Here is a 57,671-nt window from a genome sequence, read left to right on the forward strand (position 1 = left end):
GCTGGTATCGTAAACGGTCGGATTGTCTTGTCCTCTTTGCGCACATCGACTTGATTTTCTTCCATTTCAGCTGCATCTTCGCGCATGCGTTTAGCCAAAAGTCGTAAGCGTCCTCCTTTCATTGCAAAGAAATTTGCTTTCTCCTTTTTCTCAATTGCCTCTTTGGTAAGTCTGGCGTTTTTACTATTCTCTTTTTCCACGCGCACTTTGATTTGTTCGGCAACGTTGAAATAGTTTCCTGCATACTGCTCAACTTTACGAGTATAAATATCTAGGTACAGCACTCCATCAGTAAATGAGTTCAAGAAATCCGCATCATGGGAAATTACCATGACAGTTTTGGTGTAAGATTTTAAAAATTCAGTCAGATGGAGAATACCAGCCTTATCGAGATTATTGGTTGGTTCATCTAATAGCAAGAGATCTGGGTCTTGAATAAGTGCGGAAGCGAGCAACAGTCTTGCTTGTTGACCACCAGAGAATGATCCAACTATCCGCTCGTGCAACTGTTCATGATGCTTCAGATTAACCACCTCCAAGACGTCATCAATCATAGGATCAATAGCATGGATCTTCTTCGAAAAGCATTTCTGGAAAAATTCTCGAACCGTGAGCTCCAAATCTTCTCTCGGTATAACTTGGCGGGAGAGCGCAATCGTGAGTCCTTGCATACGATTGATGACACCTGATTCTACTGTATGGCCTCTGGTAATAAGATCAAAAATCGTACTCTTGCCAGCGCCATTTTGGCCCATGATAGTAATCTTGGTGCCACGACGTACAGTAAAATTAACCTCATCTAAGATAGGCTTGTTCTCGCTATATTCAAACGAAACATTTTCAAATGATAATATGCTTTCCGCTTTTGCCATAAATATATAAATACAATGCAGGGAAAAGAAAAACACCTTTTGCAATTGCACAAGGTGTTTTTCTTTGGTTCACTTATGCACGTGATACATTTGTCGCTGCTGGGCCTTTTTCGCCGTCAGTGATATCGAAAGTGACTTCATCGCCTTCTTTCAATTCTTCAAATGTAATACCATTTAACTCTTTTGAGTGAAAAAAGAGATCCTTTGTCTCGCCTTCGCGAGTAATGAATCCAAATCCTCGATCTCGTACAAGAGTTTTGATTGTTCCCTTCATATGATTTTTGTGATTATTGCTACTTGAGATACTCGACTTTGTTTCTGTATCTAACCTAAGACTTTAATTCTAAACTAAACAAGCTTTATTGTCAAAGGATAACGTCAGGCGTAGTAAGTGCCTGCAATGCTTTTAGGACATCTTCCAAATCTTCTACTAAAGGATTTGATTTGCTATATTTCAAAATTTCCCCAATAACATTAATATAAACGCCTATAAATACTTCTTTTGGGAAACCAAATCGCTCAAATGTTGCAAGACCTTCCTTAGAATGATCATGGACCAAATCCGATGTATTGGCGATCACATCAGCCGATTTTAAGATTAGCGCTTCTTCTGAAAAATGTGCAATATGCTCTCTAGCGTGCTTTTTTCTCTCGTGCCACGACTCTATAGTATTTTCCTCGGTAACCGCACTTACAAGGTCTGCAACCTGCACGCCAAATCTTTCTGTAAGCATTTCTTTGGTTACCTTCTTGTCGATGACACTATCTTCAATCGTGTCATGCAAAATGCCTGCGATAATAACATGCTCACTAGTACCTGCTGCTGCCAATATTATGCCAACCGTCAGTGGATGCACGATATACGGAATATCTTTACCTTTGCGCTTCTGCTTCTGATAGACTTCGTGAGTTTTAATCGAAAAACGAATTGCCTCTTTAATTTTTGATGTGTAAATCATTAGAGACTAGTTGCTGTAAAATTTGTTACTAAAGGCACAGGCTTGTCATCTGAATAACCCATAAATTGGTATGCGAATGTGCCTTTTGCAGCTATATGCCCATCTTCATAGTAGACAGCACCCGTTGCAGTAGTAGCATCTAATTCTATATTTGTTACTTGCCATGTACCACCGAGCACTGGTTTGATTTGAGAGAGTGTCTCTAGGTTTGTTTTGAAATATGTCATCAATAAATCACTTGCCTTTTCTGGATCGACAATAATAGAATGAGGGGAATTATTTTCTTTGGTAAGTTCAAAGTATAAAATACTAAATGAATACTTAAATATCCTGATATGCATTTTGCCCAGATAGTTCCCTGGAGTTACTTCAACAATTTCATCAAGCACTGGTCGCAACCAAAATGGATTCTCAGGAATATTGTAATCGATAGCCAAAACTTGAGTTTCTTTGTCTCGGAGACCTGCTTGTACTCTAGTCACAAACGGATACTGTTCAACTGTACTATTTCCATCCTTGAATACATTAGTGCCCGTAGATTGAGCCGTACTAAATTTTTTACCGAGCCATGAAGCAGTTGGTAAATTACTAACTGTACCTTGATAAAAACCGTCAGGTTTTTGACCAGGTACTCCACCTTCTATAAATAAAGCCTGATTTGGCGAATGTTCAACTCGCGAAGTAAACCAGACTCCTGCAAATACAATAACGAGCATGACACCGATTGCACATTTTATAATGAAGGAAATCATGTACAAAGTATACCGTATTTTGTTGAATAAATATACGTATGCATAGCAAAACAAAACCGCCTGAGGCGGTTTTGTTTTGCTATGCGCTTTATTTATGAGAGATGTTTTGAAACGAGCTTCGTCATTTCAAACATATTAACGACGGCTTTGCCGCCAAACACTTTCTTGAGGTTTTCGTCTGCATTAATATTGCGCTTGTTTTTTGGATCTTGAAGATCATTCTTCTTTATGTAGACCCAGAGGGCCTTTACAACTTCAGAACGAGGCATTGGGCCTTTACCTACGACAGCTGCGAGTTCATCGCTTATGTTCATAGGCTTCATAAATGCAGAGTTTACTTTTGGTGTTGGCATATGTTTATTGTTTATTGTTAATACTTAGCAATACTTCTGTAGTATAGCATCTTTTACTAGACAATACCTTATAGAGAGCACTACCCTCATAAATTATTTACTAAGTAGTGGTCGTATGGCATCTTCTATTTTTTCCGCAACTCGCATATACCCTGCGTCATTAGGGTGAACTGCATCATACATATAGGTACTGTTCCCAATCAAACCTCCCAAAATATTAGGGACGTAGATAAGATCGTTATCGTGAGCTATCGATTCATACATCGGTCCATAAGAATCATTAAGTAAAGCACCTCGCACTCCCACCAGAACAACTATAGTTTTTTGTTTTGTAAAAGTTTCAACAATAGTACGGATATTTTTTTCTGTTTCTACTATAGGTACGTTTCTCAAAATATCATTGCCTCCGATGAGTAGTATCACAATCCCTGGATCTTTGACTGTAACAGTATTTATGCGGACAAGAGCATCTGCCGTTGTATCGCCACTAACGCCAAAGTTCTGTATAGGCTGCCCTATACTTTTTGATAAAACTGAAATAAAGTCATTGCCTCCTGTTGCCCCGTACCCTGCAACTAAACTATCACCAAAACCAATGATCGTAGGGTTTTTAGGAATTGGCACTTCTTTCTTACTGATTTGCATCAATGCATAAACTAAAGTACCAACACCTACGAGAATCAAAATAATAATCAGCCACTTTTTCATAACTATGTTTTACTCCATTGCACTATTACTACAATCGGTTTTCTGTAAACTTGGCGCATATGATATTTCATCTGGGTTAGCATAGACATACGCACCACTACCGTTGTCTTTCATTTCGCCGAAACCAACTTTCGCAATATCGCCTTCGATTATTATCTTGAGCTCTTCTTGAGCGGTCATGCCTTCTGCACTAGTACTCCAAATTGCATTCACAATTTTATTAGTACCATCATCAGAAATTATGCCATTAAATATACCGGTCTTTTTATCTTTCTCGGCTGGTAACCAATTGAACTCTCCAACAACATCAGTACCACTAATATCCATAGTAAGGAGTGCAGTATCACCTGCTTCAGTATTCCAAATATAACAAACCTGCTCTGTAAGTATTTCTGTATTTATGTCATCTGGAGTATTAGTAGCTACTGGAGTGCTTGGCATTTTTTTAACAATTAGCACTACAACAACGATTGCAACTATAAGGATAACTATATATTTTATAATTTTCATACTTTAAATTCTTAATTTAATAAAGCTGCATGCTTCTTTAGTATACGTAATAAGTGCTGGTTCGCCTATCATATCTGGCACTAATATATTCTCTCCACTTTTAATAACATTAACAAGTGGCCACTGACTTTTAACTAAAGTATCCTGACCGAGCGTATATATTTCTAATTCTTTGTTTTTTGATCCTTCTTATAGTATATGCATAGGTAAGCTCAAGCAGTATGTTATCAATTATTTATTTGCTTTATTTGTAAATATATTTTATGACACCAAGCTGCTCCTGCATCGCCACCCCATAATTGCCATGCAATATAACCTTTTGATGGTTTTTCTTTATTAAAAAAATTTTTGCCTTGTTTATCCACGAAGTGGCGAGAAAAATATGAATACATCCGTGTGATTGTGCGTGGAGACAACACTCGACGATTCTTGAGATCTCTTGCTCGAGCAATGCCAACACTGGTTCCTCCATGACCAAACTTTGCACGTAATACAAGACCACGCTTTGCTTGCAGTGCCACAAGTGTTGGAGGTTTAAAATTTATATGATCATATTTTTTATTTTGAGCCATATAATTATTCTACCATCAAAATAAAAACCACCCTGTGGGTGGTTTTTTTGGTTTATAAATTATAAAAGATCATTGGCAAGGTTCGCTAATTCACTTCGTTCTCCTTTTTCAAGTTTTACATGTGCAAAAAGTGGAGATCCTTTCAACCGATCAATGATGTAACTTAATCCATTGCTATGTGTATCGAGGTATGGCGTATCGATTTGATGGATATCTCCGGTAAAAATAATTTTTGTATTTTCGCCCGCACGAGTAATAATGGTTTTCACTTCATGTTTGGTTAGATTTTGAGCTTCATCTACAATGAAAAACACATTTGAAAAACTTCTTCCACGGATGTATGCAAGGGGGCAAACCATGAGTTTTTCATTCTCTACCATTTCATTAATCTGGCGATATTCTTTATCTTTTTCAGTGAAGCAATTCTTGATGTATTTAAGGTTATCCCACAAGGGCTCCATATATGGGTTCAATTTGCTCTTTATATCACCAGGCAAATAGCCGATATCTTTATTACTAAGCGGCACGATTGGACGCGCAAGATATATCTGGTGAAAATCCCTCCGCTGTTCCAATGCACATGCAAGTGCAAGTAATGTTTTACCAGTTCCAGCAACTCCCTCAAGACAAACAAGCGGGATGTTTGGATTTAATAATGCATCAATCACACATAATTGTTCTATATTCCGATGTTTGATCTTATATGCTGTTCGAGTTTTCTTTACCAAGAAAAGCTTATTGGACTGCTTATTAAAACTAGTAATAATAGGCTCTGTTCCTTGTTTGCTGTCAAAAAGATAATAGTGATTTGGTATTGGCTTCTTACCTTTCTTCTTGAAATAAAGTGAGGCGTCACACTCACCATCTTTAAACAGCCCATCAAGTATTTCTGTTGGGAATTTATCAATCAGCGTTCTGCCTGTATATAACTCATCCAGGTTTTTAATTTTTCCTGTCTCGTAATCTTCAGCGGTAATCTTCAAAAACCGAGCCTTAGCTCGAAGATTGATATCTTTGGTGACTAAAATTACTTGACGATCAGGGTTTTCTTTTTGTACACGAAGTACAACATTCAAGATTTTATGATCCGACTTCACACTGTCAAATATCGCATCAGTATCAACACCATTCGCATGACCCATAACAACTCTGAATTGACCATGGGTTTTACCGTTAATATTTGCCCAATGTTGCAATGATAAGTTACCCGCAGAAGCTCGATCAAGATAACGTATAAATTCACGCGCTGCAAAATTCTTCTCTTCACTACCCTTCTTAAAATTGTCGAGCTCTTCGAGAACGGTAATTGGGAGAACAATATGATGCTCATGGAAATTCTTAATTGCTTTGGAATCATCAAGAATCACTGATGTGTCCAGCACAAAAATCTTTTGATCGGCTCCACCTGGGGCTGGCAGAGAAACATACACTCCATTATTATTTTCTTCCATAGTGAATATTTGTTTTTTAGTGAACTGTGAACTGAATGTATTAGTCGCATTATATAGGTCTCGAGGCATATGTCAAATATACATAATTACAAAAAAAGCCTGGAAAACCAGGCTTTTTTGCAATGTTAGATTTTTTAGTGCATATATTCTCTCACCTCAGTCGCACCAGTTTTCATAAAAATATCCTTCGTTCTTAGATTTGATCGAGTGATGACGAGAATATCTCCTGCTCTGACTAAATCCTCATACAGTTTGGCATCATCATCTGATACACCGAGGCCACCCAATGCTCCGATAAATCCGCCTGCTGCGGCACCGGTAGCAGCCCCTGCGACGGTCGTAGCAGCTGCACCAGTAAATCCCAGTGCTGCAGCGAGTGGTCCCGCAACAAACAAAGTTCCGAGTCCTGGTAATATACCATTTGCGACTACAAGTCCTGCAATCGCTCCGACAACAGCACCTGTCGTTGCGCCAACAGCTGCACCAGCACCAACTTTGTTACCTGTTGTCGCATTCGTTATTTCTCCATCTTTGTTGATATAGACATATGATAGGTCTGCATCACTAATGCCAAAACCTTTAAATTCTTGAATTGCGTCTTCTGCTTGTTTATGTGTTGTAAAAACTCCAAGTGTTGTGTTCATAAAATATATTTTAATTAGGAATAATCTACTCGACTCTTACGATAGTCTAACGAAGTGGATTACAAAGTGTGATGCAATACATCTATCTCAATATAAAATAAAAACTTCTCTAAAAATTAGAGAAGTTTTTATTTTATATTATCCGATGAATGTCAGTGCTTTGCCTCGCTTGCCTGCGCGTCCAGTACGACCGATACGATGAATATAGTCATCATAGGTAGCTGGGATTTCATAATTAATCACATGTGACACATCAGCAATATCGAGTCCTCGTGCTGCTACGTCTGTAGCGACTAATATTTGAATGGTATTGTTTTTAAATTGTCCCAATGCTCGCTGGCGGTTACTTTGCGTTTTGTTGCCATGGATTGATTCTGCCTTGAAACCTTTTAGAGCCAAGTCTTTCGTCAATCGCTCAACGCCGTGTTTCGTGCGGCCGAAAATGAGAACCTTTTTGAATTCAGGATTAGCGAGCAAGTCTTGCAACACATCCATTTTGGAATTGCTGCCTCCAACTCGAACAACATCTTGATCAACTTGCTTTGATGTATCACGAGTTTTCACTGATATGCGGATCGGTGATTTCAGGAATTCAGTAATCAAGACTTCGATTGCATGTGACAGTGTCGCTGAGAAGAAAAGTGAATGATGCTCTTTGGGCATACCAGCTACGACAAATCGCATATCAGCCACAAATCCCATATCAAGCATACGGTCTGCTTCATCGAGCACTATAGTGTTAAAGTCACGCAAGAAAAGCGCTTTACGCATAAGGAGATCTTTGATTCGTCCCGGTGTACCGATGATGAAATTATTCTCATACCGTAGATCACGAATCTGCTTGCCAATACCTGCACCCCCAACACAGCAAACAGAAAAAATTTTCATTCGCTTGGTAAACGTTCGGAGCTCATCATCGATCTGCACTGCAAGTTCGCGTGTCGGCACCAAGATTAAGATTTTCTCTTTGCGATTCAAGAGCACTTTGTTGATAAGCGGGATTAAGAATGCCGCAGTCTTACCTGTACCAGTATTCGCAATACCCACGAGATCGTGTCCTTTCAATATATAGGGGATCGTTCGATCTTGGATTGGCGAAGGGTGTACGTAACCTTTGACTTTGATAGCCTCTTTGAGTGTGTCGGTAATGAGGAAATCAGAAAATGCGTGCTCAGGCACGAAATGATCTGTTTCTTCTGTTATGACTGCTTTGTTGATAAATCTAGATATATCAATGCGTTCACCACCGCGGCCACCGCCTCTGTTGCCACCTCTCCCGCTTGGGCGATGACTTCCACCAGAACGAAATGCTGGACGTGAACTAGAAGAACTGCGGGGTCCTTCCCTTCTAAAACTTTTGTTTTGCATAATAATTTTTGAGCGTAGTGCTCTATAACTGTGTAGTCTTTACAATAAAATTTGGCGACTAAGTGTCTCGCCAGTTCGTTTGCCTTAAGAGGCAATGTTCATCAAACCAATGAGAGTAGTTATAAATCTAGTATATATAAAAAAATAATTTTGTCAATAGAGTATGTTCCGATTTATCCCCTAAGTTTTAAAGTAAAATTTACTACTGCGGAGGCGGTGAGATTAGCCTCCGACTAAGATTTTGTAGTCACAAAAAAACTTGTCTAGGCGCCAGCTCGAAAAATGTTCTATTGAACATTTTAACTCCGCTGTTCAAATCCCAACAGAAACTATCCCATAGTTTCTTCCTCAAATTTCATACCTGGAATTTGCTCCTGCGGAGGCGGTGAGATTTGAACTCACGATACCCTTTCGGATATGCCGCTTTTCGAGAGCGGTGCCTTCAACCACTCAGCCACGCCTCCGTATATTTCGCTTTGCTCAAACGGAGGTCATTTTCGTGCCTGAATGGTTGTCCTCCTTCGGAGTAAAAGTAAAGCAGTTTACTTTTACTCCACTCAGCCACGCCTCCGTATATATTTTCAAATTATAAAAAAAATGGTATAGTGTTTGCGTTTTTAGATTTACTTAAAAACGTCTAAGAACTATAAACCATTTTGGCCCTATCGTCTAACGCAAGTTAGAATATAGCGACGCCGGCTTTTGAAAAGCCTAGCAAAAAATATTTGTTAATTTAATACATATAGTTTATTCATTTGGCCCTATCGTCTAACGGTTAGGACGCCGGCTTTTCAAGCCGTTAATCCGGGTTCGATTCCCGGTAGGGTCACAACTTGTGATAAATAACAAATCCGTATCAGAGATTTACTCTATTTCGTACTTAGAATCACTAACATTTTAGTAACTCGAATGTTACACTTTTAAATATGGACTATAAAGTAGTTATCAGCATTATCGCTGTAGCGCTATCGTTTGTCGGATATGGTATTTACATACGAGACATTCTTCGGAGAAAGACAGTTCCTCATGCATTCACTTTTCTTATTTGGAGTATTGCAAGTTCAGTAACATGGGCTTTGCAAGTATCAGGTGGGGCAGGAGTGGGTGCATGGATTACATTTGCTGTCTCGGCAATCTGTATCTTTATATTCTTCCTTTCGCTCAAATATGGAGAAAAAAAGATAACTAAACTAGATATTATTTTTCTACTGGTTTCTCTCATTGCCCTTGGACTATGGCTTTTAGCAAAGCAGCCTGTATGGTCAATGATTCTTCTTGTTGCGACAGACGTATCAGGGTTTGGTCCAACGATTAGAAAATCCTGGAACAAGCCATTTCAAGAAAACTTATTTACGTGGGAACTTACGGCTTTTCGCCATGCATTGGGAATTATTGCCCTAGAGAAATTTAATATTCTGACACTACTCTATCCTATTACCTGGGTAATTGTAAATACACTCTTTAGTATCTTTTTGATTGTTCGCCGAAGACAGGTGAATAAATCTATGATTCAAAAGTAACTAAAAAACACCACGGAATAGTTAGGTGTGAGAGGGGGATTACCGAAAGTCGAAAGTCTCTAAAAAGGAGGTGACAAAGTTTTTAAATCCTCTATACTACTGAGTATCGAATTGTGATTATTAACGGCTTCTGAAATCCATGCAACGAGTTCACAATTTGAAACTTACAATTCGATAGAAAAAGAAAAGTACCCTTTTAGTAAGGATACTTTTTGTTTGTGATCTGTTAAAATTATTTTAAATACATATTTGGCTTAGGCCCATATTCTACAACGAGCATGTCCTGATCTTTTTTCTCGTCAGTAAAATATCTGAATCCATTGTTCCAGGCTTCTTTTTCAATACGTTTGTCAAAATTAAAAACAATGTCATGTATATTGTCTGAGTGCGAAAAAACTACTAATCGTTCTGCTCCAGCGGTAACTCGCATTCTCATTGCCTGAATTAAATCCTCAATAAATGCTGAAGAAGTAGCAGACATACCTAATTTACTTTTATTCGGCGGCACATGTCCGTTCTTTGCACCTAATTCGATGAGGCAATTCCTATGCATTTCTCTGGCATAGGTATTGTTGGTATCTACGAACATTGTGTTCGTCATACTAATGCCTTTGTCTTTTAATTTCTCCACAATAATCTGTCCCCTGGTCCGCCGTTCACATGAACTGTGGACAATACAAAGCAATGAAAGATTGGCAAGTAACGAATCTTTCTTTGGCACTAATGCCTTGTTATTTCCTCTGAAATTTGAGATTACATCGAAGCCACCGCTTTTATGCGAAGCAGTCGTACCTCTTATTGATTTGGACATACGTATTTGATTTGTTTTTTTGTGAAATGAACAAGTACTCGAAAATACTACCACACTTAATCAAATAAGCAATAATTTGAATTTTAGTGTCATGACGTGTAAGATACTGATATATTTGCGTGATTAGCTGATTTGGTAGGCATCGAAGTGAAGCGGCCTTAAAATTTTGAATGCATTAGTATTGTATTGAGCAGTTAGCTGTCTTGGTAGGTATCGAAGTTATGTAGCCTTTAAAATTTTTAATATAGTAGAGATTGTATTGCGCGGTTAGCTCAGTTGGTAGAGCGACCCCTTGACGTGGGGTAGGCCAGGGGTTCGAATCCCTTATCGCGCACCGTGAGCTTTGCGAACGAGCGATAGCATATGAACTGCTTCATATGCGTAAGGGATTCGAAAGACTTTTCGTTATGCAAAGCATCGAAAAGTACCTGGCGATGTAATCGCCGAATCCCTTATCGCGCACAAAAAAGACCCCTAACGAGGTCCTATAGTTTTCAAATTTAATTTTCTAAAAAGGTTTCAGCGAGCCTTGTTGCCTCCTGAATTGCATCGTTTAAATTCTTATTGACAATAATATAGTCAAAATCATCTTGTGCTTCAAGTTCGATCTCAGCCTTTGCAATTCTGGTTGCAATTGAATCTTCCTTATCGCCACGATGACGAAGCCTTTCTTCTAATATTGGTATTTCAGGCTTAGGTGGTTTGATAAAAAGTGACAGTGCGTTGTCGCCAAATCGTTTTTTAATATTCTTGGCACCGCGCGTATCAACATCAAAAAGAGTCACTTTATTTTCCCTTGCGATGCGCTCAATTTCAGAATTCAATGTGCCATAGAATAGCCCATCATATACTTCTTCCCATTCAAGGAAAGCATTGTCAATAATGTTTTGCTTAAACTTTTCTTTTGTGAAAAAGTGGTAATCTTTGCCATCTATTTCCATCGGACGCTTTGGACGGGTACAGGCAGAAATCGAAAATGAAAGTATTGGAAAAGTTTCCAATAGAGCATTTGCAATAGTTGTTTTGCCCGCACCTGATGGTGCTGTAACTATAATTACCTTACTCATTGTGACAGAGTTTGTTTCCGTCACTCTAGCACATTTTATAAAATAGTCAAAAATAGCAATTTCTGGTAGAATCGCCATATGCGAATACTATCTATCGAAACTAGTTGCGATCCCAAACTACGGAAGCATATCGAATACACATACTTCCAAGTACGGGACTAGAAGAGGTAGATTAGCTTTTAATTCTTGTTATATCTTTTATTATGAAAATCCTATCTATTGAGACCAGTTGCGATGAGACGGCACTGTCCATCGTCGAGGCATCTGGTGGATCAACAAAACCCAAATTCAAAATCTTAGCGAACAATGTCGCTTCACAGGTTAAGCTTCATGCGAAATATGGCGGTGTCTTCCCTATGATGGCCAAACGTGAGCACAGCAAGAATCTTGTGCCTCTGTTTATAAAAACATTAGAGGAGGCAAGGTTAGCAAAAAAAAGTACGACTGCCTTTAGTCAAAAACAAGTTACGGATTTAGAACTTATGCTTGACCGTGAACCAGAACTCAAAAAAATATTTCTAAAAACAATATACAAAATCAAAAAGCCAAACATTGACCTTATAGCCGTGACCACGGGTCCAGGGCTCGAACCAACACTCTGGGTCGGCATCAACTTCGCGCGAGCACTTGCAACGTTATGGGGTATTCCAGTTATTGGCGTCAATCATATGGAAGGCCATATTTTTTCCGTGTTTCCAAAAAGCAATAAAGAAACTTTTACGATTGATACCAAACTTTTCCCTAGTATTTCCCTCTTGGTCTCAGGTGGTCATACAGAGCTCGTCTATATTAAAAATTGGCTACACTACGACATCATCGGACAGACGAGAGATGATGCTGTGGGTGAAGCCTTTGATAAAGTCGCGCGTTTGCTCGGTCTACCATATCCAGGTGGCCCAATGATATCCAGACTTGCCAAAGAAGCTCGTGATAAAAAAATAGTGAGTACGTTTACTTTCCCTCGTCCTATGATCCATAGCAAGGATTATGATTTCTCTTTTTCTGGACTCAAGACGGCAGTCCTCTACTTTATCCAAGGCCACAGTAGTAATCCAAATGGTAGAAAAAAAATTATAATACCCCTAAAACTAAAGCGAGAAATTGCCCGCGCATTTGAAGATGCGGCAGTTCATGTCCTCGTTAGTAAAACATTGCGAGCGATACAAACATACAAAGCGAAATCACTTATCGTTGGTGGAGGCGTCGCAGCTAACCAAGAAATCAGGAAAGTGCTAAGCGAGCTATCTCCTGTGCCTATTTATTTCCCTACCCGAGAACTTTCCACCGATAACTCTCTCATGATCGCCATCGCAGGCTACATGCAGTGGCAGAAAAAGAAAAAGGGTGTTCAATTGAACACCCTCATTGCCAACGGCAATCTTACATTATAAATTTTCATTTTTTAAAACCAATCGTTTCTAGCCATAAGTCAATTTCTGCGTGAAGTTTTTCCAAATTTCCATCATTCATAAAAATCTTCTCAGCTTTTGCTAAACAAAGTGGGATATTCATATCCCAAAGCTCAGTACCGATAGATTCCCGTTCTTCGTCAGAGAGAAATCTTTCGAACGTAACACTATCAGTTGCACTTTTGCGATCCATTGCTCTTTTGTAGCGAATATGAGGATCCGCGTCTATGCCAATAAAGTGTGTATCTGGTTTATTTATAATAAAACTTGTTTCTGCAGGACAACGAAGTGATTCAATCACAGCATTATTGCCGTATGCCAAAGCTCGCTCGTATAACGTGCGAATATTATAGTCTGGTCCATATGTTTGGCGGAGTTCATTCGCAACAAGCCTCATAGAGTCTCGGTTCACGATAAGTCCTCGCTTATTAATTTCTTCAACAAAAAATTCACGAGCGGAGAAATGTTTAAAGCCAAGTGAAACTAAGTAATCAGCTACGGTGCCTTTGCCAGCACCATTTGTTTCTGCAATCGCGACAATCATACTGTCATCATTCCACAACAGAGAGCATATGGCAACTAATTCTTGGCGAACGTGATAAAAATGTTATATTGTAAGAATGCAACCCGAAAATACAATCCCTGAAAAGCTACTGAAGCCCTACGATCCGACCGATACAGAAAAGCGCATCTACGCCCTCTGGCAAGAGAGCGGCTTTTTTAATCCAGAGACGTGTATATCACAAGGTGTTACAAAGTCTGATGCTAAACCATTTACCATAATGATGCCACCCCCAAATGCCACAGGTGTGCTCCATATGGGTCACGCGCTATTTCTTACCGTAGAAGACATTATGATTCGCTACAAGCGTATGCAAGGATTTAGGACGCTTTGGCTACCTGGCACTGACCATGCAGCTATTGCTACGCAGTCAAAAGTTGAAGGCATTATCAAAAAAGAAGAAGGTAAATCGAGACATGACCTAGGTCGTGATGAACTATTGAAACGCATTGATGCTTTTGTCGAAGACAATAGAAAAACAATGACGTCTCAGATGCGGATTATGGGCGCATCATGTGATTGGTCACGGGAAGCATTTACTCTGGATGAAAAGAGGAACTTGGCGGTCAATACATTATTCAAACAAATGTATGATGATGAACTCATTTATCGTGGCAACCGCATCGTCAATTGGGATCCCAAAGGTCAGACAACGATCGCTGATGATGAAATCGTCTATGAGGAGCGCAAAGCTAAATTGTATACATTCAAATATAGCAAAGACTTCCCTATTTCTATCTCAACAACTCGTCCTGAAACCAAAGTCGGTGATGTTGCTGTCGCTGTTCATCCCGACGACGCTCGATATAAAGAATTTGTCGGCAAAGAGTATGACTTAGAATTTTGTGGCGTACCGCTTCATATCAAAATCATTGCTGATGCATCAGTAGATAAAGAATTCGGCACTGGAGCACTTGGTGTGACACCGGCACATTCAATGATCGACTGGGAAATTGCAGAACGTCATGATTTGCCCCATCCACAAGTCATCAATGAGTATGCCAAGATGATGATCGGTGACGAGCGAATACTCAACAAGAAAGCAACAGAGGCTCGAGAAGTTATCGTCGAATGGCTCCACACAGAAGGATTGCTAGAAAAAGAAGAGGAGGTAACCCAAAATATTAGCACTGCAGAACGCACCGGTGGCATTATTGAGCCATTACCAAAACTCCAATGGTTCGTCGCTGTTAATAAAGAATTCATATTGTCAGAATCTACAATTGCCGGCATTCCATCTGGATCAAAAACGACACTCAAAGACATCATGCGAAAGACTGTTGAGAACAATCAGATCAGAATTATTCCAGATTATTTTAGTAAGACGTATTTCCACTGGATCGATAACCTTCGTGATTGGTGTATATCACGACAAATTTGGTACGGTCATCGAATCCCTGTTTGGTATAAAGATAATCAAATATATTGCGGCACTGAAACACCAGAAGGTGAAGGATGGGTACAGGATGAAGATACACTCGACACATGGTTCTCATCTGGCAGCTGGACATTTTCAACGCTTGGTTGGCCAGAAAAAACCAAAGATCTAGAACTGTACCATCCGACCGATGTCCTTGAAACTGCGTACGAGATCCTCTTCTTCTGGGTTGCTCGAATGATTCTCATGACTGGATATGCACTCGGCACTGTACCGTTTCATAATATTTATTTGCATGGGCTCGTCCGAGATAATCAAGGCCGGAAGTTTTCTAAGTCCCTCGGGAACGGGATTGACCCAATCGATGTGGCAAATAAGTTTGGCGCTGATGCAGGCCGCATGGCTCTCATTGTCGGCACTGCACCGGGAACAGATAGTAAAATCGATGAAAACAAGATAAAGGGCTACAAAAATTTTGCTAACAAACTTTGGAATATTACACGGTTTGTACTTTCCAATAATTCAAATGTAAACGCTCATACTATCTATACAGAAGCTGATCAAAAAGTAGCTCAAGAGTTTCAAGCTACCATTGCCGACATCACCAGAGACCTGGATGAGTACCGCTTCCACTTAGGATCAGAAAAAATCTATCACTACATCTGGCATGCATTTGCTGATAAAATTATTGAGGAAAGCAAACTCATACTCAGTGGATCAGATGAACAGGCAAAAACATCACGCCAAAAATTGCTCTTAGAAATTCTTTCGACGAGTCTTACTATTCTTCATCCATTTATGCCCTTCGTCACAGAAGAAATCTGGAGTATGATACCTAGGAGCGATAAAACACTTCTCATGGTAACCCCATGGCCAACATATACATCGAATGGATAACTTCACTTCAATAGCAAGCAAAGTTAATTCTGATCCAGTAACCCTGGCTCTTTCACTTTTGTTCGGCTTAGTTCCTGCATTTCTATGGCTTAGGTTTTGGTTGCGCGAAGATCGTGAGAAGCCAGAACCAAACGGACTCCTTTTCCTTACTTTTTTAGCTGGCATGATTGCTGTTATCTTGGTATTGCCTATCCAACGCTATATCAGCACGCTATCAAATAATCCAGACGTACTGACTGTCCTTTGGGTTGCCTCAGAAGAACTCATCAAATTCTCTGCAGTAGCAGTTATGGCACTCCATTCTTCATATGCAGATGAACCAATCGATTTCCCGATATATGCTATGACAGCCGCATTAGGCTTTGCAGCGCTTGAAAATGCATTATTCCTTGCTTATCCTATCGGTATCAGCGATACAACAGTCAGTCTTCTCACGGGTAACCTGCGCTTCTTGGGAGCAACTCTCTTGCATAGTGTATCGAGCGGTCTCATCGGTATTATGATAGGGCTCGCCTTTTTCCAATCAAAAACAGTGAAGTTTTTTAGTATTCTTTTTGGCATAGGGCTCGCCATTACCTTGCATAGCATCTTTAATTTCTTTATAATGGACGCAGGTGCAAGCGAAGTTTTCAAAGTTTTCGGCTTCCTCTGGGTTGTTGCTATTATTAGTATGCTCTTGTTTGAAAAATTGAGGCGCATGAGCGAACCTCTCTATCTCAAGGACGTTGTTATTCACGGAGCAGTGAACGATCTACTTACTCGACGTTAAATTTATGGCATATAAAAAATCTTTTTTTGAACGATTGACTGGTGGCATACGGCTTCGAGATGAAGACGAAGAAGAAACTGTGCCTATAGCAACTCCTACAACCCCTCAACCATATAAAATTACGACATCTGAGACTGCAAAAAGTAAAGATACAGGCTGGACAGAAGATGAAGTTGAAGAAGCACAGTTAACTGTGGATGTCTACCAAACCCAAACTGAAATTATTGTGCAAACAATGGTCGCTGGCGTCAGACCCGAAGATCTTCAGATCAATATCACTCGCGACATGATTACGATCAAGGGCAAACGTGAGGAGAATAAAATGATTGCTCCAGAGAATTACTTTACCAAAGAACTCTACTGGGGAACGTTTGCTAGAACAATTCTTTTGCCCCAAGAAGTAGAACCGGAAGAAGCGGAGGCTATCGAACGACACGGATTACTGATGATCAGACTACCAAAGATCGACAAAGGACGCCAGACAACACTCAAAGTGAAATCAATATAAACAAAAACTCCTCTATAGGAGTTTTTGTTTCGTTCGTGTGCTTGGGACCAGGTTCGGTCACGAGTTACTAAACATAATTATCATATATTCTAATTCTGCTAAGTACTCGCGACCCCGCCTCGCTTGGTTCACACATTCACCATAACTGCGGCTTTCGAACTGGCACGTAATGTGTGCAGACACATTACTCCAGCCACTCACTACGTTCGTGTGCTTGGGACCAGGTTCGAACTGGTGACCCTTCCCTCTTCAGGGGAATGCTCTACCAACTGAGCTACCCAAGCAATATATTTTTATTATCTTTTTGAGTATCTATCTTAATACATTTGAGGTTATTTACCAAAACAAGATTCCTTCAAAAAACTTTTATAGTATTACTTAAAAAGTGATTCTAGTTCTTCTGTATTGAACTGACTACCTAAATTCTTTAAATCTTCTATGCTACTTGCACCACTAGTATAGGCACCTTTGAGTGTCGTAATGTATGGCAACAGAAAATAATACGCGCTTAATGTTGAAATGATTATAATTGCCCAGTACACAATCCGCATCAACTGTGCAGTACGCTGAGCACGTAAAATCTTTCTGAGCATACTGTGATTCTCTCGAACCATGGTATACATTTCATCAAAACGCTTTTGTTGTTCTTGATCCATACTGTTCGACAATACCATAGATTTATATTGATTTCAATTCATCTATAAAAAGAAAAGGACCCAAGATATTGGATCCTTCTTCTGCGTATATTCCCTTACCAACCATACTCCATGTAATCTGCACGCTCATTGAGAGCTGCAGCCATGAAGTCACCCCATGCCCGATAGGTAAACGAAATTGTCACAACTCTCGTCTGTCCGAAGTATCGCCAAAGTCCAAATGGACCCTTGCCGACAATGACATCAAAACGAATTGAGCCGTACAATCTAGTTATATCACTAGCGGATTGCTTCCATACCGTTGCATCATTTGCGACTTTTGCTTTTAATGAATCGAAATATTCCCGATACTTAAAGCATAGCGCAAAACGATACTCCTTCCAGGACGGAGGCTTACCTTGCCAGCCACCACTCATGTAAATGCGATGGGTAGAGAAGATACTCGCAGAACAATGGGAAAAACGATTAGCCATAGTGTGCATCCAGATCAGCGGAATGCTGATTTTCCAAGCCTCGGCTTGGGGTCTTAAAACTGGTCTGAATTCGCTAGATGCAGGCTTATATCTGAATTATTTTAAAATTATTCTAAATTACTCTAACAATAGAGTATCACATTTATTACATTTTGTCAATTTATGTTATACAGGCAATTTCTAAATCTTCGAAGCTGCCAGAAATTACAAGGCAATACTAGAGAATATAAAGGGGTTAAAAAGTCTGCCACTTAGTTCTTTTTCCGGTTTATCTTCCTTTATTGACAAAATGGTTATAAATATGGTATAATACAATAAAGGTTAGAAACCGTCCCTACTTTCAAAAAAAGTAAATCGGCTCAATCATTTTGTTCATTTAAAAGGAAAAAACTGTTATGAAATCACAGAACACCTTTCCACCCCCAGACTGCAAAATTCATTAGCTGTATTGCGCAAAACATGCCCGAGGTTTGTAATGATCGTATGGAAACATTGATCAAATATCCCAACACTCTGGAAAAAGCGTTGAGAAAAGCTTTGGTTGTGGATATTGTTGTTGTTCACACCGTCGACGTAGCTGCCAGACGCTAAGACTAATATAACAGCACTATTCATCCCCCATTATTTTTGGGGGATTTATTATTTATTACAAATTGTGTCCTCGGCAGGAATCGAACCTACAATTACTCCTTAGGACGGAGTAGTTATATCTTCACCCGCCATATTGCTAAATACTTGTGCCCCCACTCCGAATCGAACGGGGATCTATTCCTTAGGACGGAACTGTTCTATCCATTGAACTATGGGGGCAATATTGGGCGGGCAAGTTTAACTACGAGGGCAAATGAAAAAGTACCCCACACATGCAGGGTGCTTTTTCATCATACCTGTTTTATCACCATATGTTAAATACCGAGAAGTTCCATGATGCGAGGTTTATTAAACCCTACAACAATATCATTATCTATCGTTATTACTGGTACTCCCATCTGTCCAGATCGCTTCACCATTTCCATGCGCTTTTCCATATTTGATGCAACATCAAATTCATCGTATGCAATTCCCTGTTCAGAAAAGTATTCTTTTGCCATATGGCAGAAATGACAACTTGGTGTACTGTAGACGGTGACTTTTTTCATAGTGGTAGCGGACGAACCGCAATTACTTTTATACTTTTAGTATAGCATATGAGTCAACCCGGCAGTAGAGCTTTGGTTAGGACAAAATATTTTTGAAATAATCTCTTAGCCTTCGTTTAAACATCCTACCGAAATATAACTCTTCTTTGTCTTTTCACTTTGTAAACAATATATGTAGAACATAACAAACCAAAGTCTCACTACCGGGTCAACCCTATCTTTATTTATTCTTCAAATATCAAAATCTTCTTCTCTGCTTCAACAAATTCAGTAAATTTCCCTACAAATCTAGTCGCTCGAACAGTCCGATCATCGATCCAGTGATAGTTACCGCCACGAGGTTTGCCAAATATTATGCCGTGATACTTAAATCCATGTTCTTTGAGCCACGTCTCAGTATTTTCCCGATGTTCTGGCAGTCTCGAGGTAAAGAAGGTTATGATATGACCATCGTCGTGCCATTTATTGATAATATCTCGCGCATTGGGGATCTCGATAGCGGTAAGCATTCGCTCTGGCTCTTCGTTTGGAATATCTTCACAAATAGTGCCATCAATATCGATAAGATAGTTCTTCATCCCTTCTGGCAGCGACGGACTTATTCGTTTACCGTCTACCCCAAATTCTTCATGTAATTGCATGGGGAGAGTATAGCATATGAATTAAACCTAAAACTAGACATAGTAGTGACTACTTTATTTTCCCAAAAAATAAAAGCTGACAGGTGTCAGCTTTAAATTCTCATTTCTCTAGAAGATCAACAATCCTTGTAATTTCAGTCTCGGGTATTGCCAACCGCAGAGTTTGCCATTGGAATTTCATCCAGGATAGATTCATAACATCATCAGTTTCAATAAATTTTACGCCACGTTTGTGTAGCTCATCAGCAAACTTTATTTCAATATCTTTCATTTGTTTACGAGCTAATTCAAGATTATTGTTGTTGTTTGCTAATTGCTCCCCAACTATATATACATTCGTGAAGGTACTTGTGTAAGTAAATGCCATAATTTTTCAGTTTTTTAAATTTTAACATATTTATTTATTAAGTCAACTATAGTATATACGAAATACGAGAATCGTCCGCGACTCAAACATTCGCCGTCGCTCATGTTTGGTCTGCCTGCCCGACTGAATAGTCGTTCGGGCGGGGACACCAGCTCGTCATTTTTTTCTACTGAAAAAAATATGATTCCGCTGTTCGATTCCGTACGTGAGTAAAATAATTTACTCACTATTCCGCACAAAAACACTTCGCTTTTTTGTGCGGAATACGAGAATCGAACTCGTGTCTCATCCTTGGGAAGGACGCATGCTGCCACTGTACCAATTCCGCAATATTAAAATATCTTTCCGAAAAATCCTTTTACTTTCATCCACCATGACTCTTTTGTCATTTCAGCCAATTGCTCTTCCGCAATCTTTTTATTACCAGCATCAGTTGTGATGACAACCAGGTGCTCACCCTCTTTACCGACACGGTATTTTTCTCTCAAATTCTCTTCAATGCCTTCAGTTGTCTCTAGTTTTGAAATACCATTCTCTAGATTTGCTTCTTGTGCGATGAGGGCATTGTATTCTGTTTGTGCTTGTAGTTTATTTGCTCTGGCTTCTCTACTTTTTTGGTACATACCGATCGCAGCAATAGTAACGAGAATGCATATAACCAAAAGCCCGCTTATAACAACAGGTGAATAGAGTAGTTTCTTATATGCTTGTTTTTGTTGAAATCGCTTCATAGTCTATACACAGTTTGAGAGAATAATGTTAGTATACCAATATGTTATTCAATAGAAAACACAAGAAAAAGGTAACACTTATCTGGACTATACTTGGCGCATTTATCATTGTCTCAATGATTTTACTCTACATGCCGAGCCTTTTTAGTCTCTAGTTATCGCCAGTTTTCATCATTTTCAAAAAGACACTGTGAGGTATATGTACCTTGCTGTTTTCTCGCATTTTGGCTTTGCCTCGCTTCTGCTTTTCTAATAGTTTCTTCTTTCTACTAACATCTCCACCACCGACAACCTTACTGCCATGCATGAGCACATCTTTACGAAACGCTTTAATAGTTTCTGAAGAAAGTATCCGGCCGAGCGCAATGCCTTGGACTTTCATTTCAAATTGCTGCCGAGGCAGAATATCTTTGAGTTTAGTCGTCGCAGCTTCTGCTTCTACCAGCGCACGACGCTTGGAAATTATCCGGGTAAATGCCGGCACAGGTTCCCCTCCAATATGAATATCGAGTCTCGTGACATCAGCATGTCGTAGCTCTGCTATATCATAGGAAATCGAAGCATAGCCTGAAGTAATACTTTTCAAATCATCAAAAAATCCTCGCATCAATTCTCGCAGTGGCATTTTGACTTGAACTGACGACCTGCTGTCACCGAAGTTTTCAGTCTCACCAACCTCAGCTTCATGGTCATAGAGAAACGGCATGAGCACACCTAGATACCGAACTGGCGTAATAATGGTCACCGTTACCCATGGCTCTTCTACTGACACAATTTCTCCATCGTTCGGGAAAAGGTGCGGTGAGTAGACCGTCAGATTTTTATTATTTTTGAGTTTTACCATATAGGTAATCGACGGTGTTGTAATAACTAAATTCAAATCAAATTCACGCTTTAGCCGCTCGGTGATAATCTCCAAATGAAGCATACCAAGAAATCCCGATCGAAATCCTCGGCCTAATGCACCAGAACTTTCTTCCTCGAACGAGAACGCTGAGTCCGAAAGCCGAAGTTTGCCAAGTGCAGTTTTCAAAAGAGGAAAATCATCTTGGCTTTCAGGATAGATTGATGCCCAAACAACAGGTCGCGGCTGCATGTAACCGGGCAATGCTTCACGAGCATGCTTAAACTCAGTAATCGTATCACCAACCGATGCAATACCCGGCTTTTTTATTCCAGTGACGATATAGCCGATTTCTCCAGAAGTCAGTTGGGGGCGCGGTGTTTCAGCTGGAGAAAAGGTACCAACTTCAAGTGCAATAAATTTCTGATCAGCAACTCTGAAAATCAAATCACTATTTTTTGCTACTGCACCATCAAATATACGCACATAGACAATTACACCTTCATGGTTTGAATATTTAAAATCAAATACGAGTGCGCGCAGACCTTGCTCGGTAGAAGCTGCTGGCGGAGGCACACGCTCGATGATTGCCTCAAGTAATGTTTCCACCCCTTCACCGGTTTTACCAGAAACACCGAGTACTGTATCAGGGCTAATGTGTAATAGTTCTGCAATCTCAAGTTTGACCTCATCAACTCGGGCAAGTGGCGAATCAATTTTCGAAACAACAGGAATTATGACAATACCAGCATGTTGCGCCATCGTAAGTGTGGTGAGTGTTTGTGCCTGCACTCCTTGTGTCGCATCGACGAGCAATATTGATCCTTCGACAGCTTTCAATGCTCTTGAGACCTCATATGAGAAATCAATGTGTCCCGGGGTATCAATAAGATTAAGCGTATAGTTAGTTCCACCACTTAGATACTCCATTCGAACTGGCTGCATTTTGATCGTAATTCCCCGCTCACGTTCAAGTTCCATAGAATCTAACACTTGGTCTCGCATTTTGCGTTTTTCGATCGTTCCAGTGCGTTCAAGCATCCGATCAGCCAATGTCGACTTGCCGTGATCAATATGGGCTATGATGCTAAAGTTTCTAATAGACTTAAAATCCATGAGCCAATACTAGCAAAAAACACTTATTTTACAAAGTGTTTATAGTAAAGCAAATTTTTATATGTAGTAATAAACTATAGTTCCCTTTGCTCTTCGGCAATAAGCGGCACTTTGATTAATTTCTTGCCAAGCATTGATTGTATCTCTTTAAATTCAGTATTCTTCAATGCAATAAGTAAAATAATTCCAGCGAGAATACCAGCAATACCTGAGAGGAAACCTTGTAAAAATATTCCTACAAATGTATCAAGATCAAATACAGGGGCCAAAATATTTAGCATTTCATATGCTACAAAACCGATAAAAAAGGACGCTGCTGCAGATTGCAAGAAGGTACGTGAAATTTCTGTCGTTACACTGCCACAAAAATCTCGTTTGAAAATGAACCACAACAAAAAGAAATTGACGATCGTACCTATTGAATACGCGAGTGGCAACATAAGTATTTCTGTTCCAGGCAGCCCATCAACGCGCAAGAGGGACTCAATAAAGTACCTGAAGGTTGCAATATGGTCAAAAAGATAAAGTAGCCCATACGCTGAAGCAATAGTGAGTGCAGCACAGAATAAATTAATGAGGAGGGGCTTTTTCGTATTGCCTGCTGCATAGTAACCACGTACAAAAAGATGCACCAAACTCTGTGCTACTAGTGATACGGCAAAAATTGCAAGTGTTGCTGCAGTAATACGCGTATGCGTCCACGAAAATGATCCTGACCCCAATATAACGCGAACAATCTGAGCACGGAGAATGATAAAGAGGAAAATAATCGGTAGTGACCAAAAAATAATTTTCTTTGATGCTTCGATAATATGCCGCACAAAAAGCTCACGTTCGTTTGAGGTGATAAATCTAACTAGTGTCGGGAAGGATGCTACAGAATAACTAATACCGATAATGCTTATCGGTACGGACTGCAAATTGTATGAGAAATTAAATATTGATATTGACCCTTGGCCTATTTTCGAAATGATTGCAATCAACACAAGCGTTGAAATATTAGATAGAGATAATCCAAGCGTCCTCGGGAGCGACAGAAACACCACTTTGCGAATACTTATCCAATCAATATGCCATGAAAAATTAGGCAAAAATGAGCGATTGATGAGGACTGGCAGCTGGATAGCCAAATGTAGCAGTCCGCCGATCACCACACCCCAAGCAAGACCATAAATCCCAAACAGTGGCTGTAATACAAAAATACCAATCAGTATGCCTATGTTATAAAAGACAGGTGACAGTGCATAGACGAAGAATCGTCTAAACATTTGAGTCGCACTACCAAATATATTTGATGCTCCGAGTAGTATGGGCGACAGGAGCATAATCCGACTTTCTTTGACGAGCATTGCAATACCTTCATCACTAAACCCAGGCGCAATGATATGTGCAATCCACGGCATGCAGATAGCAATAATAAGACTAACGATACCTATGATACTCAAGAAAACTGTAAAGACATCAGAGAACAATTTCTTTGCCTGCTGCAGATTCTCATTATTATCAGCCGGTATTCGTTCGATCAAAAATGGTAGAAGAATCGTGACAGAAGCAAGCGATGCAATCGATGTATAGAGAAAATCTGGGATACGAAATGCGGCATAGTACACATCAAGACTAAGCGACGGCCCCAAATAATGTGCAAGTGCTCGATCACGCAATAGTCCCAAAATTTGAGACAGGAATGCAAATACACCTAATATAAGTGCTGCTTGGTTAACCGAAAGCTCTTTGTTTAGTATTGCGAGTATGCGTTTTACCATAGTCTTCTCACTAGACAACAATACTAAGTAGGCGATCTTTTACATAAATTATTTTCTGTATAGTTTTGCCTTCGAGAGCACGGATTATTTTCTCATCAGCAAGTGCAAGATTTTTTATCGTCTCCTCTTCGATTCCCTTCTGGACCATTAGCTCCGATCGCACTTTGCCATTTATCTGTACTACGATAGTAACTTGCTCATCAATAATCACCGTTGGATCAAACGTCGGCCATAGAGCAAGATGGATAGATGTTTTTTCTCCAAGCTCATGCCAGAGTTCTTCGGTTATATGGGACGCAAATGGAGCAAGTATGCGAAGTAAAATTTTATATGAATTCTCTACAATTGCTTCTTCTTTTTCAAGTGCATTAACGAGTATCATCATCTTTGCAATCGCTGTATTGAATTTATATTCTTCAATATCTTCTGTCACGCCTTTGATTGTTTTTTGCACAAGGTTATCCGTCTTGCAAACTTTTTTTTGTTTATCTATTTTAAACTGTAAACGCCATACTCGCTCTAAAAATCTCCGCACACCAACAACTCCATTTGGATCCCATGGATAGTTTGTTGTCACCCCATATGGGCCCATAAACGCTAGGTACATTCGTACGGTGTCAGCACCAAGTCGCTCAACTATTTCATCAGGGTTGATGATGTTACCCTTCGATTTACTCATTTTATTACCATCAGGGCCTAAAATAATGCCCCGATTGCGACGTATTGTATACGGCTCATTTTCTGTGACCAGACCACAATCCTTCATTGCCTTGACCCAAAAGCGTGAATACAGTAGGTGCATCGTTGTATGTTCTGCTCCTCCCATATATAAATTAATCGGCATCCATGCATCAATCTTTTCTTTTGCTGCAAATGCTTCATTATTATGATTATCGAGGTAACGATAAAAGTACCATGATGAATCAATAAATGTATCCATGGTTTCGACTTCTGGTTTCCAACCTTTGCCAAATAGTTTCTCTGTACGTTCAAATAATTCTTTACTCCTAGCAAGTGGTGCTGTACCGTCCGGTGTATGATCCACATCAGTCGGCAGAATCCATGGCAAATGTTCATCTGGTACAGGATGTGCCTTACCCTTCGGATCATACACAATCGGAATCGGTGTACCCCAGTAACGCTGGCGCGATATTCCCCAATCACGCAGACGATAGGTTTTCACCATTTTTCCTCCAACAAACTCAGTGATTTTTATACGTGCTTCGTTAGAATTTAAACCATCAAATTTCCCAGAATGCATCAATATTCCTTCGCTGGTAAAACAAAAATCTTTTGCAGTTGCAATATTCGCAACATAATCACTTGGATTACCTCGATATTGAGAAGGAACATTGCCGTGATCTGTATTTCCATCAATCACCCTCATGATTGAGAGATGATATTTTCTAGCAAATTCAAAATCTCGCTCGTCATGTGCCGGAACTGCCATAACAGCACCAGTGCCGTAACCTGCTAGTACATAGTCTGCAACCCACACTGGAACTTCCTCGCCATTGGCTGGATTGATTGCTTTAATTCCTTTGAGCTGTACGCCAGTTTTTTCTTTTGACTGCTGTCGATCTAATTCTGATTTCTTTTTTGTTTGATGTATATATTCTTCTACCTCATCCCAATTCGCAATTCGCAATTTTAAATTTTTAATAAGTTCATGCTCCGGCGCAAGTACAATGTACGTTACCCCAAAAAGCGTATCTGCGCGCGTAGTAAAAACTTTAATTCGCAATTCGTCATTCGTAATTTGAAATTCGATCTCACTTCCCTCACTCCGCCCGATCCAATTTCGCTGTGCTGCCTTGATTTCTTCCGGCCATGCAAGAGTGTCTAGATCATCAATCAATCGATCAGCATATTTGGTAATCCTGAGCATCCACTGCTCTTGATTCTTTTGAATTACTTCACTACCACATCGTTCACAACACCCATCGACAACTTGCTCGTTGGCAAGCACGGTCTGATCTTTGGGACACCAGTTTACTTTTGTCACATCACGGTATACCAGATCTTTTTTTAAGAATTGATTGAACATCCATTGTGTCCATTTGTAATATTCAGGGGCACAAGAAACAACTTCACGATCCCAGTCAAACATCGCACCCATTGATCGAAACTGTATTCGCATTCTATCCATTTGTTCATAGGTTAAGACTTTTGGATCAGCGCCGAGTTTGATAGCAGCATTCTCTGCTGGTAGTCCAAAGGCATCAAAACCCATCGGGTAGAGTACGTTGTATCCTTGCATGCGTTTAAACCGAGCATGGATATCGGGTACAGAGAAAGCGTACCAATGACCGACGTGGAGATTGCCGGATGGATACGTAAACTCAACTAATTCGTAGAAATTTTTCTTACCTACTAGAGTATCGGGGACGCTATAAATACTCTGCTTCTCCCATTCGTCCTGCCATTTTTTCTCTATATCTTTGTGATTATAGCTTTCCATGAATGTACAAAATATAACAAAAAAACCTCGCCAAAGCGAGGTTTAGTTTTATTCTTTGATCTTCTTAATCCCGAGCCATATGAGTGCTATGAGCGCGGCTGCGAGCACTGCAACACGTAGCCAATCATGCATATTGCTCCAATACCTCATCGCACCGACAAGAAGCGATATCACACCCCCAAATGAAAACCCGAACGAGACTACAGAGAACGTCGTAAGGTATGCACCGGCGACAAGCGACAGAACACCCAAGATTACTAGGACGATAAATACATTACGATCGTAGAGAGCATGAGTAGTATCATATGATTTCTGACAACTATACGTCGCATTGCAGTAGCCACTAATTTCTGTGCCGACTGGTATCGGTTTGGTCAAACCATTTGCATCCGTCGAAATCGGCACGGTCGTTTCATTCCATTGACCGCCATCAGCGACACACATAACTTTGTCTGTGTAGGCTTTGGTTGTAATATCTGACGTACAAAAATTCTCCCATTCTGGTGCTTTATAGATAAGCGAAATAGCATAGTTGAAGAAAAGATTGAGCACGACAACTATTCCGAGTACTAATGCCCATTTTAAAATCTGTTTGGTCTTTTGACTTTTTTGCACAACATCAGGTGATAATGTATCCATAAAAATAGTTTATTCTTGTATCTTTATAGTATACTACAGAAAGTTTCTCTATCACTACTATGCATTTCCCAAATCGTAATGAACGTAACAAAAAAATAAGCCATGCTTCAGACCGAGCTACCAAATGGATCGGGTCAACTAACTCGCTTGTAGTCCATACTATTTTCTTTGCAGGCATGCTCGTGCTCGCCTTTACTACAGATATAGGCTTCGATAAGATCCTGCTCGTTCTAACAACTTTAGTATCACTCGAAGCAATCTATCTATCGATCTTTATCCAAATGACCGTCAACAAACACAGCGAAGAACTCGAGGAGGTTTCTGAAGACATTGAGGAGATCCAAGAAGATGTCGATGAAATTCAAGAAAATATCGAGGACATACAGGAAGATGTCGAAAAAACTACTGAGGAAAAACGGCAAAAAATTATAGTTTCATAGATTTAAAAACAAAAACCAGATGATATTTAAGCATTTAAAAAAGAGGCCATGAAAGCCTCTTTTTATTTCCCTAAATCTTAAACTCAATCACGTCGCCGTCTTTCACAATATAATCCTTGCCTTCTGTGCGAACCAAGCCTTTGGCCCTAGCTTCACCATATGAGCCCGCATCGATAAGTGTTCGCCAATTTATGACTTCGGCTCGGATAAATTTATCTTTGAAATCTGTATGGATCGCGGTGCCAGCAATAGGTGCAGAACTACCCTTTGCTATGGTCCATGCACGTGTCTCATCTTCACCGGTTGTTAGAAATGTCTCAAGTTCCAATAGATTGTAACCAGACGTGATCAGACTATTGATACCATCATCATTGCCACCGAGTGCCTCACGCATTTCCCTTTTCTCGCCACCTTCGAAATCTTTGAGCTCATCTTCGATTTTTGCATCCAAGAGCACCCAGTTAGCTTTCGTGCTTTCAATATACTCAGTCAATTCTTTAAATTCTTGTGGATTTGTTTCGTCGAAATTTTTTGCCCCTGCACGTTTATTGAACCCATAGAGAATGGGCTTCATGGTAAGGAGCGAGAGTTGCTTGGCTTTGAGTATTTCTTTTTCATCGAAGGCGATGGTATTTGCCATTTGCTCAGCCTCAAGAGCAACAATAATTTTATTGAGTACTACTTCCTCAAGTATCGCTTCCTTATCACCCTTTTTAATATCTTTGGCAATATTCCCGAGCCGCTTGGTTGCTGTTTCAAGATCGGCAATGATGAGTTCAAGATTGATCACTTTGATATCACGGAGTGGATCGAGATCACCATAGACATGTTGAATATCATTACCGGCATCTGCCTTGATTGGGAAAATCCGCACCATTTCGAATATGGCATCAGTCTCACGAATGTTCGCTAGGAATTTATTACCAAGTCCCTCACCTTTGGATGCACCTGCAACAAGTCCCGCAATGTCGACGAATTCGATTACACCAGGGATTGTTTTCTTTGATTTGGAGAACTCTGAAAGTTTCCAAATACGCTCATCAGGCACGGGCACAATACCTACTGATGGATCAATCGTACAGAATGGATAGTTCTCAGCTGGAACGCTTTTCTTCGTAAGCGCATTAAACAGCGTCGACTTGCCGACATTAGGAAGGCCTACAATACCGATAGATAGACTCATGACTATTTTTTGAGCAAGTTCTGCAGCTGTGACTGATACTTCTTCATGATGAGGAGCGACGCCATTTGCTCATTCATGCCTTTTTTGGTTTCAGCTTTAATTTCTTCTTGAATTTTTTTGAAAAGATCCGGATCCTTATCCATGATCTCCATCACCATATCGATTTGCTCATCGGGCACACCTCGGGACTTCAACATTTTTTTAACTAAGAAAGTTTTGATTGACATACAGTTACTGTAACAAACAAAGCTCGGTATCGCAATTACCTTGACTTTTATATATAATTGTGATACAATATATTCAAACAAAACAAACTCAGTCTATGAAAAAATTGTTCATTTTTCTCGCAATAGTGAAATATCTTTTTCTTCCATTATTTGTTTCTGGTCAGGTGCAAGTTTATGGCCGCTATACTTTAGATGGCACAATTGAGCCAGATGTAAATGTATTCATCAGTAAACCCTTTAGTGATTCCAGTAAGTTTTCATTTACCAGTTTTACATTGGTTGAGCAAAACTGGGCTGAAGCACTAGTTGGTCTATCGTACTCACCTAAAAGCTGGTTGAATATCGGGTTAAGTGCAGGAATTGAACACAATCCTGCATTGTACCGATTTGCAGGAAGTGTATGGCTTGGTAAAGATAGAAGTTCACTTCTATTCCTTTGGGAAAAGGGCGACGGAAATGATAATTATTGGTATAAGACAACTGCACTTTATGATATTTCCACGAAAGTAAGTCTGGGTGCAATTGCATGGAGATTCCACGGAATAGGGCCCGTGGCAATATATAATGTGAGAAAACTGGATTCGAAATTTTGGGTCATGCCAGCGCATGATTTTGAATTCAATGAAAATAGAGTGATGTTTGGTGTTGATATTGGTATATAACGATATCCTGGGCTACACACATACCTCGTCGAAAATTTATTCGGCGGGGTTTTTATTTTTATTTTTTATTTTCTTCGCATTATATAATTTATATACACGGCCGTGTATATAAATTATATAATGCGATTCTTTTGTTTCGTAGTAACCTCTATAATGAATCCAGTTTTTGTTATACTAGATTTACTATGTCCAAAGCAGAAGCACTGCAACAAATCCACCAGAAATGGTTCACTGCTTGCGATTGTGAATTGAAAAAAACTGCTACTCAGCCAGTACCGGGCAACGGCAATCCAGATGCAGATATTGTTTTTATCGGTGAAGCTCCAGGTAAAAGTGAAGACAAGGAAGGCATACCCTTCATCGGAGCAGCAGGCAAATTCCTAGCTGAAATGCTCGAGAGTATCGGTATGAAGCGAGAAGATATCTATATTACGAACATCGTGAAGTATCGACCGCCAGACAATCGCGATCCAGAGCAAGGCGAGAAAGAAGCCTGTGCTCCCTGGCTCTATGAAGAGCTCAATTTTATCGAACCGAAACTTATTATTTTCCTCGGCCGGCACTCTATGAATGACTTTTTCCCAGAGCTAACTATCTCCAACGTTCATGGCAAGCTCATCCATAAAAAATTCAAGCATATACATACTGAATATTTCCTCCCCCTCTACCATCCAGCTGCCGCACTCTACAACGGCGGCATGCGCAATACACTACTTAAAGATTTCAAAAAAATTCCTACGATACTGAAGAAAATCGATACTTAATAAAAATAAAACTCCTCAAAAATGAGGAGTGGTAACTATTCAATAATTTCAAGTGTTTCACCTTTTACAAGGGAATTGATAATTACTTGTGCCTGATCAGTTTTTTTGACTTTAATTATTTGAGAATCATCAGCGCGTATTTTAAGGTTCTCTATTTCTTTTTGCAAATTAGCGAAGAGTTCATCAATTTTTTTATATCGATTAACTTGAGGCGGTTTAGTGCTAGAAGTATTTCTCTTATCAATTTTTTTCTCTTGCAAAACTCCTAACCCTCTACTAAATGAGATAGTCACTTTCTTACTTGTAGATTGGCCTCGGGGATTAAGACCATTTTTTGCAAGTAAATCTAATGCCTTTCTTGCATTTTGAAGTTCATTGAATTCAAGAATTAGTTTTTTGGCTTTTTTCGTAATTTTGTTCCTACTATAATGCCATTTCTTTTTTATGTTGATTCCTCTTCTGTTCCCAGGTTTACAAATGAGCTTAATTGTCTCAAGTAATAAAACTACTTTTTTGACCAACTCTTGTCTTGGGTCTAAAATTTTTCTAACTTGTTTTCTTTTTGTTTTCGTAGCCATGAAATGAAATTTCTTTTAATGTACGATATATATTTGTAAAAGTCAAGGAAAACAAAACCCCCTTCATTGAAGGGGGTTGATATACAAATACCAGCTAATTTATTATTTTTCCTTTAGTTCATTTTCAAACGTCGTCATAAACTCAGACCCAACATACATTGCCTTCCTAACTGATAAACCATTTCGTGCAATTTGATCTGCAGCACCCGCCATTGCTATTGCATTTAAGACGTGCTGAAAAGCTGTTGGCCAATTAGAATGTTCAAGTGCTTCATATAAAGGGTTCATAAGTGGGTTAATCACCAAGGTAGGTAATTCCTCTTCATCATCATGCTCAACTTGAACAATACAATCTGTATAGTGCATACCAAAAGTCATCACATAATATTCTTCACCCACCTTAACCACAAATGGTTTCTTTTTATCTCTTGCTACATATATATTTTTTGAAGCTATAATGCTGTTTTTAGTGTCCGTGCAAAGCAATTTCACCATAGTTAAGTTGGTATCCTTTGGTACTAGCACCCTAACAATTTTTTGATTTTCATCAAACTCCAACTCAAATCCTTTTGAAATTCCATCAAACATCCAGAGTACTTTATTCGTCGTTGTACGACAAATTTCATACTGTGCAATATCTTCTGGATTAACATAGCTAGGCCCTTTAATAAAGGGTTTAATTGATTCATTTGTGACAGTAACTTGAATTGTATGTTCTCCAAATTCACCGACTGCAACAACTTCACATACTCCATTTTTAGATCCGGCCTTAAACTCAACCCTTTGTCCTTCTCCAGTTACCTTTACTAAACCATCTTTTGGGCTTTCCCATAAAGTCTGGGAAAAGTCAAACTGTTCTGTCCCTTTATTGTGTAAGGTAATTGTTCTTGATTCTCCTATCTGGATTTGCACACTTCTCGGCACAATATAGACTGGACGATCAATAGATACAGGATATTGAGCACTTTTAGCAGGTGCTAGTGCATTGCCGGACAAACGTTGCACATGAAGGGGTTCTGGAAAAAGCCTACCACTCACTTCTGCTATCTTACTGAGTATTAGCTGCTGTTGAGTAATTGATTTTTCAACTTTCACTTTATCAGTAAGCTCTGCAAGTCGGCCTGCAACCACTGTAAGGATCGCAACCAACTGAATACATCCTCTTCCTTGATAAAAATCTTCAGTGAAGCTTCCGTCATGTGTTCTAAATACATTTCCATTTTCAATATAAATATGGCCTCCAACAGAATTCAAGACTTTAGTCACCATTAATTTTTGATCTTTGGATAAAGTCTTAAACAAATCATTCCAGCTCATAATTTTATTTATAGGACCACAAATATGTGGCCCATCATTTGAAGCACCATAGTATAATTCAAGTTCAACCTTACCCAACTGAACACTTTCATCATGAAATAAAAAGAGTGTCCCAGCAATTTGTTGCAGTTTAAGTTGTTTCCATTGATGCTCAATAAAGACAGTAACGCGATCACTCGTCCGTGGAGCTATTTCATCGTCTTCTGAAAGCGTTTTGAAGATTTGTTCAGTATTCTTAACTTTCTTTTTATCGAATCCAGTCAATATAATAGTTGACCCTGTCTTTCTCTTGCCACTTTTCCAGATTTGTTCAAATTCCTCTTTTTTCATCTCTCGTGCATATTCAACCACACTTGCATCTGCACCTTTTTTGAAAATTTCCAATAGATAGTCAAAGTCGAAAGAGACTTCGATACCGCGAGGATATTCTTCAGATACAGTTATGATCGTCACTTTTGTATTTTTCAAATCACCAAGTGCAAGAAGAAATTTAATCCCTGTACCATTAGCGCCTATAGTCTTTTTGTCTGTTCGTAAACGTGAAGAAGCTGCATATCCCATTACTGAATTTAAACCTTTTCGATCAAAACCAACACCGTCATCCATGGTAATAAGTGCTTCCTTGCCGCGAAAGCTTCCAAGCATAATACGTACATTTTCTGCGCGAGCATCGATAGCATTATTTATTGTTTCGCGTAATGATACTGCTAATGCTTGAACACCACGCACAGGTTGCTCAATGTTTTGCCGAAGCATTGTTTCATACCCCACATCAGGAGTAATTGCATAATGTTTTAATTCTTTTGTCCCTACCATTATTTATCGTTTTAAATGTGAGAAAAATTTTTTAGAAGTTCACGTACAAGTTTTAGTGCCTTTACCGGATCTTCATTAAGCATAACAGCGATAATACTATTAATACTTCGTAAATGTTTTTTATTGTGACCGATATAAGCAATCATTTCTGGATCACTTTTGTGCGAAACTAATTGCAATTCATTAAGTGTATTCAGTAAATTCTTTGATGAAAAAGCCTCGTTTGGTTTAGATATACCATCAAAACTCTTTGCCTTTAGTAAATTTCCATTTTTCTCTGTTTGAAACAAAACACGAACCTTAAACTCTTTACCAAAAAATTTCTTCACAAGAAATGGAAGTAATTCCTCCTTCTTCTTGTATGTATCTGAAGAAATGGAAATCCTTTCCTCAACAAGCGGAAGTGTGCGATCAATTTTCCACGCAGTAATAAATTTATCCATTACTTTTTCCTCCCAATATTCCTGCAATGTTTCATTGTTAAGTAATGCTTCAAGTATTTCATTTTCTTCTAAAGAAAGTTTAAGACTTTCAAGTTCCGTTAGTCTATATAACCGATGCTTTATTGGAAGAGAATCTCTAACCCCCCTTAATACTTTTCTTGCACTTGATGCAGTAACGAATGCCAATGAGAAAGCCTCAAATGGATTAAGATCATTCTTTTTACACCAATCTTTAAAGGACTGTTGTCTATTCATATATATCGTTTTTAGTATTCTGTTTTAAAAGATTTTTTTATTACTTTACTATATAGAATAGAAAAGTCAAGGCTCATTCAAGAACTAATTTGTCTTATTTCGATACTTCCATCCATCAAAAAACATAGAGAAAAGCTTATATACTGACACGATGCCAGCAAAATACATGAAATCAATCACATGGCGGATAATATACGGGATCAATCCATAGAGTCGAAATTTACCCATCACGAACACACCCCATCCAACACCAACAGGAATAGAGAAAGCAATCGGTTTTGGTTTATACACATGAGCTCGCTTCCCTTTCATAAATCGTGCGATAGTACTGCCAACATAGTCACCGTCGTACATAGCCGTCTGTGCTAGTCCACTAAATGGTGTCGCTGCTGCATCGCCTATGATGTAGACATTGTCATATCCTTTCGCTCGTAGGTACTCATCAACTTCTATTCGCTTCTTGGGACTCCATACTAAACCTTGCGCTTCTTGTAAAATTTTACTTACCTGAGTACCAGCAGTCCAAATAACCGTTTTTGCTTTCATCGACATATCTTTCAGATAGACTTCCTCGATCTCATTTTTCATGAGCTGACGATTTAAGAAAATATTTACTCCAAGTTTTCGTAAACGGGCGAGAATTTTCGCAGATGCCTGAGGTGGCAATGTTGGCACCAAACGAGGATTTGATTCGATAAGATCAATTGTCACCAGTGATGGATCTACTTTGTAAGTCTTAGCTAGAGTCTGTAAATACGCAGACAAATCACCTGCCACCTCAACGCCCGATGGACCACCGCCAACAATTACTACATGATAATGTGACACAAGTTCATCTTGCGCTGGGTTCGTATGATTAGCAAAAAGTGACTGCAAGTGCTGTTTCAGATGCAACGCCTCATTAACTGATTTAAAACCAAGCGATAAAGCTTCAAGACCTGGCACATTAAAGAATGTTGTTTCACTACCTAGTGCAATGACGAGCGTATCATAGTGATAAATCGTACCACTTTCTCCGATTATGGTATTTTCTGTAAGTGACAGTTTGGTAATTGTATCAATATCGATAGCAACTCTATCAGGAATCATGTCGGTAAGCGGAATGCAGACTTCAATCGGCGAAGCGCCAGTCACAACTCGATAGAGGCCTGGATAATATTCAAAGTGATTTCTTTTTGATACAAGCTGAATGCTTACATTGGGTATTTTTTCTTGCACGAGTGAACGAGCAGCAGCAATACCAGCAAAACCTCCACCAATAATAAGTATCTTCTTTGGCGCTTGGCTTTGGGTATTCATTTGCATATGCATAAGTTTAGCAGAGAGAGCTCATTGCGGCAATTTTAATTACATACATTTGTCACATTTGATTTTATGAATCGTCTTAAAAAGTATGCACGACCCACTCATCCAAATCAGTCTCCTGCTTGCTGTATTTACTATCATTTCTTTGTTTCAAGCAGCCTTGAGTCATGATCATAGCCAAACAAGACCAAAAGAGTAGCCTCAACCTACATGCATGTATTCCTTTTTGTTTCCCAAAAAGGAATTTTAGCATTATACTGTAAGGATACTCGCTGTAAGATTTACCAACGGGAAGCGTCATATACTATGAACAATGCGGAATTTAAAACAAAGGAAAAAAAGTTCCTCGAATGCTACGACCTGTATAACGACAGCATCTTTAGGTACTGTCTGTATAAAACTAATGATAGGAACAGAGCGGTTGACCTTACTCAAGAAGTCTTCTTGAAGGCATGGGAGTATTTGAATCAAGGTAATACTGTCCGCAATAGCAAATCACTTCTCTTTACCATTGCCAACCACCTCGTCGTTGACTCGTATAGAAAGAAAAAATCAGAATCACTTGACTCGCTCCTCGAGAATGGATTTGACCCTACCCATGATGAAAAACCAATCCAAGACACGAGAGACGACACAGAGGCAGCGAATGCATTACTTAATACTCTCGAAGGCAAACACAGAGAAGTCATTATGTTGCGCTACATCGAAGAGCTATCAGTAAAAGAAATAGCCAAAATAATGAACGAATCAGAAAATACTACCTCAGTCCGCATTCATCGAGCAATGGAAAAATTAAAACAAGCATCAACACAGCATGAATACTAATATTGAACAACAATTACAATTAGGAAAGAAAGCAACTCTTACTCTTCAAGAAAAAGAGTCTATTCGACATGAAATTGTCCGGGCGATGCAAGTACCTAGTCCAATAGCTATACTCTCACCGTTCATGAAGCATTTCAACTGGATGTTTTTCACCAAAGCAACAGCGATTGCAGTTATTGTACTTTTGGTAGGAGGATCATCACTGACCTACGCTTCAGAGAATGCCTTACCGGGTGATCTGTTATACCCTGTCAAAATCCATGTCAAAGAAGAAATCGAGGTTAGTTTTGCAAATACACCAATGCAAAAAGTAACCATTCAAAAAGAACGAATCGAACGACGCATTAGTGAAGTGAAAACACTTAAAGCAACAGGTGCACTGACACCGAAGAAAGTTGAGAGTGTCACTATTGCCTTTGTTGACCATGCCAAGGAACTCAACCAAAATATTGATGAATTGCAAAGTGAGGGTAACAATGAAGCCGTATTGAACGTCACTAGTTCCTTACTACCGGCGCTCGTTGAGTTTCAAAAAGATAGCGCAAGTAACCCTGTTATAGCAGACGCAACAGCAACACTACCACCAGTGGTACCAGAACCAACTACTATTGGATTTACAGAAGAGGGCATAAAAATTACTACGACTCAAGATGAGCCAACTAATGCAAGCACAACTGAAGCGTTACCTGCTGATACGATTGCAAATCTTGTTGTAGACACAACCACAACGAGCATTCCAACAATTGATCTTTCTGCGGCAATCACGGCGGAAGTTGTAAAAATGCAAGCACAGCAAACTGAGACACTCAGCGCACCAAGTGCAATTGGAAATCCAGAAATACCTGAGATCCAGGGCACAAGTGACGGTACAGTTCCTCCCTTACATGGTATTCCTGTACCACAAGTTATACATACAACAACAGAAGTTACAAATACTCTACCAGTTTCTATAAAAACGAAGATAGATGCGAAAATTGCCCTCACTCCAACAAAAACTGGTACATTATCTGGTAAGATAACCTCGAGTAAAGACTGTAATCCAACTGGAACCACATGCGCAATAATTCAAGATTATTCATTATTTAATATAGTGATATATTCTGCAGATGGTAAAAAATTCATCGCCGGCACATCACCAGATACGTACGGTAATTTTCAAATCGATCTAGCCCCCGCGACATATGCAATTAGTATGGAGCCAATCATTGGCACAACGATTCCACCACTCCCTGTGATTGTACCTATTACGAATAGCCTAACGACATTCGTTACAATCGAAAATATTCTTAGTACCCCAACCCTTATCGGACAATAAAAATTATTCTTCAAATATTTCAAATCCATCAGCGGTAATTTTCTCTGATGGATTTTTTCTTACGTATAAAATACTACCGGCGCCCAGTGAAATAACAGCAATAGTTGCAAGTATAAAAAGCGGCATTTTTGATGTTGTTGATGCTTGTTTTTCACCTTCTATAACAGAAGCCGCAAGCGGCATAAATGATCCTACCGTTGTAGAATTCGTCGCAGCACTCTCTATCGGCACCAGCGAATCAGCTTCAAGTTTTGGCTGGTATATTTTTGATGAGGAAACTGTCTCAGTCTTTTGCTTAGGAAATATATCTGCAACTTCCCCATTTGGATAATAAAGCGTCGCATGATTATTAGTACTACTAAAACCAGTAACAGTAGCTGGTAAATGCAATGATTCATGAGCTATGACAAATGTTTCATCTGGGAATATATAGGTAGATACCCCGCTTACTACTTTCCAATCAGAAATATCTTTTTCGTATTGTGAATTATTCGCAATTGTAAGGACGCCGTTGGCTATAGATGAAATAGCAATACCTGGATCAGTGACTTTGATCGTGACACGATCAGTATCATCAGGAACTGCAGCGCCTACATACGCATAATATTTTAAAAGTACTATATATTGGCCAGCAAATGCATAGACATGTTCAAATGGTCGTTCACCTTCATACGACATAGATGTGCCATCACCAAAATTCCACACATAGTAACCTGCGGTAACTGTTTTATCTAATTCATTAGTAACAAAGGTATCAAAATCTGTCGGCATGCCTGCTGACGTTACAATAGTAGTAATAATGTTAGCTGTATAGGCAGGTTCAATAAAAGCTTCTATACTTGTTGCTTCAGTATCATCGCTTAAGTCTTGGTTGCCAGTGTCTTCTCCATCATCAGATACACTATGTGTATTCGTAGCCCCGGGAGTCGGCGTGCCAGACCCCCATGTACCATTTATATTTTGAAGACTCAGTCCATCACCTGCCGCACCTTGATCAGAACTATAGGTATATGAAATAACCGTACCTCCATTTTGATCAATAAGTGAAAGTGTATCTGATGTATTCGCAAGACTCATTACCGTATCAATCACCGTGCCAGTATATGAAGAATATTCAGCCAAGAATGCGCTGGCATTCCCAGCAAGCACTACATGTGACCCTGCAGCTATTTCAAGTGTTCCCTGACCACCGTTTGTAGGTGGATTATTGAGTGTATGATTTGCACCATCATTGAATTTCCATCCACTAATGCTTATCGTACTACTGCCACTATTGTAAATCTCAACCCATTCTTTATCGGTATCTGACCCTTCGGTGTCGTACATGATTTCGGAAAAACTCACATCAGCAAATGCACTATGGCAAACACCAAAACATACAACGAGTAAGCTGCTAACAAAAAGGCTATTTTTAAAAGACATACGCAATAAAAAATTATTCTAATATTTTACGCAAAACATCTTCGGGAACTTCTTTAGGTTTGATTGTGCCCGGACTTACTGTTTGGGCTTGATTTGGTAAAGAATCATGTACTGGCTTTTCTGTCTCTACATGAGGTTGTGGTGAAGGTAAGGATTGTGATTTTTCTCCTTGCGTTTGTTTCAAAGCCTGTGCCAGAACACTTTGAAGCGCACTTCTGTGTTCAGGTGTTGCCTCTTTCGGTGAGAACGGTGATTTTTTAAGCGTTGCTAGCGAAATTGGTTGCTGGACTTGTGGTGTGAGAACTGGAGATTGTGGAGGCAACGGTGCTGTAGTAAGTATACCTTCACTGTCAGGTTTTTCAAGCTCTTTAAGAATATCTTTTAGACCTTGAAAAGGCTTCGTAGTTTTAGCAGCAGGCAATACTGGTTCTACTTTAGGCGTGTTTTTTGCAGCCTCTGGTTTTGGGTAACTTGGAGGCATGGCAGGTTGTCGTGGAGGTATATTTACCTGAGGAGTTGGGGGTACAGTCCTTGGTACTCCCGCTGTCTGCTGTGGACGCGAATATGTTGGACGAGTATCAGTAGGCGGATATGATCTTGGGACGGGACGCTGCGCCTCGCGAAACGGAGCTTTGGGAGGTAGATCCGCTTGAGGAGCAGGATTATTTTCTCTCTCTTCTTTCCATTCGCGTTTAGGGCGTTCAGGTTCGATAGGCGTACTTAAAGCACGAATTTCTTCTTCTGCATTAGCCCTAGGATTAGCAAATATAGATCGCGAACTTTCTATGACCTGGTCTTTAAATGACTGTGTCGGTGCACTTGCTGGCATAAGACCAACTGCTGAAAACGGCTTTGATCCTATGCCGTTAATCATCAATCGCAAGTATATCTGTGCAAAGCCCAAGTTCACGATATCTTCCATCGTAAATGCTGGTGCAAATTCCTTCTCAAATGCTTCCGCATCTGTTGCCCCAACACGGAAGACGATCATACTGCCGACGTTACCGAAGACTGCTTCTTTAACTTCTTCTTCCATCTGTTCAACATATTGGTGTGCAATCGTAAGAGCTAATTTGTATTTGCGGGCTTCTGACAAAATATCAGCAAATGTCTTGTTGGCAAAAGACTGAAATTCATCAACATAAAAATAAAAGTTTGGCAGTGCCTGCAATCGTTCCGCAGGCAAATCTGCTCGTGACATAGCAGCTAAATAAATACGAGTAATAAGCATACCTCCTAAGAGATTTGCATTACCTTCTCCAACTCTTCCTTTTGACAAATTCACAATGAGAATTTTCTTTTCATCCATGAGCTTTCTCATATCAAACGTTGAGTGAGACTGCCCAACCATATTTCTAATCAGCGGGTTTGATAAGAACTGTCCAATTTTATTTTGGATGGCAGGCGTTGCCTCAGCTGCATATCGATCCGTATATTTTGCAAATTCATCAACCCAAAATGATTTAACTTGTGTGTCAGTCACATTATCAACAACTTGCTTGCGGAATACTTTATCCGTGAGCATTCGATTAACCCCCAAAAGTGTTGCCCCAGGATATTCCAAAAGTGCATAGAGTGTATTCTGTAAAATATATGCCATACGCGCACTCCACGCATCCTCCCATATTTTTTCAAATGTACTCATGAGGCCGTTGACGACTAAGTGTCGTCGATCAGGACCAGGATCTTCGAGAATATTAAAGGCAATCGGATACTCCAAGTCAAACGGTGCCAAATAAACTACATCTTTAATACGATGTTCAGGGATATAGTCCAGTAATTTCTCTGCAGTGCCACCGTGCGGATCAATAAATGCAAGTCCTTCCCCATTTTGAATATCTTGGATTGCCATATTTTCCAAAAGCGTTGACTTACCCATACCCGTTTTGCCGATAACATACATATGACGAGTTCTATCTTTGGCTTTAATACCAAACTTTGTTCGCTTGTTGCGATAATCAGTTTCCGCAAAATAAGTTGTTCGATCGTCATTTTCCATAATTATGCATGCGCTATATGCTTCGTAATATCTTGTATAGTGGCAATAATAAGGTACGGCATGAGTTTATTTTTCTTTACAACACCAAATAAGAGCGCAGTTTTTTCAACTCCATACGGAAGCAGTACTCGGCATGTGCATTCAAATGATTCTCCCGTGGAAAATGCAGTACCAAAAAGAGTCCTGACTTTTTTTGAATCATCAGGATGAAGTGCATTGAAAAAAACCTCTGGCGTTATCTTTGTGGCTGGTGTTATACCGAACAGTGTATAGATTTCACCTTTCCATGACATTTCATTAGTTTTATTATTGAAACTCAATCGACCAATATGGGCTATAGATTCTGATTCTGACAAGTATTCTTTGCTTGCGCGCAGAGTCTCATTATCTTTTTGCAAAATATCGCTCGTTGCCGTTGATTTGCGAAGTGCAATCGTAAGAGTGATAAAAAAACCACAAAGAAGAAGTGTGATAAGTGCTATCACAAGGCGCGCCACTAAAATCTGATGGTTCCAATATTCTGCATTAATATCTATACCAATAATGGCGATTGTTTGGCGTGTTGTAGGATCTATAATCGGTGCATAGCCTGATACCCAACTTCCCCAACGATCAGTGTACGGACCTTCAGCAAAAGGTAATCCTTTATGGTAATTATCAATTTCGAGTGCTGTTGTTTCTGTGTATATCTGGCCGGGCGGCGAATAATCTTTTGAATCTGGCTTTTCTGAATCAACATAGAAGAACAGATTATTACCACGCAGACCCATGAGATAGACAAAACGAGAATCTGGATTTATGGTTCGGAGACTCATCATGTCTTGCTTCAATGCCTCATAGACGTCAGTGCCAATATCTTCTTGATTGCCCCGAAGCGCAAGAATTGCACTCGGATCGATTGCTACGGAAGCATTTTGAGCCCGAATCGTTAGTCGCTCGCGTTCCATAGAATCAATGCGGTGCCCAATGAGTACAGTAACCACAATACCAACCAAAATAAAGAGGATGCTTATGCATATTGCAACGAGAAGTAATCGTTGATTTGATTGTCGAACAGAAGAATATGATGAGGTAATCATTGTTCTAAAAAGTATATCATACAATCTATATCTGTGATTTAATTTCCTTCAAAATCCAGACGGTAAATATCCAAAAGTGTAAACAAGAAACTTAATATCATAGGGCCTAGCATAAAACCGATGGGACCGAAGAATGTTATACCACCGAGCACTGAAAGCAATATAAAGAAGGGATGAATATTAACACCACGACCAACGAGGATCGGATTTAAAACATTATCAATCGTACCGACGATAATTGCAGACCAAATCAAAAGACCAAATGCGTGTATAGGCATACCTGTCGCAAAAAGAAATATAATTGCAGGCACCAATACTATTGATGTGCCGATTGAAGGAATGAGTGCTGTGAGTGCTGTCATTGCTCCCCAGAGCGCAGGATGTGGCACCCCAAAGACAGCCATACCTGCCCCCGCCAAACATCCTTGTATAAGCGCAATAGTTAATGATCCACGAATGACAGAATTAATAGCTTTTTTCAGACGAGAAACTATAGTTGTATCATAATCATCCGTAAGCGGAGATAGAGCGATCAGACTTTTCTTAAACTGCTCTCCGTCTTTCAGGAAATAGAAAAGTGCCACAAGCGAGAGGATGAGAGTAAATAATGTCTGGAAAGTTCCTTTAAAAATAGCACCAACGTTTGTTCCGACCTTTTCTGCAATATCGGTAAATGACGGGGTGAAAGAATCAAGTGTCCCCGGAAACACTGATTCTATTGTGGCAGTAACTTTAGGAGGTATAAGCGAGGTAAAATTTTCTGCAGTTATTGATTGAAACAAATCCCGAGACTGCAAGAGTAGTTCCCTGCCCAGGAACGTCAAGGGTAATGCAATAAGAATAATAAGTATAAGAATTGTTGCAAGCGATGCCAAACTACGAGGAAAGCGCAGCTTCGTGATAAAAAAATTGAAAAATGGCTCAAGTATAACCGCAAATACAACAGCCAAAACAAGCGACGTCAGGAACGGGGAGAAAATAAAAAATGAGAGTACAAGAGCAATAAGCAAAAGCCCGAAGAAAAATACTTGCCTAATTTTTTTTGACCGTTGATCCATAGCTAAAGTATAGCAGGAAATGACAAGAAACAATATGCTACACTTTATCTATGCCTGAGAACATATCTCATGATGAGAGTACTGCACACAAGCTCAATACTTGGTCCCAGCAAATGCGCGGGAAATTTCTTTTGCCACTGCTCATTCACCTAAGCCAACTACATCTATCTGCCAACATGCTCACTAATCTGCGTTTTATTGCAAGTTTTACTGTTCCGGCTCTCTATATATACAATCCAACATATACATTTGCACTACTTATTTTTCTTTACATAACTGATGCAGTGGATGGAGCACTTGCACGACATCAAAACAAAGCAACTGATCGGGGGAAATTCCTCGATATTTGCGCCGATACAGCACTTTACGCTTCAATATTATTTATTATAGTTATGACTAATCCTTTACTGGCACTGCCGACACTATATAATCTTGCCCTCGTTACGAGCGCATATATTTTGAGCATTATTCATAAAGAAGAATTTAGGAAGTCTGACTGGATCATTAAACCATATCCAAAACTTCTCTACTTAAAAGCACTCGTGGTAGTTCCCTTTTTTCTCTTTGCATATGGAGGACTTACCTATATAAGTCTTGGAATATATAGTTCAAACATACTTGCAACTGTGTTAGTATTTTATTTTTGGTATAAAATTCAGAAACGTTGGCACGTCCTGTATGATAAATCTTAGTCATATTATCTATTTAATTTTATTGTTACTACCGGCTGGTATTGCAAATATGACGCCTGTTTTTTTGCAGAAATTGCCATATGCTAGACCCATCGATAATAGAAAGACCTACAAAGGTAGACGTATCACCGGAGATAACAAAACCTGGCGCGGTTTATTAGGAGGAATTATACTTGGGACACTAGCAGCATCTATTGAAGGGATGTTTTTTGCATTTCCAGCAACTCCACTACTGTGGGGATTGACCATTAGTACAGGCGCACTTATCGGAGACATTATAGAAAGCATGATTAAAAGAAGGCTGGGTAAACAACCAGGTACCGCGTGGCATCCCTTTGATGAAATTGACTGGTTGCTAGGAGCCCTTATTTTTGGTAGTTTTCTCTATGCATTTGACGTTATGTCATGGCTATTGGTAATAACCATTGGAGCAATACTCCACACCCTTATAAATTATCTTAGGAAAAGATTATTGTATTATTTTTCTGCCTAAGAGACCTTCGATAATCGCATAGGTCACTGAGGTACTTTTTGGAGAGAGATTAAAGAGGATGCCGATAGTAAACAAAAAGAGCGCAAGACTTGTATCAATAATCGAAATAAGTATTGCTACTGCTGCGCAGAAAACTGGGAATAAAATCCTTGTATAGGCATGCATATTTTCGGTTAGGGTAATTTCAATTTTCTCAATATTTTTTGAATGCTCAACATATTTGCGCATGGCATATAAGCTCATCCCAATAAATATAACATTGAGAGCAAAGACTACCACCGGGACCTGGAACATGCTGTGGTTACCTAAAAAATGCGCAGAGAATGGAATAAGTGCAACAAAAAAGAAAAAGATTGCATTGATATTAGTGAGCTTTATATCAATAGTCTTTGCATAGACAGATGCGATAAAGTGATGACTTCTCCAATAGGTAAACAAGAGTGCAAACGCTAAAAGATAACTCATAAATAACGGGAAGAGTGCCACCAATGATTGTGCAAGCAATCTTTCCGAAACATATCCTGTAAAGTCTGGTACCCGTATCTCGAATACCAGAAGCGTCATGACGATTGCAAAGATGCCATCCGCTAACTGATCTAAGCGTGATTGTTTCATATATAGCTAAAGTATAGCAAAAAACTCTTTTTAATTACATGTTATTATGAGAAAAATGAGGTTATTTACAAATTAATGTATTTGTAGTATAGTATAAATAATAAATTCACACATTCTTTGTTAAAAAAAATAAACGTATGAAAAACTTACTCGTACTCACAATGACGATTCTAATCGCAATATGTGAACTTAATGCCCAGATAAACCAGCAAGTTTTCATCGGCGGCGGGGGAATTGATAATCAAACCCTAGCAATAAAGTCAGGCAACTTCTATTATATTGGTAATGCCACTAATTCAGATGATGGCGATTTTATTGGCAATGAAAATAGTAACAAGGCATTTGGTCTAACAAAATTAGATGTCAATTTTAACAAAGTTTCGTCGTGGTGTTATGGAGGAGTATTAGATGACCACCCATATGCCATAACTGCAAACGATGACGAGGGTGTGACTATGTTTGGTTACACTGATATGGGAGTAACATCCAACAGAGGGGTTGATATGAGTATTATTAATCTAAATTCTGATGGAGACACGATCTGGACTCGCCACTTTGGTGGTCCAGGCACTGATGTTGGATATACTGTTAATAAGACATTAGATGGATATCTACTGTCAGGAACAAGTGGAACTGTAGGTGGTGATGTAACTAAGTTTAATGGAGGCATCCATGACGCCTGGATTTTGAAGATTGATGATAATGGCAATATAACAAAAAATATACCCATTGGCGGGTCAGGTCAGGAAGATTTTCACAAGGCGATTGAGGTTGGCGATGGGTATCTGTTCGTCGGCACCACCAATTCAACAGACAGTGTTTTTAAAGACGTACCATTCTATGGCGAATACGATGGCCTTATTGCAAAGACCGACTTTGATGGAAATATAATCTGGATTAAAAAGTTTGGAGGCGAAGGCCAAGATTACCTTTTTGATGTTATTAAAAAGGGAGATCTGTTTTACATTGTGGGAACGACTAGCTCCACAAGTATTAATGGAATACCCTCGGGCCTTCATGGCATAACTGATGTACTTGTCATAGTTATCGATTCATATGGGAATCTGCAAAATACACATTGCTACGGTGGAACCGGTCAGGATAATGGCTACGCCATAGCTCAAACCCAAGCTGGCAGTATTGTCCTTGGGGGTAGTACCAAATCAAATGATGGTGATGTTACAGGCAATTATGGTAGTGCTGATACATGGATTGTTACTATTGATACAAGTGGCTCAGTAACGAGCAAATGTTACGGCGGATCTGCATATGACAATGGAGGTACTGTAGCTCTAATTTCAGACAGTGGAAAACTCATCGTCGCTACCTATACTGAAAGTGTAAATAGTGGCGATATTGATGGTGACCACGCAAGTGGAGATGCATGGGTATTTTGTATTGGGGATCTTGCTACAAATACTAACCCAATCAAACTCACTTCTTCCCTGACAGTTTATCCTAACCCAGCTTTTGAGAAAATATACGTACATCTTTCAGAGCCCGGAGTGCACACATTAGTCCTCTCTGACATTAGTGGAACAATAATCAACAAATTCACTATTATCGGGAAAAAAGGAGAGATAGAGCGTGGCAATGTAGCATCTGGTATGTACTTCCTCAACGAAGTCGGTAAACCAGGAATTACAAAGATTTTATTTAAGTAACCATATACAAGTAAAGCTCTGACTATTCAGAGCTTTTTTATTTGCGTATTTATTTATTGACCAAATCTTCTTTGGCGCAATGTATAGTCTTCAATTGCAAGCTTGAGTTCCCCGGGTGTAAAATCTGGAAAATGTAATGGTGTAAAATAAAGCTCTGCATACACGCCCTGCCACGGGAAAATACCTGATAATCGTTGTTCACCAGAAGTACGGATAATGAGATCAACATCAGGAAAACCTTGGGTATCTAGTGCGTTTGAAAAGTTTTCTTCGTCAGTGATTTCTTTGGTGCCTTTGATCTTCTCTACTGCACGCAGTATTTCATCACGGCCACCATAGTCGAGTGCAATAGCAAAATGTTTCTGTCCGATATCTTTAGTTTTACTTTCAAGCGAATCAAATAACGTCACAATTTCTGGCGAGAGTCTATCTTTACGACCGAAATGATGGAAACAAATTTTACTTTTAATAAACTCGTTTTCAAGTTTCTCAAATTCGCTCTTTGTTGCTGCCATAAGCCACGACACTTCTTGTTCACTTCGTTTCCAATTCTCAGTTGAAAATCCCCAGAAGGTTAGATGCGTCACATCAAGTTCAGGTAATATTTTGACGATTTCACGTAATCGTTCAATCCCCTCTTGATGTCCACGCCAGCTTGGGTAGCCTTGTTCTTTTGCCCAGCGCCTGTTGCCGTCTGGAATAATAGCGACATGTTTAGGGAAAAGTATTTCTACTTCTTTCTCAACTCGACCAAACGCTCGTTTGGCCAAATGTTTCAATGCTTCCTTTTTGTCGAGTAAATAGTCATCTGCGACACGTTCGATGCCGAAACGAGTATAGGTTTTAGTGACATCACGCCACTCATACGAGAGTCCGTGCACATGGGATAAGAGTGAGCCACGATAACACCAATCAAGTAATTTACGGAGCCTGGCTTCATCGCCTTGGGCAATAATCTCTACGCGTCCATCTGGTAGATTTCTACTTGTCCCCACGATACCGTATTCATCTGCAACACGTTTGGTTGCTCGACGAAAAAGCACGCCTTGGACGCGACCGGAAACTAGTATATGAAGCTCTTGATGCATAGTGACTAGTATGCCATAAAAAATATATTTTGTGGATACACAATAATAGGCATTTGCATTAATTCCTAAAAAGGTATACGTTAGAGAGAAAAAATATTATGGCAACTCCATGGCTAATATTTACTTATTGGGAAGAAAGTTCGGAATCCAGTATTCAAGCACCAGTGTTTTCCTTGGACGGATTTGCAGCAAAAATAATAAACTCAGAAAAAATATACTCAATATTACCCTATCATGACTACTTCTATGAGGAAGAAATTATGGATCAGTTTGAGCCAGAGCAAATAATTGATAGAGTAGGTGAACTTATATCTGAAGTAGAAAATGATATATTTTTAATTATCTTGCCAATCGATAAATTTGACCCTGTACTTAATGTAGTTCGGAGAGAATTCTTTGACAATGAAGATAGGGTAAGTATAAATGATCTTTATTCAAATAGAATTTTAAATATTCATATTTGTAACAAATCAATCAACGGCAATGATTTTTTTGAAAAATACTTACTTGTTAAAATTGTGGAAACTAATCAATATACTATTTATCCTGTAAGATATTTTTTAGCTAATAATACTCATATTCCTCAAAAATTTTCTTCTGAGTTAACATCACCTGAAAATATAACTTTGTCCTAAACAGCGCATATGCGCTGTTTTCTGTTAGAGTGTTCTTGTTAATCCATACCTTGTAAATAAATCAATTTTTTGGTATTCTCCTACTGTCCAGTTTAATTCTGGTCAAGGGCTGCCCATAGCTGTTTTGGTAAATAACAGAATTGGGGCCATTGGAAGTTGAGTGAAGATAATAAGAAATATGTTTGGGCCCATAGCTCAGTTGGTAGAGCAGCGCTTTTGCAAAGCGAAGGTCAGGAGTTCGAATCTCCTTGGGTCCACAAAAGACACAAACATCTCGCCTGCGCGGGATTTTGTGCTTTTGGGGAAGGTCGGAAGTATATTTTCTCCCCAGAGAAAATGACTGAGCCAGGGTCGTGAAATTTTATCGAGACGGCGATAAAATTATTCCTGACCACAACACCAGTTTTACTTTCTCCCTAAAACCGAATCAATAGTATGCGTGATAAATTCTTGTATTGATGAACCCACGGGTTCAAATGATTTCGATAATGTCCCCCGTTCGTGCCAGACCGGCTGACTGTTAGCATGAGTAAAATGAAGTCCTTTTGGTGAGAGTATGAAGTGCAATTCACTATAATGTCGAAGTCCTAACTGCTCATACATTTTCTTGGCATGTTCAGCAATAATTTTCTGGTCAATAGATTCCAGTCTTGCTGGTGAGATTAATAATGATTCTTTCTCTTTGTATTCTACCGGCAAGAAGGCATATGTTCTCTCGTTGCGAAAATTATCTGCAACTACTATCGATAGTTTTCTGCCGGCAATATACTCTTCAACCAACATATCACCAGGCTCCTCGCTTAACATTTGTAAACTCGCGATAAGCTCAGGAACTGTTCGAGCGACAAAAGGCTGATTGATTGGATTGTATTTCATCGGCATGACGAGCCATGGTGGTGGCATACGTTTGAAAACAAACGATGCGGCTTCATCGATATAGGCATGACGATCAAGTTCATCTTGTGTTCGATAGTCAGGAATATGAACATCATCCGGCACGTGTATTCCTAGAGTATCTGCTTGGTTTTTCGCCATGCGCCGATGCGTCGCAATAGCATGTGAGAATGCTTGCTGTCCGACATACGGCAGGCCGGTTTGTTCGAGGGATTGCATGAGGCCATGATTAGTCTCATGTACTGCATTCCAGATAACATCAACACGTTTGGCTATATCTAGCATCGACGTACGCAATCCTCGAGTATGGTACCCATCAGTATCCAAGAGAATGTCATGTGGTTCAAATTTTGTTCGATCAATATGTGCTAATAATACACTCCCTGTCTCTAGGGATTCGTTAAATGAATCATCTGTGCCACCACGAATAATACCAACGCGAATCATATCTCTAGTATAGAGCAATAAATGAAATGCGAACAGGGCTATGATGGAAGAAAATTTTTCGATCGTTTCTTTTTATGAAAAGTAATTCCGAATCGGTGTGCCTCACTGTTTGCCAAAAGTATTGCTGCGTCTTTATTTTTAAATACTGTTTTCTCTCCGAGTATTTCGCGTGCTTTACCCGCCGAATTTTTTTTATTTACTTTGCCTGTAAAGTCAGAGAGAGATTCATTCAATAAACTCTCAGATGATAGATTGTCTGTATTTGTGTATAAAATTTTTGCGGGCTTATGACGATCATCCTTGACGACCGCTACGACTGGTATCGGGAACTGATATCTAGCGACGACTTGCTCTGCCACATTTTTCTGTGCGACTCCACCATCGACTACGATCAAATCCGGCATTCCCCACTCAGTATGCCGTAAGCGCCTCGAGAGTACTTCTTCCAAAGCTCCCGTGTCATTTGATCCACTCTGTGAGCGAATAATAAACTTGCGATACTCACTTGTATCCGCAATCCCGTTCGTAACGACAGTCATAACACCGACCATGTTTTTGCCGCTCATGTGCGCTATATCGTAGGCCTCAATGCGGAACTTAGTTGCATTCCCTTCTTGGGTATTTTCTTCTTTGATAAGTGAGACATCTCGAATATGCTCGAGTGCAAAAATCTGACTTTTCACCTTACTAGCTTTTTCGAACTCTTGCCGTTTGGCATACAACATCATGTCTTTGCGTAAGCTTTTTAATATTTGCTGTTTCTTGCCTTCGAGGAGAAGTGAAATGTTTTTGAGATTTTTCTTATAGGTCTCCTTGGCTTCTATAGTTGTGATCTCAGGCGTCAATCCTAACTGCCGATAAAATTCATAGTTATCAGGCTTGGCAGAACTGCGATCAATAAAAGGAAAAATTCGGCGAATAATCTTGAGCGCTTCCCGCAAAGCGAGACCTTGAGTATACGGGCCATAGAGTTTAGCAATTTTTGCATTTTCAAGTAGACCGATAGTTTCTCCAGCCTTGTATTTAGCGAGCTCATGACCGCGGATAAGAAGAATCTTCGGAAATACTTCTCGGGTAATAACAATGTAGTTCCAACTCCTGTCATCTTTCTCTCGAGTATTATAGTAGGGTTTGTACTTCTTGATGAGGTTGGCTTCAAGGATAAGTGCTTCGAGTACACTATCAGTTTGCTGAATACTGATTGTGTCAGCTTGGAAAACCATATCCACCAAAAGTGGTCCTCGAGTTGCTATCAAGTCCTTCATGAAATAGCTCCGTACGCGACTCGAAAGCGATGTCGCTTTCCCAATATAAAGAATCTTCTTTCCTTTTTTGAAAAAATACACACCAGGAATCTCTGGTAATTTTAATTTTTGGAATGCTTGGTAATTCATATTTGACAAGTATAGCGTATACGTGTAAAGTGAGCAAAAAAACATCATGGACACAGTGAAGATAGTATTTACAGAATTTGGACCTGACATAACAATGCGTTTTACAGGAGTAAGTGCTCGCGGAAAAATTGTCGATGCACTTAACGATAGTAAAAAAGTAGTTTTCTGTTTTACTGGCGTTGAAACAATAAGCGAATCTTTTGCAGATGAATGCTTTGCAAAATTGCTCACAATATTTCCTTTGGAATTTATAAAGGAAAACACTTCATATGAAGACGCAAATCCATTTATCAAAGAGGTGATCAAGAAAGCATTCGTGGAGCGGATACAAGGAGAAAGCGAATAATGCATGAGCAAGAAACCCTTGCTCTTTTTTTATGTTTTAAAACGTCTTCATTGACAAAAAAAGTTATTCGTAGTATTTTAAAGTTAAATACTGGGGAGCCAACACCGGATAAAAGTAGGCACTTTCAAAAAAATAAGTATGCTGATAGCTTCTGTTTCAAGGATTACGGTATTTCTTCTAAGAATGAAGATGTTTCTTTTGCGAAACGCTTTAAGAATACAAGTAATATTATTTGTTATTCTTTGCCTTGCTAAACCAGCTGTGTTCATTTTTCAAGGAGATAAATTACTCCAAGGAAAAACTGAGAACATGACATTCTGTATAGTTTTAGCAGGAATGTTGCAGCCGTTCTTTAGTTCACGACTCTTTGCAAGGTCATATAACAAATTTGCAAATGAATTCGTTTCCCTTGGGATGGCATGGATGCAACGAATTACTGCAGCTGTATTTGTTGTTGCATTCTTCATATTCATCTATGAACGAACTAGCCATAATCTACCAATTTGGTGGAAATATGACAATTACACAATAGGATTGCTTATTATTGAAGTTTTTTGTTTATTCATTTTTATTTCGATCACGAACCCAGTAGAGAAGATTCGTGAACGATGGCAAAAACTATTTGCTGATCCCGCCAAGGAAGGATATATGATGGCTGGCATAGCGCTCGCGGTGCAAATACCACTTGGCTTATCGATCATTGAATACGGACACCAAGGAATTCATCTCGGCACAATCATAATGGGATATGTTATTCCTATCGCAAGAATGCTCATGCTTATTAATGCGACAGCGATGAGTAGGGGTGTGAGTCTGAAAGTAGAAAGCACAAACCCAGCGAAAGTTGGACAAGGGATAGGAGACATAGTCTTCATTATTTGCTGGGTATTTGTGACTATACTTTATATCCTGTATCCATATCCATAGGACGTAAATAGAAAATCAAATACATGCGACCCAAAGTATATTGGGTCGCATTTTATTTTCTCTCTCCTCTAGAAGAGCTACGGACGGGCACGCAATACTTTCTTCAAATACCCCACAGTAAAGAGTACTTACTACGGGGCAAGCTTCCCTTACTTTTTGCGCAACACTTTTGCTAAGTATTTACCGGTGAAGGAATTTTTATTATTAGCGACTTCTTCAGGTGTACCACGAGCGACGATTTCTCCACCACCAGTGCCACCTTCGGGACCTATATCGATAATGTAATCAGCATTTTTGATAATATCCAAGTTATGTTCAATCAAAACAACCGTGTTGCCTTTCTGGATAAGTTTGTTCAAGACATGTAATAGATTTTGTACATCATCATAGTGTAGTCCGACAGTCGGTTCATCGAGTAAGTACATCGTTTTCTCGAGATGCGGCCGATAGAGTTCACTAGAGATTTTCACACGCTGGGCTTCTCCGCCTGAGAGTGTCGTTGCACTTTGACCGAGCTTCACATAACCGAGCCCTACATCCATGAGCGTTTGTACTCTGTCAGAGATAGCCGGAATATCCTCAAAGAATTTGAGCGCATCTTCTACAGTCATCTGCAACACTTCATAAATGTTTTTCTTTTTGTATTTGACAGTCAGTGTCTCTTTATCGAATCGTTTACCATTACACACATCACACGTCACATAGACTGTCGGCAAAAAATGCATTTCAACAGCAATCTCACCGTTACCTTCACAGGCTTCACAACGGCCGCCTTTGACATTAAAAGAGAACCGATTAGACTTCCACCCACGAAGTCGCGCTTCTTCGCTAGAGGCAAAAAGATCACGAATATGGGTAAAGGCACCTGTGTAGGTCGCGAGGTTCGACCGAGGCGTTCGACCGATTGCGGATTGATCAATCAATATCGCCCGTGATAAATATTCTGTACCAGTGACGCTCGTCGCATTAAATATTTTAGCAGTGCGATATTTACGCTCATAGCGGGCTTGGAGATTCTTGTAGAGAATCTCGTACATAAATGAGCTCTTGCCTGAGCCTGATACGCCCGTGATCGCTACCATACGACCGAGAGGAATCTCGACATTCATATTTTTAATATTGAAAACTTTACCGCCAGCGATTTTAATCGAGCCTTTGTCTTGCTCACGACGCTTCTCTGGAATCGTGACATGTTCTTCTCCGCGAAGATATGCCAATGTTCGAGATTTCGAAGGATTAGTCTTGGCATCAAGGAGTGGTGCTAAGTAGTCCGACACGATGACATTCCCACCGTGCACACCGGCCTTGGGACCGATGTCGACAATATAGTCTGACGCATAAATTGTGTCTTCATCATGTTCAACAATAATGATGGTGTTACCAAGATCACGCAGATTCTCAAGCGTTTTGATGAGGCGTTCATTGTCTCGCTGATGGAGCCCAATCGTCGGTTCATCGAGCACATAAAGTGCACCGACAAGCCGTGATCCGAGCTGTGATGCAAGCCTGATACGCTGTGATTCGCCACCTGATAGTGTGTTAGCCTTGCGATCAAGTGATAAATACTCGAGACCGACGTTCAAGAGGAATTCCAACCTCGCTTCGATTTCTTTGATAACGACTTTTGCGATTTCTTTCTCCTGTGGTGTGAGTTTGATATCGACAAAGAAATCCGCCGCTGCCTCGATCGAGTTTGAGGTAAGATTTACGATATTGATATCTTTCTTGTCGCTTGTTTTTAAATATACATGCAATGCTTCAGTACGAAGTCTCGCACCCTGGCAGGTATCACAAAGCTCAGTCCCGCCGAAATACTTTGTTCCGAGTCCATTACAATCCGGACACGCACCATACGGAGAATTAAATGAGAACAAGCGTGGCTCGATTTCTGGAAATGAAAAGCCATCACGGGGACATGAGAACTTGCTTGAGAGCAATGTTTCTTCTTCACCGATGCGTATTGTTACTAGTCCATCAGCTTCGAGCAGTGCTCGTTCTACTGCCTCAGAAAGTCGCATACGAGCATCAGCAGGACTATCACTAAACTCATGCATAAAGAGCGTATCAACAAGCACGTCGATATTGTGCTGTTTATATTTGGAGAGTTCTATTCGATCACGAAGCATGTGGATTTTGCCATCGAGACGGACTTTCTGGAATCCTTTACCCAAAAGATCATAGAGGAGCTGGTAATATTCACCTTTGCGACCTCGAACGAGCGGCGCATATATTTCAATCGGTGTCTCATTCCACTCAACACCCATGACTTTTTTCTTTGTTGTTTTTACTTTGCTTTTAGTACTTTTTGTATCCCCAACTCCATATTCTTCAACTTTACCTAAAATAAATGACAGTATCTCTTCTGGAGAAAGTTTGCGGATTTCATCACCACAGAGCGGACAATGTGGCCGACCTATGCGTGCATAGAGTACACGGAGGTAATCATAGATCTCAGTAATAGTGGCGACGGTTGAACGAGGATTGTTGGAGCGAGATTTCTGATCGATCGATATTGCCGGCGAGAGTCCCGTTATCTCGTCAACATCAGGTTTGGGCATTTGATTCAAGAATTGTCGTGCATATGCTGAAAGAGACTCAACATAGCGGCGCTGACCTTCGGCAAAGATTGTATCGAATGCAAGTGAGCTTTTGCCTGAACCGGACATACCAGTAATAACCACCATTTTGTTGCGTGGTAATTCAAGACTAATATTTTTCAGATTGTGCGTCCGTGCGCCTTTGATTATTATTTTCCCAGCTCCAAACGAATTTTCACTTTGTTTTGACATATAAATTTATTTTTGAGGTTAATCTCTTTTTTCACTTGTGCCGTAGCAAGTATGCTTTGCTTTGGGATAAACGTAACGTCACCCACCAATGTTGTATGGGGGTGTATATCTTTATTTGATTACCTAAATTATAGCATGGTAATTCATGATTGACAAAATATTATTAAAATGGCAATCTACGTACATTACATTCTTTGAAAAAGGTTTAGAGGTGACTATAGTTCCCTATGGGATTTATAGCCACTTCTAAACCAGACTATATGAGAAATCTCGGAATTACAGTTACGCTTAAACCACAAGAAGCTTGGCAACAGCCAATCATTTGCAAAATTACGGTCATCGAAACTCCCACAATAAAAACATTTAAATTTGAGTGTAAGTGTCCTCATTGTGAAAAAAAATTAAAAGAAATGTTGGAGCTCACATATAAGATCAGTAATGTTGATATTGTATACAATGATAATCTCATTGATAGAGAAATAATTGGTGAGAGAATTCAAAAAAAATTCAAGAAAATATATAGTGGATATTTATTTTATTGTGGTTCCACTATATGCAATACAAGGACACAAAATATAATTAACAGAGCACTATCAAGAAGCCCTGACTGTGCAATTAGTGCTTAATAAATTTTATAGTATGTATAGCTCAACTTTTTTTGGGCTATTTTTTATACTTCAGTGTTGACAAAATAAATGTATGTGATATTATACGACTAAATAAAAACATTTTTCCTATGGATTTAATAGCCATTTTGTCTCAAGAGGGACACTCAGGAATGCTGGAAGGCACTTGCAGAATACATTTTGAAGGTGATTATCTCAATGCAGAAGATTACTTCAAAAGAAATACTAATAGTGTTTACACAGAAGTTACATTTGCCTATGGCACAAAAGGCCTTGGCAGATATAACGTAGAATTTTTTGGCTTTAACGATACTATTGATGGAAATATCAGAAGTCTTGATTCAAAAAAAGAATGTTTAATAAGCATTATTGCGGTAGATGGAGACTTCTGTAAGTTTAAAGCAATTCTTAGTAGTAAATAAATAACGTATATTCTTTAAAAGCGACCTATCTGCGGGATCGCTTTTTATTTTTTCTTTGGTTCCAATCTTCCTTTTAATACTACTATTTCGTCTCTCAAGATAGCCGCCGTTTCGAAATCGAGTTCTTTGACTGCCCTGTTCATATCTTTCTCTTTGAGTTTAATTATTTTCTCATACACACTCTTCTCGCGCTCTTCATCAGAGAGCTTCAAGATTTTACCCTTTTCTTTCTTGGTTATTGCGGCATTAGCTTTGGTAAATACTTCCATGTCGATCGAGAGTTCTGCGTTGACTGCTTTGGCATGATCACTTTCGAGCTCAGCAGTTATGTCTTTGATCTGCTTTTTGATTGTGGCAGGCGTAATACCATGTTTTTTATTGTACGCGATCTGTATGTCTCGACGACGATTGGTCTCACCTATTGCTCGTTCCATCGAGCCTGTCATCGTATCTGCATAGAGGATAACCCGCCCGAGCACATTCCTGGCTGCACGGCCGATAGTTTGGATAAGCGAAGTTTCGCTTCGAAGGAAACCTTCCTTATCAGCATCGAGCACTCCGATGAGCTCGACTTCTGGCAAATCAAGTCCTTCGCGAAGCAAATTGACGCCAACCAAGCAATCAAATTCCCCACGGCGAAATGACGTCAAAATCTTGATGCGATCGATCGTCTTAATATCGCTATGGAGGTATTCAGACTTCATATTGCGCTCTTTGAGGTAGGCTGCCAAATCTTCTGCCATTTTCTTGGTGAGTGTCGTCGCAAGTACTCTACCACCACCTCGGATAGTACTTTCTGCCTCTAGAATAAAATCCTGCACTTGGCCCTTATAGTCACCTTTGGGAATAATTGGCTTGAGAGATATTTCTGGATCGATGAGTCCCGTCGGTCGAATAATTTGCTCGACAATTTGCTCACTGTGCGTACGTTCAAATACACTTGGAGTTGCAGATGTATAGATTACCTGCCCAATGCGCTCTTCAAATTCTGGGAATTTAAGTGGTCGGTTA

58 protein-coding genes and 7 tRNA genes (2 of these 65 cut by a window edge) are annotated in these 57,671 nt (G+C 39.6%); 21 read left to right on the plus strand and 44 right to left on the minus strand.

Annotated elements, in window-relative coordinates; all coding sequences use genetic code 11:
* The 12 genes from IPF86_04115 to IPF86_04170 all read right to left on the minus strand — a co-directional run.
* Window positions 1–872, minus strand: partial view of an ABC-F family ATP-binding cassette domain-containing protein gene (locus tag IPF86_04115; protein ID QQR50235.1) — the 5' portion only. The gene continues 589 nt to the left of window position 1, outside the view; the window shows 872 of its 1,461 coding nt (coding positions 1–872); the start codon lies at window positions 870–872; its stop codon lies off the left edge, out of view.
* Between the two features lie 73 nt (window positions 873–945).
* Window positions 946–1,146, minus strand: coding sequence for a cold shock domain-containing protein (locus IPF86_04120; GenBank protein ID QQR50236.1), 201 nt, complete (start codon window positions 1,144–1,146; stop codon window positions 946–948).
* A gap of 91 nt (window positions 1,147–1,237) precedes the next feature.
* Window positions 1,238–1,831 carry an HD domain-containing protein gene (locus IPF86_04125; protein ID QQR50237.1) on the minus strand — a complete coding sequence of 198 codons (594 nt, stop codon included), beginning with the start codon at window positions 1,829–1,831 and terminating at the stop codon, window positions 1,238–1,240.
* Window positions 1,831–2,583, minus strand: coding sequence for a hypothetical protein (locus IPF86_04130; protein QQR50238.1), 753 nt, complete (start codon window positions 2,581–2,583; stop codon window positions 1,831–1,833). The genes IPF86_04125 and IPF86_04130 overlap by 1 nt, the downstream gene beginning before the upstream one ends.
* Before the next feature lie 92 nt (window positions 2,584–2,675).
* A complete protein-coding gene (locus IPF86_04135) occupies window positions 2,676–2,936 on the minus strand; it encodes an SWIB/MDM2 domain-containing protein (protein QQR50239.1) in 261 nt (86 codons plus the stop codon).
* A 93-nt stretch (window positions 2,937–3,029) separates the two neighbouring features.
* Window positions 3,030–3,644 (minus strand): arylesterase, encoded by a 615-nt coding sequence (locus IPF86_04140; protein ID QQR50240.1) that lies wholly within the window; start codon window positions 3,642–3,644, stop codon window positions 3,030–3,032.
* Between the two features lie 9 nt (window positions 3,645–3,653).
* Window positions 3,654–4,154, minus strand: coding sequence for a hypothetical protein (locus IPF86_04145; protein ID QQR50241.1), 501 nt, complete (start codon window positions 4,152–4,154; stop codon window positions 3,654–3,656).
* Between the two features lie 227 nt (window positions 4,155–4,381).
* Window positions 4,382–4,726, minus strand: a complete 345-nt coding sequence (locus tag IPF86_04150) for a hypothetical protein (protein QQR50242.1) — start codon at window positions 4,724–4,726, stop codon at window positions 4,382–4,384.
* A 59-nt stretch (window positions 4,727–4,785) separates the two neighbouring features.
* The gene (locus IPF86_04155) at window positions 4,786–6,177 is read right to left on the minus strand and encodes a PhoH family protein (GenBank protein ID QQR50243.1); all 1,392 of its coding nucleotides are present in this window, start codon (window positions 6,175–6,177) and stop codon (window positions 4,786–4,788) included.
* A gap of 134 nt (window positions 6,178–6,311) precedes the next feature.
* On the minus strand, window positions 6,312–6,821 hold the full coding sequence (locus tag IPF86_04160; GenBank protein QQR50244.1) for a low temperature-induced protein: 510 nt from the start codon (window positions 6,819–6,821) through the stop codon (window positions 6,312–6,314).
* Between the two features lie 138 nt (window positions 6,822–6,959).
* Window positions 6,960–8,189: a DEAD/DEAH box helicase gene (locus tag IPF86_04165; protein ID QQR50245.1), complete on the minus strand. Its 1,230-nt coding sequence runs from the start codon at window positions 8,187–8,189 to the stop codon at window positions 6,960–6,962.
* Between the two features lie 377 nt (window positions 8,190–8,566).
* Window positions 8,567–8,653 (minus strand) — tRNA-Ser (locus IPF86_04170).
* Window positions 8,654–8,946: 293 nt separating this feature from the next.
* Between IPF86_04170 and IPF86_04175 the strand changes: the two genes are divergently transcribed.
* Window positions 8,947–9,018, plus strand: a tRNA-Glu gene (locus IPF86_04175).
* Window positions 9,019–9,115: 97 nt separating this feature from the next.
* On the plus strand, window positions 9,116–9,709 hold the full coding sequence (locus tag IPF86_04180; GenBank protein ID QQR50246.1) for a hypothetical protein: 594 nt from the start codon (window positions 9,116–9,118) through the stop codon (window positions 9,707–9,709).
* A 232-nt stretch (window positions 9,710–9,941) separates the two neighbouring features.
* On the opposite strand, the gene IPF86_04185 is transcribed toward IPF86_04180, so the two are convergent.
* Window positions 9,942–10,520 carry a hypothetical protein gene (locus IPF86_04185; protein ID QQR50247.1) on the minus strand — a complete coding sequence of 193 codons (579 nt, stop codon included), beginning with the start codon at window positions 10,518–10,520 and terminating at the stop codon, window positions 9,942–9,944.
* A 261-nt stretch (window positions 10,521–10,781) separates the two neighbouring features.
* Between IPF86_04185 and IPF86_04190 the strand changes: the two genes are divergently transcribed.
* A tRNA-Val gene (locus tag IPF86_04190) sits at window positions 10,782–10,854 on the plus strand.
* A gap of 166 nt (window positions 10,855–11,020) precedes the next feature.
* Here IPF86_04190 and gmk read toward each other — a convergent pair.
* Window positions 11,021–11,587, minus strand: coding sequence for a guanylate kinase (gene gmk / locus IPF86_04195; GenBank protein ID QQR50704.1), 567 nt, complete (start codon window positions 11,585–11,587; stop codon window positions 11,021–11,023).
* 203 nt (window positions 11,588–11,790) lie between these two features.
* On the opposite strand from gmk, the gene tsaD reads away from it, so the two are divergent.
* Complete coding sequence (tsaD, locus tag IPF86_04200) at window positions 11,791–12,978, plus strand: tRNA (adenosine(37)-N6)-threonylcarbamoyltransferase complex transferase subunit TsaD (GenBank protein QQR50248.1); 1,188 nt, start codon at window positions 11,791–11,793, stop codon at window positions 12,976–12,978.
* A 4-nt stretch (window positions 12,979–12,982) separates the two neighbouring features.
* On the opposite strand, the gene IPF86_04205 is transcribed toward tsaD, so the two are convergent.
* Window positions 12,983–13,540, minus strand: a complete 558-nt coding sequence (locus tag IPF86_04205; protein ID QQR50249.1) for an AAA family ATPase — start codon at window positions 13,538–13,540, stop codon at window positions 12,983–12,985.
* 76 nt (window positions 13,541–13,616) lie between these two features.
* Here IPF86_04205 and IPF86_04210 point away from each other — a divergent pair, with 76 nt between their 5' ends.
* Genes IPF86_04210 through IPF86_04220 form a run of 3 tightly spaced genes read left to right on the plus strand, consistent with a single transcriptional unit; the run spans window position 13,617 to window position 17,110 of the window.
* Complete coding sequence (locus IPF86_04210; protein ID QQR50250.1) at window positions 13,617–15,833, plus strand: valine--tRNA ligase; 2,217 nt, start codon at window positions 13,617–13,619, stop codon at window positions 15,831–15,833.
* Entirely contained in the window at window positions 15,826–16,602 is a 777-nt protein-coding gene (locus IPF86_04215; GenBank protein QQR50251.1) for a PrsW family intramembrane metalloprotease, read from the plus strand. Before IPF86_04210 ends, IPF86_04215 begins: the two co-directional genes overlap by 8 nt.
* Before the next feature lie 4 nt (window positions 16,603–16,606).
* Complete coding sequence (locus IPF86_04220; protein ID QQR50252.1) at window positions 16,607–17,110, plus strand: Hsp20/alpha crystallin family protein; 504 nt, start codon at window positions 16,607–16,609, stop codon at window positions 17,108–17,110.
* Between the two features lie 211 nt (window positions 17,111–17,321).
* On the opposite strand, the gene IPF86_04225 is transcribed toward IPF86_04220, so the two are convergent.
* From IPF86_04225 to IPF86_04285, 13 genes are all read right to left on the minus strand, one after another.
* Window positions 17,322–17,394, minus strand: a tRNA-Phe gene (locus IPF86_04225).
* Window positions 17,395–17,484: 90 nt separating this feature from the next.
* Window positions 17,485–17,766, minus strand: a complete 282-nt coding sequence (locus tag IPF86_04230; GenBank protein QQR50253.1) for a hypothetical protein — start codon at window positions 17,764–17,766, stop codon at window positions 17,485–17,487.
* Between the two features lie 95 nt (window positions 17,767–17,861).
* A complete protein-coding gene (locus tag IPF86_04235) occupies window positions 17,862–18,239 on the minus strand; it encodes a hypothetical protein (GenBank protein QQR50254.1) in 378 nt (125 codons plus the stop codon).
* A 738-nt stretch (window positions 18,240–18,977) separates the two neighbouring features.
* Window positions 18,978–19,049, minus strand: a tRNA-Arg gene (locus tag IPF86_04240).
* Window positions 19,050–19,144: 95 nt separating this feature from the next.
* Window positions 19,145–19,378 carry a glutaredoxin family protein gene (locus tag IPF86_04245; protein ID QQR50255.1) on the minus strand — a complete coding sequence of 78 codons (234 nt, stop codon included), beginning with the start codon at window positions 19,376–19,378 and terminating at the stop codon, window positions 19,145–19,147.
* A 224-nt stretch (window positions 19,379–19,602) separates the two neighbouring features.
* The gene (locus tag IPF86_04250) at window positions 19,603–20,019 is read right to left on the minus strand and encodes a phosphoheptose isomerase (protein ID QQR50256.1); all 417 of its coding nucleotides are present in this window, start codon (window positions 20,017–20,019) and stop codon (window positions 19,603–19,605) included.
* Window positions 20,020–20,119: 100 nt separating this feature from the next.
* Window positions 20,120–20,386: a hypothetical protein gene (locus tag IPF86_04255; protein ID QQR50257.1), complete on the minus strand. Its 267-nt coding sequence runs from the start codon at window positions 20,384–20,386 to the stop codon at window positions 20,120–20,122.
* A gap of 257 nt (window positions 20,387–20,643) precedes the next feature.
* A tRNA-Gly gene (locus tag IPF86_04260) sits at window positions 20,644–20,714 on the minus strand.
* A gap of 4 nt (window positions 20,715–20,718) precedes the next feature.
* The gene (locus tag IPF86_04265; GenBank protein ID QQR50258.1) at window positions 20,719–21,117 is read right to left on the minus strand and encodes a hypothetical protein; all 399 of its coding nucleotides are present in this window, start codon (window positions 21,115–21,117) and stop codon (window positions 20,719–20,721) included.
* 151 nt (window positions 21,118–21,268) lie between these two features.
* Entirely contained in the window at window positions 21,269–23,077 is a 1,809-nt protein-coding gene (gene lepA, locus IPF86_04270) for an elongation factor 4 (GenBank protein ID QQR50259.1), read from the minus strand.
* 74 nt (window positions 23,078–23,151) lie between these two features.
* On the minus strand, window positions 23,152–24,840 hold the full coding sequence (locus tag IPF86_04275) for a murein biosynthesis integral membrane protein MurJ (GenBank protein ID QQR50260.1): 1,689 nt from the start codon (window positions 24,838–24,840) through the stop codon (window positions 23,152–23,154).
* A 10-nt stretch (window positions 24,841–24,850) separates the two neighbouring features.
* Window positions 24,851–27,301, minus strand: a complete 2,451-nt coding sequence (locus tag IPF86_04280; GenBank protein QQR50261.1) for a leucine--tRNA ligase — start codon at window positions 27,299–27,301, stop codon at window positions 24,851–24,853.
* Between the two features lie 48 nt (window positions 27,302–27,349).
* The gene (locus tag IPF86_04285; GenBank protein QQR50262.1) at window positions 27,350–27,940 is read right to left on the minus strand and encodes a hypothetical protein; all 591 of its coding nucleotides are present in this window, start codon (window positions 27,938–27,940) and stop codon (window positions 27,350–27,352) included.
* A 59-nt stretch (window positions 27,941–27,999) separates the two neighbouring features.
* Here IPF86_04285 and IPF86_04290 point away from each other — a divergent pair, with 59 nt between their 5' ends.
* Window positions 28,000–28,380, plus strand: a complete 381-nt coding sequence (locus IPF86_04290) for a DUF1003 domain-containing protein (protein QQR50263.1) — start codon at window positions 28,000–28,002, stop codon at window positions 28,378–28,380.
* A 70-nt stretch (window positions 28,381–28,450) separates the two neighbouring features.
* Here the strand turns inward: IPF86_04290 and ychF are convergent, their stop codons facing one another.
* Both ychF and IPF86_04300 read right to left on the minus strand, forming a co-directional pair.
* Window positions 28,451–29,563 (minus strand): redox-regulated ATPase YchF, encoded by a 1,113-nt coding sequence (ychF, locus tag IPF86_04295; GenBank protein QQR50264.1) that lies wholly within the window; start codon window positions 29,561–29,563, stop codon window positions 28,451–28,453.
* Window positions 29,564–29,565: 2 nt separating this feature from the next.
* Window positions 29,566–29,790 carry a hypothetical protein gene (locus tag IPF86_04300; GenBank protein ID QQR50265.1) on the minus strand — a complete coding sequence of 75 codons (225 nt, stop codon included), beginning with the start codon at window positions 29,788–29,790 and terminating at the stop codon, window positions 29,566–29,568.
* A 95-nt stretch (window positions 29,791–29,885) separates the two neighbouring features.
* On the opposite strand from IPF86_04300, the gene IPF86_04305 reads away from it, so the two are divergent.
* Together IPF86_04305 and IPF86_04310 are read left to right on the plus strand one after the other, a co-directional pair.
* On the plus strand, window positions 29,886–30,452 hold the full coding sequence (locus tag IPF86_04305; protein QQR50266.1) for a hypothetical protein: 567 nt from the start codon (window positions 29,886–29,888) through the stop codon (window positions 30,450–30,452).
* A 185-nt stretch (window positions 30,453–30,637) separates the two neighbouring features.
* On the plus strand, window positions 30,638–31,216 hold the full coding sequence (locus IPF86_04310) for a uracil-DNA glycosylase (GenBank protein QQR50267.1): 579 nt from the start codon (window positions 30,638–30,640) through the stop codon (window positions 31,214–31,216).
* 35 nt (window positions 31,217–31,251) lie between these two features.
* Here IPF86_04310 and IPF86_04315 read toward each other — a convergent pair whose 3' ends face one another.
* From IPF86_04315 to IPF86_04330, 4 genes are all read right to left on the minus strand, one after another.
* Entirely contained in the window at window positions 31,252–31,794 is a 543-nt protein-coding gene (locus IPF86_04315; protein ID QQR50268.1) for a hypothetical protein, read from the minus strand.
* A 102-nt stretch (window positions 31,795–31,896) separates the two neighbouring features.
* The gene (locus IPF86_04320; GenBank protein ID QQR50269.1) at window positions 31,897–33,927 is read right to left on the minus strand and encodes an ATP-binding protein; all 2,031 of its coding nucleotides are present in this window, start codon (window positions 33,925–33,927) and stop codon (window positions 31,897–31,899) included.
* An 11-nt stretch (window positions 33,928–33,938) separates the two neighbouring features.
* On the minus strand, window positions 33,939–34,625 hold the full coding sequence (locus tag IPF86_04325; GenBank protein QQR50270.1) for a hypothetical protein: 687 nt from the start codon (window positions 34,623–34,625) through the stop codon (window positions 33,939–33,941).
* A gap of 84 nt (window positions 34,626–34,709) precedes the next feature.
* The gene (locus tag IPF86_04330; GenBank protein ID QQR50271.1) at window positions 34,710–35,930 is read right to left on the minus strand and encodes an FAD-dependent oxidoreductase; all 1,221 of its coding nucleotides are present in this window, start codon (window positions 35,928–35,930) and stop codon (window positions 34,710–34,712) included.
* Between the two features lie 306 nt (window positions 35,931–36,236).
* On the opposite strand from IPF86_04330, the gene IPF86_04335 reads away from it, so the two are divergent.
* Both IPF86_04335 and IPF86_04340 read left to right on the plus strand, forming a co-directional pair.
* Entirely contained in the window at window positions 36,237–36,755 is a 519-nt protein-coding gene (locus tag IPF86_04335; protein QQR50272.1) for an RNA polymerase sigma factor, read from the plus strand.
* Complete coding sequence (locus tag IPF86_04340; GenBank protein ID QQR50273.1) at window positions 36,745–38,070, plus strand: hypothetical protein; 1,326 nt, start codon at window positions 36,745–36,747, stop codon at window positions 38,068–38,070. Before IPF86_04335 ends, IPF86_04340 begins: the two co-directional genes overlap by 11 nt.
* Before the next feature lie 3 nt (window positions 38,071–38,073).
* Here the strand turns inward: IPF86_04340 and IPF86_04345 are convergent, their stop codons facing one another.
* Genes IPF86_04345 through IPF86_04360 form a run of 4 tightly spaced genes read right to left on the minus strand, consistent with a single transcriptional unit; the run spans window position 38,074 to window position 43,628 of the window.
* Entirely contained in the window at window positions 38,074–39,492 is a 1,419-nt protein-coding gene (locus tag IPF86_04345) for a lamin tail domain-containing protein (protein QQR50274.1), read from the minus strand.
* 13 nt (window positions 39,493–39,505) lie between these two features.
* The gene (locus tag IPF86_04350; GenBank protein QQR50275.1) at window positions 39,506–41,491 is read right to left on the minus strand and encodes a type IV secretion system DNA-binding domain-containing protein; all 1,986 of its coding nucleotides are present in this window, start codon (window positions 41,489–41,491) and stop codon (window positions 39,506–39,508) included.
* 2 nt (window positions 41,492–41,493) lie between these two features.
* On the minus strand, window positions 41,494–42,570 hold the full coding sequence (locus tag IPF86_04355) for a PAS domain-containing protein (protein QQR50276.1): 1,077 nt from the start codon (window positions 42,568–42,570) through the stop codon (window positions 41,494–41,496).
* A 38-nt stretch (window positions 42,571–42,608) separates the two neighbouring features.
* The gene (locus IPF86_04360) at window positions 42,609–43,628 is read right to left on the minus strand and encodes an AI-2E family transporter (protein ID QQR50277.1); all 1,020 of its coding nucleotides are present in this window, start codon (window positions 43,626–43,628) and stop codon (window positions 42,609–42,611) included.
* 50 nt (window positions 43,629–43,678) lie between these two features.
* Here IPF86_04360 and IPF86_04365 point away from each other — a divergent pair, with 50 nt between their 5' ends.
* Window positions 43,679–44,320, plus strand: coding sequence for a CDP-alcohol phosphatidyltransferase family protein (locus IPF86_04365; protein QQR50278.1), 642 nt, complete (start codon window positions 43,679–43,681; stop codon window positions 44,318–44,320).
* On the plus strand, window positions 44,307–44,813 hold the full coding sequence (locus IPF86_04370) for a CDP-archaeol synthase (protein ID QQR50279.1): 507 nt from the start codon (window positions 44,307–44,309) through the stop codon (window positions 44,811–44,813). Before IPF86_04365 ends, IPF86_04370 begins: the two co-directional genes overlap by 14 nt.
* Here IPF86_04370 and IPF86_04375 read toward each other — a convergent pair.
* Window positions 44,790–45,428 carry a DUF1211 domain-containing protein gene (locus tag IPF86_04375; protein QQR50280.1) on the minus strand — a complete coding sequence of 213 codons (639 nt, stop codon included), beginning with the start codon at window positions 45,426–45,428 and terminating at the stop codon, window positions 44,790–44,792. The two genes, IPF86_04370 and IPF86_04375, sit on opposite strands and share 24 nt — an antisense overlap.
* Window positions 45,429–45,565: 137 nt before the next feature.
* Between IPF86_04375 and IPF86_04380 the strand changes: the two genes are divergently transcribed.
* Complete coding sequence (locus IPF86_04380) at window positions 45,566–47,092, plus strand: T9SS type A sorting domain-containing protein (protein ID QQR50281.1); 1,527 nt, start codon at window positions 45,566–45,568, stop codon at window positions 47,090–47,092.
* A 53-nt stretch (window positions 47,093–47,145) separates the two neighbouring features.
* On the opposite strand, the gene uppS is transcribed toward IPF86_04380, so the two are convergent.
* Window positions 47,146–48,180, minus strand: a complete 1,035-nt coding sequence (gene uppS, locus IPF86_04385; protein QQR50282.1) for a di-trans,poly-cis-decaprenylcistransferase — start codon at window positions 48,178–48,180, stop codon at window positions 47,146–47,148.
* Between the two features lie 98 nt (window positions 48,181–48,278).
* Here uppS and IPF86_04390 point away from each other — a divergent pair, with 98 nt between their 5' ends.
* Window positions 48,279–48,815 carry a hypothetical protein gene (locus IPF86_04390; GenBank protein QQR50283.1) on the plus strand — a complete coding sequence of 179 codons (537 nt, stop codon included), beginning with the start codon at window positions 48,279–48,281 and terminating at the stop codon, window positions 48,813–48,815.
* A 184-nt stretch (window positions 48,816–48,999) separates the two neighbouring features.
* A tRNA-Ala gene (locus tag IPF86_04395) sits at window positions 49,000–49,072 on the plus strand.
* 148 nt (window positions 49,073–49,220) lie between these two features.
* Here the strand turns inward: IPF86_04395 and IPF86_04400 are convergent.
* Entirely contained in the window at window positions 49,221–50,156 is a 936-nt protein-coding gene (locus tag IPF86_04400; protein QQR50284.1) for a hypothetical protein, read from the minus strand.
* A 38-nt stretch (window positions 50,157–50,194) separates the two neighbouring features.
* The gene (locus IPF86_04405; protein QQR50285.1) at window positions 50,195–51,550 is read right to left on the minus strand and encodes a GIY-YIG nuclease family protein; all 1,356 of its coding nucleotides are present in this window, start codon (window positions 51,548–51,550) and stop codon (window positions 50,195–50,197) included.
* A gap of 46 nt (window positions 51,551–51,596) precedes the next feature.
* On the opposite strand from IPF86_04405, the gene IPF86_04410 reads away from it, so the two are divergent.
* On the plus strand, window positions 51,597–51,896 hold the full coding sequence (locus IPF86_04410; protein QQR50286.1) for an STAS-like domain-containing protein: 300 nt from the start codon (window positions 51,597–51,599) through the stop codon (window positions 51,894–51,896).
* Window positions 51,897–52,205: 309 nt separating this feature from the next.
* A complete protein-coding gene (locus IPF86_04415; protein ID QQR50287.1) occupies window positions 52,206–52,823 on the plus strand; it encodes a hypothetical protein in 618 nt (205 codons plus the stop codon).
* A 149-nt stretch (window positions 52,824–52,972) separates the two neighbouring features.
* Here the strand turns inward: IPF86_04415 and uvrA are convergent, their stop codons facing one another.
* Window positions 52,973–55,612, minus strand: coding sequence for an excinuclease ABC subunit UvrA (gene uvrA, locus IPF86_04420; GenBank protein ID QQR50288.1), 2,640 nt, complete (start codon window positions 55,610–55,612; stop codon window positions 52,973–52,975).
* Between the two features lie 260 nt (window positions 55,613–55,872).
* Here uvrA and IPF86_04425 point away from each other — a divergent pair, with 260 nt between their 5' ends.
* Window positions 55,873–56,238, plus strand: coding sequence for a hypothetical protein (locus tag IPF86_04425; GenBank protein ID QQR50289.1), 366 nt, complete (start codon window positions 55,873–55,875; stop codon window positions 56,236–56,238).
* Between the two features lie 110 nt (window positions 56,239–56,348).
* Complete coding sequence (locus IPF86_04430; protein QQR50290.1) at window positions 56,349–56,660, plus strand: hypothetical protein; 312 nt, start codon at window positions 56,349–56,351, stop codon at window positions 56,658–56,660.
* A 44-nt stretch (window positions 56,661–56,704) separates the two neighbouring features.
* Here the strand turns inward: IPF86_04430 and uvrB are convergent, their stop codons facing one another.
* Window positions 56,705–57,671: the end of an excinuclease ABC subunit UvrB gene (gene uvrB / locus IPF86_04435; GenBank protein ID QQR50291.1), read on the minus strand. It continues 1,130 nt past the right edge of the window; 967 of the gene's 2,097 nt are visible here — the last part of the coding sequence; its start codon lies off the right edge, out of view — the gene reads right to left on this strand; its stop codon occupies window positions 56,705–56,707.

It is taken from the genome of Candidatus Nomurabacteria bacterium, assembly GCA_016699085.1.
Lineage (GTDB): Bacteria > Patescibacteriota > Minisyncoccia > Phycocordibacterales > UBA9973 > CAZLWF01.

Bases quoted from the DNA above. Each gene is read 5' to 3' on its own strand.
- IPF86_04290 (QQR50263.1), top strand. From the start codon at position 28,000: ATGCATTTCCCAAATCGTAATGAACGTAACAAAAAAATAAGCCATGCT.
- uppS (QQR50282.1), bottom strand. From the start codon at position 48,180: ATGCATCAAGAGCTTCATATACTAGTTTCCGGTCGCGTCCAAGGCGTG.
- IPF86_04390 (QQR50283.1), top strand. From the start codon at position 48,279: ATGGCAACTCCATGGCTAATATTTACTTATTGGGAAGAAAGTTCGGAA.
- IPF86_04325 (QQR50270.1), bottom strand. From the start codon at position 34,625: ATGAATAGACAACAGTCCTTTAAAGATTGGTGTAAAAAGAATGATCTT.
- IPF86_04360 (QQR50277.1), bottom strand. From the start codon at position 43,628: ATGGATCAACGGTCAAAAAAAATTAGGCAAGTATTTTTCTTCGGGCTT.
- IPF86_04280 (QQR50261.1), bottom strand. From the start codon at position 27,301: ATGGAAAGCTATAATCACAAAGATATAGAGAAAAAATGGCAGGACGAA.
- ychF (QQR50264.1), bottom strand. From the start codon at position 29,563: ATGAGTCTATCTATCGGTATTGTAGGCCTTCCTAATGTCGGCAAGTCG.
- IPF86_04220 (QQR50252.1), top strand. From the start codon at position 16,607: ATGGCATATAAAAAATCTTTTTTTGAACGATTGACTGGTGGCATACGG.
- IPF86_04275 (QQR50260.1), bottom strand. From the start codon at position 24,840: ATGGTAAAACGCATACTCGCAATACTAAACAAAGAGCTTTCGGTTAAC.
- IPF86_04210 (QQR50250.1), top strand. From the start codon at position 13,617: ATGCAACCCGAAAATACAATCCCTGAAAAGCTACTGAAGCCCTACGAT.
- gmk (QQR50704.1), bottom strand. From the start codon at position 11,587: ATGAGTAAGGTAATTATAGTTACAGCACCATCAGGTGCGGGCAAAACA.
- IPF86_04410 (QQR50286.1), top strand. From the start codon at position 51,597: ATGGACACAGTGAAGATAGTATTTACAGAATTTGGACCTGACATAACA.
- lepA (QQR50259.1), bottom strand. From the start codon at position 23,077: ATGGATTTTAAGTCTATTAGAAACTTTAGCATCATAGCCCATATTGAT.
- IPF86_04365 (QQR50278.1), top strand. From the start codon at position 43,679: ATGCCTGAGAACATATCTCATGATGAGAGTACTGCACACAAGCTCAAT.
- IPF86_04265 (QQR50258.1), bottom strand. From the start codon at position 21,117: ATGAAGCGATTTCAACAAAAACAAGCATATAAGAAACTACTCTATTCA.
- IPF86_04235 (QQR50254.1), bottom strand. From the start codon at position 18,239: ATGGCTAATCGTTTTTCCCATTGTTCTGCGAGTATCTTCTCTACCCAT.
- uvrA (QQR50288.1), bottom strand. From the start codon at position 55,612: ATGTCAAAACAAAGTGAAAATTCGTTTGGAGCTGGGAAAATAATAATC.
- IPF86_04135 (QQR50239.1), bottom strand. From the start codon at position 2,936: ATGCCAACACCAAAAGTAAACTCTGCATTTATGAAGCCTATGAACATA.
- IPF86_04355 (QQR50276.1), bottom strand. From the start codon at position 42,570: ATGATTACCTCATCATATTCTTCTGTTCGACAATCAAATCAACGATTA.
- IPF86_04345 (QQR50274.1), bottom strand. From the start codon at position 39,492: ATGTCTTTTAAAAATAGCCTTTTTGTTAGCAGCTTACTCGTTGTATGT.
- IPF86_04380 (QQR50281.1), top strand. From the start codon at position 45,566: ATGAAAAACTTACTCGTACTCACAATGACGATTCTAATCGCAATATGT.
- IPF86_04250 (QQR50256.1), bottom strand. From the start codon at position 20,019: ATGCAATTACATGAAGAATTTGGGGTAGACGGTAAACGAATAAGTCCG.
- IPF86_04180 (QQR50246.1), top strand. From the start codon at position 9,116: ATGGACTATAAAGTAGTTATCAGCATTATCGCTGTAGCGCTATCGTTT.
- IPF86_04405 (QQR50285.1), bottom strand. From the start codon at position 51,550: ATGAATTACCAAGCATTCCAAAAATTAAAATTACCAGAGATTCCTGGT.
- IPF86_04350 (QQR50275.1), bottom strand. From the start codon at position 41,491: ATGGAAAATGACGATCGAACAACTTATTTTGCGGAAACTGATTATCGC.
- IPF86_04165 (QQR50245.1), bottom strand. From the start codon at position 8,189: ATGCAAAACAAAAGTTTTAGAAGGGAAGGACCCCGCAGTTCTTCTAGT.
- IPF86_04375 (QQR50280.1), bottom strand. From the start codon at position 45,428: ATGAAACAATCACGCTTAGATCAGTTAGCGGATGGCATCTTTGCAATC.
- IPF86_04255 (QQR50257.1), bottom strand. From the start codon at position 20,386: ATGGCATTTACTTACACAAGTACCTTCACGAATGTATATATAGTTGGG.
- IPF86_04300 (QQR50265.1), bottom strand. From the start codon at position 29,790: ATGTCAATCAAAACTTTCTTAGTTAAAAAAATGTTGAAGTCCCGAGGT.
- IPF86_04155 (QQR50243.1), bottom strand. From the start codon at position 6,177: ATGGAAGAAAATAATAATGGAGTGTATGTTTCTCTGCCAGCCCCAGGT.
- tsaD (QQR50248.1), top strand. From the start codon at position 11,791: ATGAAAATCCTATCTATTGAGACCAGTTGCGATGAGACGGCACTGTCC.
- IPF86_04125 (QQR50237.1), bottom strand. From the start codon at position 1,831: ATGATTTACACATCAAAAATTAAAGAGGCAATTCGTTTTTCGATTAAA.
- IPF86_04145 (QQR50241.1), bottom strand. From the start codon at position 4,154: ATGAAAATTATAAAATATATAGTTATCCTTATAGTTGCAATCGTTGTT.
- IPF86_04400 (QQR50284.1), bottom strand. From the start codon at position 50,156: ATGATTCGCGTTGGTATTATTCGTGGTGGCACAGATGATTCATTTAAC.
- IPF86_04330 (QQR50271.1), bottom strand. From the start codon at position 35,930: ATGCAAATGAATACCCAAAGCCAAGCGCCAAAGAAGATACTTATTATT.
- IPF86_04340 (QQR50273.1), top strand. From the start codon at position 36,745: ATGAATACTAATATTGAACAACAATTACAATTAGGAAAGAAAGCAACT.
- IPF86_04245 (QQR50255.1), bottom strand. From the start codon at position 19,378: ATGAAAAAAGTCACCGTCTACAGTACACCAAGTTGTCATTTCTGCCAT.
- IPF86_04315 (QQR50268.1), bottom strand. From the start codon at position 31,794: ATGGCTACGAAAACAAAAAGAAAACAAGTTAGAAAAATTTTAGACCCA.
- IPF86_04430 (QQR50290.1), top strand. From the start codon at position 56,349: ATGGATTTAATAGCCATTTTGTCTCAAGAGGGACACTCAGGAATGCTG.
- IPF86_04120 (QQR50236.1), bottom strand. From the start codon at position 1,146: ATGAAGGGAACAATCAAAACTCTTGTACGAGATCGAGGATTTGGATTC.
- IPF86_04425 (QQR50289.1), top strand. From the start codon at position 55,873: ATGAGAAATCTCGGAATTACAGTTACGCTTAAACCACAAGAAGCTTGG.
- IPF86_04140 (QQR50240.1), bottom strand. From the start codon at position 3,644: ATGAAAAAGTGGCTGATTATTATTTTGATTCTCGTAGGTGTTGGTACT.
- IPF86_04415 (QQR50287.1), top strand. From the start codon at position 52,206: ATGACATTCTGTATAGTTTTAGCAGGAATGTTGCAGCCGTTCTTTAGT.
- IPF86_04160 (QQR50244.1), bottom strand. From the start codon at position 6,821: ATGAACACAACACTTGGAGTTTTTACAACACATAAACAAGCAGAAGAC.
- IPF86_04320 (QQR50269.1), bottom strand. From the start codon at position 33,927: ATGGTAGGGACAAAAGAATTAAAACATTATGCAATTACTCCTGATGTG.
- IPF86_04215 (QQR50251.1), top strand. From the start codon at position 15,826: ATGGATAACTTCACTTCAATAGCAAGCAAAGTTAATTCTGATCCAGTA.
- IPF86_04150 (QQR50242.1), bottom strand. From the start codon at position 4,726: ATGGCTCAAAATAAAAAATATGATCATATAAATTTTAAACCTCCAACA.
- IPF86_04230 (QQR50253.1), bottom strand. From the start codon at position 17,766: ATGGATCAAGAACAACAAAAGCGTTTTGATGAAATGTATACCATGGTT.
- IPF86_04305 (QQR50266.1), top strand. From the start codon at position 29,886: ATGAAAAAATTGTTCATTTTTCTCGCAATAGTGAAATATCTTTTTCTT.
- IPF86_04310 (QQR50267.1), top strand. From the start codon at position 30,638: ATGTCCAAAGCAGAAGCACTGCAACAAATCCACCAGAAATGGTTCACT.
- IPF86_04285 (QQR50262.1), bottom strand. From the start codon at position 27,940: ATGGATACATTATCACCTGATGTTGTGCAAAAAAGTCAAAAGACCAAA.
- IPF86_04205 (QQR50249.1), bottom strand. From the start codon at position 13,540: ATGATTGTCGCGATTGCAGAAACAAATGGTGCTGGCAAAGGCACCGTA.
- IPF86_04130 (QQR50238.1), bottom strand. From the start codon at position 2,583: ATGATTTCCTTCATTATAAAATGTGCAATCGGTGTCATGCTCGTTATT.
- IPF86_04185 (QQR50247.1), bottom strand. From the start codon at position 10,520: ATGTCCAAATCAATAAGAGGTACGACTGCTTCGCATAAAAGCGGTGGC.
- IPF86_04370 (QQR50279.1), top strand. From the start codon at position 44,307: ATGATAAATCTTAGTCATATTATCTATTTAATTTTATTGTTACTACCG.
- IPF86_04335 (QQR50272.1), top strand. From the start codon at position 36,237: ATGAACAATGCGGAATTTAAAACAAAGGAAAAAAAGTTCCTCGAATGC.